Below are 56,627 nucleotides of genomic sequence, written 5' to 3' on the forward strand. Positions count from 1 at the left end.
TATTGTCCGTCATCCCGATATGCCCAAACCGGCCTTTGCCGACCTGTGGACCACCATCAAGGCCGGTCGCCCCTGGGAGGGGCTGGTGAAGAACCGGCGCAAGGATGGGCGTTTTTACTGGGTGCGGGCCAATGTGACGCCGGTGGTGGAGGGGGGAACCGTCACCGGCTTTCTGTCCGTGCGCACCCGGCCGGAACGGGCCGATGTGGCGGCGGCCGAACAGCTTTACGCCGCCATGCGCCGGGGTGATGCCTTGCCGGTGCGGCTGCATCAGGGGGAGTTGCGGCCGACAAGGCTGGCCGGGCGTCTGGGGCTGTACTGGCGCAGCATCGGCAGCCGGTTGCATGGCGCCTTTCTGGGCATGTTCCTGGCCATGGCGGGGCTGGGCGGTATCGGTCTGGTCGGATTGTCCCGCCTGCGGGGTGATCTGACCGGGGCACAGCCCGATGTGGCGGCAGCCCTGGCGCGGATCGAGGGGCTGAATGGGGACTTCATCGCCCTGGGGGTGGTGGCGCTGTTGTTTTCCGTACTGGCCGGCTGGTTGCTGCGGCTGGCCATTCAGGCGCCCCTGGCGCGGCTGTGCCAGCATCTGGAGGCCATCACCCGCGATCCGCGCAGCCACACGATTGAGCCAGCCGCCATTTTGGAATTCGCCCCCGTCACGGACCGGTTGCGGGTGCTGCGCGCCCGGCTGGCCTGTTCGGCGGAGGAGGCGGCGGAATGCGAACGCCGCGTTTCCGCCGAACGCCAGCGCGCCGTGCAGATGATGGCGGCAACGGTGGAACGCGAAAGTGCGCGGGCGGTGACCGATGTGGCGGCCCGCACCCATGCCATGACGGATGATGCCGACATATTGGCCAGCCGGGCCGGTCGGGTGGGCGAAGCCTCTGGCGGGGTGGCGGCGGCGGCGGAACAGGCGCTGGCCAATGCCCAGGCGGTTGCCGCGGCGACAGAGGAACTGTCGGCCACGATCCACGACATTGCCGCCCAGATCGGCCATGCCAGCGACAGTACCGGTGCGGCCGTGGCCCAGGGCCACGATGTCGCCTGCGTGATCGAAACCTTGCGCCAGCAGGTGGATGGTATCGGGGAGATGGCGGCCCTGATCGCCCAGATCGCCAGCCAGACCAACCTGCTGGCGCTCAATGCCAGTATCGAGGCGGCGCGGGCCGGGGAGGCCGGCAAAGGCTTTGCCGTGGTGGCGGGGGAGGTGAAGCATCTGGCGACGCTGACGGCACAATCCACCGACGCCATCACCACCCGCATTCAGGATATCCGCCGGGCCACCGGTGATGCCGTGCAGGCGGTGGAGGGGATCGGCAGCCGTATCGCGGAAATTGACGCCATTGCCGGTGATATTGCCGGCGCTATGCAGCAACAGGCGGCTGCGACGCGCGAAATCAGCCGCAATGTGCAGGAAACCACCGCCGCCGCACGGGAGGTGGCGGAACTGATCGGCGGCGTCGCGCGGGAGGCGGCGGAAAGCGGCAGCCAAGCCCAGATGGTCAGCGGCAATGCCACCGCCGTGGCCGGCGCCATCGAGGAGTTGCACAAGCTGCTGGTGCGGGTAGTCCGCACGGCCACCCCCGATGCCGATCGGCGCGGGGCCCGGCGCTATAACGTTGATATTCCCTGTGAAACAAGGCTGGAAGGGGCGGCGGCCCAGCCGGCCCGGCTGGTGGATCTGTCGGCCGGTGGGGCCAGCCTGTCAGGGTTGGCGCTGGAACCGGAAGCACGCGGGCAGGTGATCCTGCCCCGTATCAGCCAACCGCTGGGCTTCCGGGTGCGCGGCAAATCCGCCACCCTGGCCCATATCGTCTTCGACCAGCCGCTGCCGGAACCGGTTTTGACGGCCCTGGCAGCGGAATAGGGGATTATTTACGGCTTGGCCGCCGGTGCCGCGCCGTTATTGCGGGCCTTGAAGGCGCGCAGTTGCACATTGAACCGTTCGGCGAACAGCTGCATGGCGGAGATGGTCAGGTCATGCTGGGCTGTCAGCGACAGATATTCATGCACCGACAGCCGGCTGTAATTGGCCTGTACCAGCCTATCCAGGCAGCGGTTGAATTCTTCCGACTCGCTGACATAGGCCTTCACGCGCAATTGCGCCTGACGGATTTCCTCCTCATTGGCCTTGGTGCCATCGGGCACGTCACCCGGCAGCTTGGGCCGTGTGCAGCCTTCCGGGGCTTTGTGCTGGGCGGCTTTGGCCTGGGCTTCCGTCTGCTTCACGATATCGCCCATGGTGGGCAGGTTCGTGGCGGCGGGCAGCGGTGCTGCGGCCTTGGGCGCCGGCTGGGATGCCTGCCGTACAATGTCCCCCATGGTGGGGCCGACCGGCTCACTCTTGTCGGGGGCGGCATAGGCGGTGCCGGCGCTGAACAGCAGGGCGGCGGCGACAAGGGTACGGGACGACAGCACGGACATGGTGCGGAAATATCTCCAGCGCGGGGTATGCCTAACAAGCGCGCAGGGAATTACGCACAGGCAGGGGCCGCTTGGCAAGGGGCTGCCCTGTCGCAATGGCCCTTCCATCGCCATGATCCCATGTTAAACCCAGGAAATTCGGTAGTCTGGGTGGACCTGTTTCATGATCGGTGTGTTTGATTCCGGCCATGGTGGGCTGACGGTGCTGCGCGCCTTGCAAGATGCCATGCCGACGCATGATTTCCTGTATCTCGGCGATCATCATTTCGCCCCCTATGGCGACCGCACCCCGGAAGAGATTTATCAACTGACGCTGGACAGCGTGTCCCGCCTGTTTGACCAGGGGGCACGGCTGGTGGTGCTGGCCTGCAACACCGCCTCGGCCGTGGCCCTGCGCCGCCTGCAACAGACCTGGCTGGACGGGGCCTATCCCGGCCGGCGGGTGCTGGGCGTGCTGGTGCCGATGGTGGAGGCCATTACCGGCGTGCCCTGGATGGCCGATCTGGCCGCCGATCGCCCCGCCGGGCCGCCGCGCACCATCGGCATTTTTGCCACCAGCCGCACGGTGGACAGTGGCGCCTATCCGCGCGAAATCAGCCACCGCGCCCCGGAAGTGCGCGTGGTGCAGCAGGCCTGCCCGGAACTGGTACGGCTGATCGAAGGCGATGCCCCGCCGGCCCAGGTACGCGATGCCATCCATCGCTACACGGATGGCTTGCTCGGCCAATTGGGCGGCGGCGCCCCCCAGGCGGTGATGCTGGGCTGCACCCATTACCCGCTGGTGGCCGATGCCTTTATCGAAGCCTTGCCGCAGGGGGTGGAGGTACTGTCGCAACCGGACCTGACGGCGCGCAGTCTGGCCGCCTATCTGCAACGCCACCCGGAATTTGACCGGCCCGGCAGCGGGCAGGTGCAGTTCCTGACCACGGGGGAGGCCGCCCGCATCACCCCGCTGGCCACCCGCTTCTTTGGCAAGCCGGCGCGGTTTGAGCGGGTGTAGGGAAACACACCAAGGGTCATGTCCCATGACCCTTGGAGGCCAGCGACCGCTGGCCCGCGGGCACGTGCCCGCGCAAGCCCAAGCTGCCGAAGGCAGCGCCCGGCGCCTGAGGGAACGGATTAAATCCCCGGCCGGCGCAGCGTGTGCAGTGACCAGACCAGCAGGCCGATCACCACCATGGCCCCGCCCTGGTGGGCGGACCCCAGTGCCACCGGGACGGCCAGCAACAGGGTGGTGATGCCCAGCCCCACCTGGGCCAGCACGCCGGCCGCCAGCCCCAGCGCCACCGGCTTGGCGCGGGCTGCCACATCGTGGCGCTGGCCGATGCGCCAGACATAGGTGAGCACGGTCAGCGCGGTCACAATGGCCAGCCAGCGGTGGGTGAACTGCACGGCGGCGGTATTTTCCAGGAAATTCAGCCAGGCGGGGGAGAGGTTCCACACCTCCGGCGGCATGAAATCGCCATTCATTGTCGGCCAGGTATTATAGGCAAAGCCGGCATCCAGCCCGGCGACAAAGGCCCCCCAGACCACGGTGATCCCCACCAGCGCCAGCGCCGCCCGCCCGTGCCAGACCAGCGGGGCCAGTTCCGCCCGCGGGCCTGCCCCCGGATGGCGCAGGCTGAGTGCGGTACGGATCAACAGGGCATAGAGAATCAGCGCCATGGAAAGATGCAGGGCCAGCCGGTAATGCGACACGTCGGTGCGTTCCGACAGGCCGGATTGCACCATGAACCAGCCAATGAAACCCTGCAGCCCGCCCAGCAGGAACAGCCCCACCAGCCGGGGCAGCATGGGGCGGGAGATCATGCCTTTCACGGCGAACCAGACCAGCGGCACGGCAAAGACAATGCCGATCAGCCGGCCCCACAGCCGGTGGAACCATTCCCAGAAGAAGATATGCTTGAATTCTTCCAGGCTCATCCCCCGGTTCAGCACCTGATATTCGGGGATTTGCTTGTATTTCTCGAATTCTGCCAGCCATTGCGCCTCTGACAGAGGCGGGATGGCGCCGCTGATCGGCTTCCATTCGGTGATGGAAAGCCCGCTTTCCGTCAACCGTGTGATGGCGCCGATAATGGCCATGGCGAAGACCATGGCCGCACAGAGCAGCAACCAGTTCGCCACCCGGTGGGCGGCGGTGGGGGAGGCGGCGGCGGGAAAGCGGCTGGTCGTCAAGGTCGGGCCTGTCGCTGGGAAAACGGCTTTGTAGCAAGCCGATATGGACCCATCGCGCGCGATCGTCAAACCCTATGCCAGCGGCATTTTATCGTCGATACCCCGCCAGATGGTGGCCAACCCTGCCATCTGTTCCGGTTGGCGCATCGGCCCGCCCATCAGGGCGGCCCCGGCGGCACCGGCTTTCCGGCAAGCGGCCAGATTATCCGGCCCCACCCCGCCCAGGGCCAGCACCGGCAAAGGCGCGTCCGCCAACGCCGCCGGCCCCAGGGCGGGGCCGTAACCGGGTTTCGAGGCGCTGGGGAAAATCGGGCTGAGCGTGGCGTAATCCGCCCCCGCCGCTGCCGCCGCTTTCAGTTCCGCCGGATGATGGCAGGAAATTCCGATCAAGGCTTGCGGCCCCAGGGCGGCGCGGGCGGCCGCCACATCGCCGCCCGCCGGCAGATGCAGGCCCCGGCATTGCCGGGCGAGATCGACATTCCCATGCACCATCATCACCCCGCCCACGGCACAGAGCAGCGGGCGGAGCTGGTCCAGCAATGCCTGCTGGTCGGCCAGCGGCAAATCCTTTTCCCGCAGGGAGACCCAACGGCAGCCGGCGGCCACCGCCGCCCGCACCGTCGCCACCAGATCGTCGGTCTGGTGGCGGTCGGTGATCAGCAGCAGGGGCAGGCAGGGCAGGGGCCGGCGCTGGCTCACCCGCCGATCAACCCCAGTTCGGGGCTGGAGGCTTCGGCCCGGTGACGCTTGGGGATGCGACCGGCCAGCCGGGCCAGCCGCCCGCCTTCCACGCCGGCCCGCATGGCGGCGGCCATGCGCACCGGATCGGTGCTTTTGGAGACGGCCGTGTTCAACAGCACGGCATCACAGCCCAGTTCCATGGCCAGGGCGGCATCGCTGGCCGTGCCGATGCCGGCATCCAGCACCACCGGCACGGCACTGGTGCGGCAGATATGTTCGATATTATAGGGGTTCAGAATGCCCAGCCCCGTGCCGATGGGGGCCCCCAGCGGCATCACCGCCGCACAGCCCAGATCGGCCAGCCGCTGACAGACCACCGGATCGTCGGTGCAATAGGGCAGCACGGTGAAACCGTCGCGCACCAGTTCATCGGCGGCACGCAGCAACTGTTCCACATCCGGGTACAGGGTTTCGCGGTCGCCGATCAGTTCCAGCTTGATCCAGTTGGTGTCCATGGCTTCGCGCGCCAATTGCGCGGTCAGCACGGCATCCTTCACCGTGGCGCAGCCGGCCGTGTTGGGCAGCAGCCAGACCTTGCCGGCCACCAGATCCAGCAACCCCTCGCCATAGCCGGTCAGATCGGCCCGGCGCACCGAAACGGTGAGGATTTCCGCCCCCGACGCCGCCAGGCTGTCCAGGAAGACCTGCTGGTTGGGATAGCCGGCACTGCCCAGGAACAGGCGCGACGCGAAACTTTTGCCGCCGATCTTCAGCGGATCGGCGGAAAGAAGGGGATTGTGATTCATGTCAGCCGCCCTGCAGAACCTTGACGATTTCAACCTTGTCGCCGGGGGACAGCACCGTGTCGGCCCAGCGGGCGCGCGGCAGCACCGTACCGTTCAGCGCCACGGCGATGCCGCGCGCCTGCGGGTCGATCCCGTCCGCCGCCATGATGGATGTCAGCGCATAATCCGCCGGCTGGCGATCCTTGCCATTCACATTGATCATCATCTCTTTCCCAGTTCAGGCGGCCGCCGCACCGGGGCGGGCGAAGCGCGCGGCACCGAAGCCGGCGATCTTTTCGTCCAGTTTGCCGGTCAAGACCAGATCGGCAATGGTATGGGCGGTCACCGGGGCCAGCAGAATGCCGTTACGGTGGTGACCGGTGGCCAGCGCCAGCCCCTCCACCCCCTCGGCCCAGCCCAGGATGGGCGCATCGTCGCGGCAGCCGGGGCGCAGGCCATTCCACATTTCCCGGATCGGCAGTTCCTCGATCCCCGGCAGGGTACGCCAAGCGGCCTCCAGCAGGGCCAGCACGCCGCCCGCCGTCATCTGCTCGTCAAAGCCCTTTTCCTCCGTCGTGGCACCGACGATCAGCGTGCCGTCGGCGCGCGGCACCAGATAGCATTTGGGGCCCCAGACGACATGGTTCAACAGCGGGGCGGCCGGGTCCATGGCGATGGACAGCATCTGCCCCTTTACCGGGCGCACCGGTGGCGGGGCGGGCAGGCCGGGCAGCAGGCGCGACCAGGCCCCCGCCGCCAGCACCACCTTGTCCGCCGCCTGCACCCGGTCGCCCAGTTGCACGCCGGTAACGCGGCCGGCGCTGATCTCCAGCCCCGTCACTGGTGTGCCTTCATGCAGGCGTCCGCCGGCCCGGGCCAGGGCCACGCGCAGCGCCGCTGTGGCCAGACGGTTATCCACCTGCCCATCGCGGGGGGAATAAACGGCGGCGGCCGTGCGCGGGTTCAGGAAGGGCTCCCGCTCCTTGGCCTGGGCACCGGTCAGCCAGTGGATCTCCAGCCCCAGCCCGCGCTGGAACTCGTAATTGCTGCGCAGCGTTTCGACATCGTCGCGGGTCAGCGCCACCACCATGGTGCCTTCGCGGCGCAGGCCGACGGGCAGGCCGCTGGCCGCTTCCAGTTCGGCGGCGAAGTCGGGCCACATTTCCCGGCTGGCCAGGCAGAGCGGCAGCAAGGGCTGTTCGCCCGGCTCCGCCTCCACGGCGGCGGCCAGCATCCCGGCGGCGGCACGGCTGGCCCGCTGGCCGGCAGCGGCGTCGCGTTCAAAAATATCGACCGACGCGCCGGCCAGCGCCAGCCGCCAGCCAATGGCCAGCCCGATGATGCCGCCGCCGATGAGGGCGACGCGCGGTTGTGATGAAGACATGGTGAGGGACATGGCTAAACATCCTCCCTTCGCCGGCATGACCCGGATCAGGTTCGATGGGTATGATCTCAGCCGTGCCGATGCATTCACCGGCCACGGCACCCCAGATTGACGATAAGAAGAGTCATGGGCCTGTCACAGGGCGAAAGCAAGGCCCGGACATGGCCGTCACCCATGCTTGGCACAAATGGAAAACCCCGCCCGGTTGCCCGGACGGGGTTGGAAAGGCTGCGTTTCCGGGGGCTGGAGTGGGGTTCTGCTGCCCCAGCCCCCGGCGGCATTACGCCGCGATCAGGGTTTTGACGAACTTGTCCACTTCCACATTCAGCACCTCGGACTGGCGCGTCACGTCGGATGCCGTGCCATGCACCGAACTGGCGGCCCCACCGGTATTGGCGGCGGCCTCGCTGACCCCCTGCACGGCGTTGCAGACGGCCTGGGTGCCATTGGCCACATCCTGCACCCGGCGGGCGATCTCGTTGGTGCTGGCCTGCTGTTCCTCAATGGCGGCGGCGAGCGCCGTGGTGATCTCCCCGATCTTGTCGATCGTGTAGGCAATGCGGTTGATGGCGCTGACGGCGGCCCCGGTTTCCCGCTGGATGCTGGCAACCTGGGCGGCAATGTCCTCCGTCGCCCTGCCGGTCTGGGTCGCCAGGGTCTTGACTTCGCTGGCCACCACGGCGAAGCCCTTGCCGGCCTCCCCGGCGCGCGCCGCCTCAATGGTGGCGTTCAGCGCCAGCAGGTTGGTTTGCGCGGCGATGCCCTGGATCAGCGTCACCACTTCTTCAATCCGGGTGGCGGCACCCTGCAGCCCATCCATGGTGCGGGTGGTTTCGGTGGCATCTTCCACGGCGGCGCGGGTGACATTATTCACCTCCACCACCTGCCGGGCGATTTCGGCGATGGAGGCGTTGATCTGTTCGGTGGCGGCGGCCACGCCCTGCACACTGCCGGCCGATTCGTTGGATGCCTGGGCCACTTCCGATGCTTGCCCGGCGGCGGCCGTGGCGGCGGCGGTCAAGCCCTGGGCGCTATCGCGCATATCCTGGGCAGAGGCGGCCAAGGCGGCGGAAACCTGCCCCAGCTTGCCGGCAAAATCGCTGGTCATGCGTTCCAGCTGCTGGCGGCGCTGTTCCTTGGCGATCTGTTCGGCCTGCTGTTCGGCGGCCAGACGACGCCCATCCAGCAGCCCGGCCTTGAACACGTCCAGCGCCTTGGCGATATGGCCGATTTCATCCCCACGGCCAGTTTCCGGCACGGTGGCTTCATAATCGCCGCCGGCAAGGGTCTGGACCGTGGCGGTCACACGGGTCAAAGGTTTGGTCACCTGGCGCGACACCATCCAGGTGGCGAAGCTGACCGCTGTGAAAATACCAATAGCGGCAATGATCAGCATCAGATTGCGTTCGGTATCAGCAAAGGCATCCAGCTCATCAATGGTGCTTTCCACATAAGCCACCTGCTGCTGCGACAGCTTGATCATCACATCGTTGAAGGCTTTGCGGTTGGCGCGGTTGGCGTCATTGTCGCCAATGGTGCGGGCGGCATCGGCCCCACCCTGACGGCCCGCTTCCATCATGTCGGTGCGGAAGCGGATGAATTCCCGGCCCTTGGCGATGGCGTCGCGCATGTCCTTTTCCACCGCCGGATCGATCACCGCCTCATAGGCAGTTAACCGCTTGTTCAGCGTTTCCAGGCTGGTGGTCATGGTCTTTGCGAATTTCTCCAGCTCAGCGACGTCACGGGCCATGTAGATGCCACGGCTATCCATCACCACGGCATTGATCAGACCGTTGATCTGTTCAGAGAGAACGGCACGCTTGCTGGCTTCCCCCATCCGCTCCACCTCTTTTTGGTAAACGGACAGGGCTTGCAACCCCAGTACAACCATGGTCACCGCGACAAGGGCCAGAAACGCCACGGCCAAGTTGACCTTGATGGCAATTCCCATATCGCGAAAATTCAACATGGCTTTTTCTCCTGACAACTTTTGGATAGATCGTGACGCTATATCTGCGTCTCTGCCTAATGTTGCCAGGATGCCATGATCCCCAATTTTGAACAGATATGCAGAGGGTTATGGTTGTATCGACTACAACCCTCTTCAGAATTGATTGATTTTGTTACTGGATTATTGGTTTCCTGATCAGGTAACCGATGTCATTGGCGGGGCCGGCGGCGAAACCGCAGGAAAACAGGGCGGCAGCCGGTCAGCATTTTCTGTTCATAGCGGGTTGCGGGCCAATCTTCAGGGCGCGTGCGCCAATCGGCTGGGCCTTCTGCCATCCATTCGAAATCGGCATGGCGCCAGGTATGTTCCAACATCCAGCGGGCCAGCTGCATATCGTCCGACGCCATGCGCAGTTCCGCCCCATCCTTCAGCACACGGGACAGGCGTGGCAGGTTGTCCGGACCGATGAAGCGGCGGAAGGCATGGCGGGCCTTGGGCCACGGATCTGGGAACAGCACGAAGGCCCGGCCGACCGAGGCGTCGGGCAGGGCATCCAAAATGGGGCGGGCATCATCGGGCACTACGCGGATATTCCGCTGCCCGCCCTGCTCGATATGTTTCAGCAGAGAGGAGACGCCGTTGATGAACGGCTCGCAGCCGATGAAGCCGATGTCGGGGTTGCGTTCCGCGTGCCAGGCCAGATGTTCACCGCCGCCGAACCCGACCTCAAACCACAGGTCGCGCATCGGCTGGTCGAACAGGCCGGAGACATCCAGCCTGCTGCCATCCTTGGGCGCTTCCAGCTTTATCGTCGGCAGCAGATTGTCCAGCACCTCCAGCCGGCCCTTGCGCAGGGGCCGGCCATGGCGACGGCCGTAAAGAACCTTGCGGTGGGGGATGTCGTCGGGGTTCTGGGTGGACATGGTGCTGGATCAACCGGTTTTGGATCGGGGTATCGAAAAATGGCAAACGGCCCGCCGGTGAGGGCGGGCCGGTCGCGGGTACTTTGGCAGGGCCTGGATCAGGCGCCGAAGGCAGACTTCAGATCGGCGACCAGATCGGTCTTCTCCCAGCTGAAGCCGCCATCGGCCTCCGGCTCGCGGCCGAAATGGCCGTAAGCAGCGGTGCGGGCATAGATGGCGCGGTTCAGCTTCAGATGCTCGCGGATGCCACGGGGGCTCAGGTTCATCAGCTGGCGCAGCACGTCGGACAGCTTGTCCTCATCCACGCGGCCGGTACCGGCCGTGTCGATATAGACCGACAGCGGGTGCGACACGCCGATGGCGTAGCTGAGCTGGATGGTGCACTTGTCGGCCAGACCGGCGGCAACGACGTTCTTGGCCAGATAGCGCGCGGCATAGGCGGCGGAACGGTCAACCTTGGTCGGATCCTTGCCGGAGAAGGCGCCGCCACCATGCGGGGCGGCCCCGCCATAGGTGTCCACAATGATCTTGCGGCCGGTCAGGCCGGCATCGCCATCGGGGCCACCAATGACGAAACGACCGGTCGGGTTGACGTAAAACGCCTCTTCCGGGCACATCCAGCCTTCCGGCAGGATATCCAGCACATGGCGGCGCGCCGTCTCCCGGATCTCTTCCTGGCTCACGCTTTCCGAATGCTGGGTAGACAGCACCACAGAGGTGGCGCCCACCGGCTTGCCATCGCGGTATTGCAGGGAGAACTGGCTCTTCGCATCCGGGCCCAGCCAGGGGGTAGCACCGGAATGGCGCACGTCCGCCAGGCTCTTCAGCAGCTTGTGGCTGTAATAAAGCGGGGCCGGCATCAGGGCCGGGGTTTCGGTGCAGGCGTAACCGAACATGATACCCTGGTCGCCCGCCCCTTCATCCTTGCTGCCGGCAGCATCGACGCCGACGGCGATGTCGGCGGACTGGGCGTGCAGATGGACGGAGACATCGGCCGTGGCCCAGTGGAAGCCCTTCTGCTCGTAGCCAATATCGCGGACAGCGGCGCGGGCAACCTCTTCCACCTGCTTCAGCAACTCACCGGGGCCGCGCACTTCACCGGCGATGACGATCCGGTTGGTGGTCGCCAGGGTCTCACAGGCGACGCGGGCATAGGGGTCCTGGGCCAGATACAGGTCGACAACGGCATCAGAGATGCGGTCGCACACCTTGTCGGGATGGCCTTCGGAGACGGACTCGCTGGTGAAAATATAATTCGTCTTTGCCACTTGCGATCGCCTCGGTCAGTGAAAGCGCTGGGTGTGAAAACAAAACACGCCGCCCCCGGAACAACCAGGTGCAGCGTGTTTGTCGCAAGCTTTACCGATGTGGTCAAGAGAGGGTGACAGCCGTTTGCTGGCATTTCACCCTTTCCCCCTGCTCAGGCCGCGTCGGCGGCCGAAGCAACAGCCTTGGTCAGCTCGAAGATGCGCTTGCGCACACCGGGATCGGTAATGCGGTAATAGGCGCGCACCAGCTCCAGCGTTTCGCGCTTGGCCATCGGGTCCGGCTCACCGGCTTCCGGCATGGCGGACGGCGCGCTGGTGTTCTCCCCGCTTTCCGGGTCAGCCATGTCGTCGAAGAAGAAGGAGACCGGCACGTCCAGCACGCGGGACAGGTCGAACAGGCGGGAAGCACCGATGCGGTTGGCACCCCGTTCGTACTTCTGCACCTGCTGGAACGTCAGGCCAATGGCCTCGCCCAGTTTCTCCTGGCTCATACCCAGCAGGGTGCGGCGCAGTCGGACGCGGGCGCCGACATGCACATCGATCGGATTGGGCTTACCCAGCTTGGGACGACCGCCACCACGACGGCCACGGGTTGCGGTTTGCATTTTAACAACCTCCAGATTGGCGGATGGGCTGATCCTGCGACATACGTTTGCATGACGTCAAGTTCTTTGCCCTATGCTTCGGGATGTAAGGCCACCGGCTTCTGCGCCTTTTGCGATGGCTTTCCTAAAGCTGTATGAGTGTGGGGGCTTTTTTTACAGAAGCGACGTGTTATGAAGATGAACACGCCCTCTGGCTGTGCCAATAGTTCTTTCGGTCACATAGCCAAAGGATATCACGGCTCTAGAACCGGAAATCGTCGCCCAGTAATGTCTGAGCAATAGCTTCAATTGTATGCCGGAACGGTTAGGTCGGCGTACTGTGCATGGCTGCCAGTATGATGGTCTCCAACCGGGCGATTTCAGCCTCGGTCAGTTCAGAAAACTGGCTTAGACGTTTTGCCGCACCCAGGCGGCCGTTCGATGCGGATCGTTTGATACAGACAGCATTGCGTACGGGAATGACGTTGGCCGCGTCAAAAAATCTGATCTGAAGTGGCTTCTGGTCACGAATTCGTGTCCCCGCCCACGAATTTGTGTCTACAGCCCACTCGGTTCCCAAATTTGTATCGGCGATACGCGGTTTCGTGTCCAAATCGCCTTTGGCTTAAAAATCCTTGTCAGCATACAAGCCCAGCCGGGTGGCGGCGCGGCGGGCGGCTTCCCAGCGGCGGGTTTGAAAACCTGCGGCACGCTCGCGCAGCTGGGCCACCAGATCGGCGGGCGCCTGTTGCGGGTTGCCGGCGGCAAAGGGTGGGGCTGGGTCATATTCCATGGAAAGCTGGGTTGTCTCCGCCCGCTCCCGCCCCAACAGCAGTTCGGCCAGCACCAGGGCGAAATCAATGCCCGAGGTCACGCCGGCGCCGGTAACACGGTTGCGATCCACCACCACCCGTTCGGCCACCGGCTCGCAGCCGAACAGGGCCAATTGCTCCAGCGACAGCCAATGGCAGGTGGCCCGATAGCCGGTCAGCAGCCCGGCCGCAGCCAGCAGCAGCGATCCGGTGCAGACCGAGGTGACATAGCGGGCCTGGGCCGCCTGGGCACAGAGGAAATCCAGCACGACCGTGTCATCCATCAGCGCCAGCTGGCCGGGGCCGCCGGGCACGAACAGGATGTCGGCCGGCGGGCACTGGGCGAAATCCACCGTCGGCAGCAGGCGCAGGCCGCCGCTGTCGGTGACGGGCCCGGTATCCTTCCAGGCCAGATGGATTGTCAGTTCCTTCAACCGGGCCAGCACCTCAAACGGGCCGGTCAGGTCCAACTGGGTCAGGCCGGGATAAAGCAGCATCGCCACATTCATCGCCCAATCCTCCCGGTCTTTACGGCATCACCCGCCGCGTTTGGCCCATTGCGCCAGCTGGAAGAAGGTACGGGCGCAGATTGTTTCGTCTGGCATATGGGTGCGTTTGGCGTCGGCCTCTGCTTCCACCAGCCGGGTCAGGGCCTGGGCCAGCAGCGGCAGGGTCCAGCGCCGCACCTGGGCCACCATCGGCGTTTCCAGCTTGAAGAAGACGGGCGGGCGCAGCGACTTCACCGCCTGCTGCGGTGTCTGGCCATGGGCCATATGGGCCACCGCCTGATGCAGCCGCTGGAAATGCCGCTGGGCGGCGCGCAGGATGGCCACCGTGCTGGTGCCATCGGCGAACAGGCGGCGCAGGCTGCGATCCACCTCCGCCAGATCGCCGGACGCGGCGGCCATGGCCGGTTCATCCAGGTCCAGGGCGGCACTGTCGCCGATCACGGCGCGCACATCGGCCAGCGTCACCCGCTTTTCGCCCAGCATATAGATCGCCAGCTTGTCGATCTCGCTGCGGGCCATGGCGCGGTCGCCGACCAGATTGCCGGCCAGCCAGTCGCGCGCCTCCGGATCGATCTGCATCCCATGGTCCACCATCATGCGGCCGATGGTGGCGGCCAGCTCGTCCTCCCCCTCCACATAGCAGGCGATGGATGCCGCCTCTTCGCCGGCATCCTCCACCGCCTTGCGCAGTTTGGAACGGGCGTCCAGTTCACCCGCCTCCACCACCAGCAGCGTATCGCCGGGGGGCATGGCCTTCAGCAGGCCGATGATGGCGGTGGCCAGCTTTTCATCCGCATCGCGCAGCCGCACCACGCGGCGCCCGCCGGTCAGGGCGATGGCGGCCATTTCATCGGACAGTCGGGCCGGATCGCCCGTTACCTGATCGGCCTTCATCTCCGTCACCCGGAACGGGTCGGAAAGGTCGGCGCAGGCGGATTGCGCGGCCAGCTTGCCGCGTTCGCGCACCAAGCCCGGATCGGGGCCATAGAACAGCACCAGCCGGGTGGCCGGGCTGGGGCGTTTGGCGAAGGCGTCGGCGTTGCGGGGCTGTACCTTCACGAAGCCACCCCCTCAGCGGGCTTCGCGGACGAAATAGAGCGACAGCCGGGTGCGGATATCGTCGGCCAGTTCCGTCAGGCCACGGTCATAGGCGCCCTGGCGGCTGGCCAGCACGGCGAACTGGCTGTCCAGCAGGTTGAAGCTGATCACGGAGCGGGAGAAGGTGCGATAGACCACCTGACCGCTGTGATTATCGATCAGTTCATAATTGGCCTGCAGGCGCAGGCGGGCGCGGGTGGCCGTGGCATCCTTCTGGATGCCCAACTGCTCTTCGGCCGCCGACAGGGCGACGGCCAGCCGGTAACGCGGGTCGGCCGGGCGTCCATCGCTATAAAAACGGTCGATCAGGTTATTGCGCAGCACCTGACCGTTACGGTCGGGGATCGGGTCGATCTGCACATTGGCCAGGGCCATGCCGGCCGTCACGCCGCCGGCCCGTGTGCCATAAACCGGCTGGAACCCGCAGCCGGCCAGCGGCAGCAGGGCGATAAGGGCGGCGGCAATCAGGCGCTTGGACATGGACTAATCGTTCCCTGGCAGGGGCGGCGGCGCAGTTTAACGCGGATGGGGAGCGGCGGCCATGGGTGGTTGGCGTGGCCCCTTAGTTGCCTCACCTTATCCTACCGTCTTTATCTCCGTCATCCCGGCCTTCGCCGGGATGACGGAGGAAAAGCAATTAGATAACAGGGGCCGGTCGCCCGGCCCCCATCCCATCACGCCACGATATTGACGATGCGGTTGGGCACCACAATCACCTTGCGCGGTTCCTTGCCGTCCAGCGCGCGCTGCACATTGGCATCGGCGAGTGCGGCAGCCTGGGCCACATCCTGGGCGCAGTCGCGCGGCAGGGTCAGCGTGGCGCGCAGCTTGCCATTCACCTGCACACCCATGGTGACGCTGTCATCCACCACCAGGGCCGGATCGGCCACCGGCCAGTGGCGTTCCACCAGCAGGTCACCATGGCCCAGTTCGGCCCACATTTCCTGGGCCAGATGCGGCATCACCGGCTGCACGATCTGCGCCATGTACTCCAGCGCCTCGCGGGCGGCCCAACCCTCATCCGCGCCGACCGTGCCCTTGGCCGCCAGCTTGGACAGGGCATCACCCAGCGCGTTGGTGAAGGTGCGCAGCTTGGCGACCGCGCTGTTGAAGCGGTAACCCTCGATATCCTCCCCCACGCCGGCGGCTGCCTTGTGGGCGGCGCGGCGAATGGATGTCGCCTCCGCGCTGAAGCTGTCCGGCTGGGCGCTGTTGGCGGCGGGTAGGTCAAAGCCCGGTTCCGTCACCAGACGCCACAGGCGGTTGATATAGCGCCAGGCGCCATCAATGCCGGCCTCGGTCCATTCCAGATCGCGGTCGGGCGGGCTGTCGGACATCATGAACAGGCGGGCGGCATCGGCACCATAGGAACCGATGATGCCTTCCGGATCGACGACGTTCTTCTTCGACTTCGACATCTTGATGACGGGGCCGACCGTCACCGGCGACCCATCGGCAATCTTTTTTGCCGTCGTGCCCTGGATATCCACATCGGTGGGGAACATCCATTTGCCGTCAGTATCCTGGAAGGTGGCGTGGGTCACCATGCCCTGGGTGAACAGGCCGCCAAACGGTTCCGGCAGATCCAGATAACCGACATGGGAGAGGGCGCGGGTCCAGAAGCGGGAATAGAGCAGGTGCAGCACAGCATGTTCGATGCCGCCGATATAATTATCGACCGGCAGCCAGTACTTCACCAATTCCTTGTCAAACGCCACCTGTTCGTTGCGCGGGTCGGCGAAACGCAGGAAATACCAGCTCGACTCGATAAAGGTGTCGAACGTGTCCGTCTCCCGCTCCGCATCCTTGCCGCAGGACGGGCACTTCACATGCTTCCAGGTGGCATGGCGGGCCAGCGGGTTGCCCGGCTGGTCGAAGGTCACGTCTGGCGGCAGGGTCACCGGCAACTGGTCTTCCGGCACATGCACCACGCCGCAATCCGGGCAATGGATGATGGGGATCGGGCAGCCCCAGTAACGCTGGCGCGACACGCCCCAGTCGCGCAGGCGGAACATGGTCGTGCCCTGGCCACGGCCCAGGGACTCAATCTTGGCGATGGCGGCCTTCTTGCCCGCTTCCACTTCCATCCCATCCAGGAAGTCGGAATTGCGCAGCAGGCCGGGGCCGGCATAGGCCTCAGCCCCCACCTGGAAGCTGGCGGGATCGGCATCGGCCGGCACCACCACCGGCTTCACCGGCAGATCGTACTTGCGGGCGAAATCCAGGTCGCGCTGGTCATGCGCCGGGCAGCCGAAAATGGCGCCCGTGCCATATTCCATCAGCACGAAATTGGCGACATAGACCGGCAGGTGCCAGCCCTTGACGAAGGGATGCTCGGCCGTCACCGGCGTGCGATAGCCCTTCTTTTCCGCCTGTTCCAGCGTGGCTTCGCTGGTGCCCATGCGGTTGCATTCGGCGATGAATTCAGCCAGATCGGCATCACCTTCCGCCAGCGTGGCGGCCAGCGGATGGTTCGGGCTGATGGCCACAAAGCTGGCACCGAACAGCGTATCGGGCCGGGTGGTGAACACTTCCAGATCGGCGTGCCCATCCGACAGCTCGAAGAAGAAGCGGCAGCCCTGGGACTTGCCGATCCAGTTCTCCTGCATGATGCGGACCTTCTCCGGCCAGCGGTCCAGCGTACCGATGGCGGAGAGCAGTTCGTCAGCAAAATGGGTGATCTTCAGGAACCACTGGGACAGCTTGCGCTTTTCCACCAGCGCACCCGTGCGCCAGCCGCGCCCGTCAATCACCTGTTCATTGGCCAGAACGGTATTATCCACCGGATCCCAGTTGACCCAGCTTTCCTTGCGATAGGCCAGCCCCGCCTTCAGGAAATCCAGGAACATCTTCTGTTCGAACCGGTAATATTCCGGCCGGCAGGTGGCAATTTCCCGCTCCCAGTCGATGGCAAGGCCCATCGTCTTCAACTGGGCGCGCATCGCCTTGATGTTCTCATAGGTCCAGGTGCCCGGATGGGTGTTCCGCTCCAGGGCCGCATTTTCCGCCGGCAGGCCGAAGGCGTCCCAGCCCATCGGGTGCAGTACGTTGAAACCCTTGGCCCGCTTATAGCGGGCGATCACGTCGCCGATGGTGTAATTGCGCACATGGCCCATATGGATGCGCCCCGATGGATAGGGGAACATTTCCAACACATAGGTCTTGGGCTTGGATGGATCGGCGGTGACGGCAAAGCTGCGGCGCTCGTCCCAGATGGACTGCCACTTGGCTTCGGTTTCACGGACATTGTAGCGGGACATCGGGGGCAGCCTTGGAAGGGGTAACGGGTGTCGCTTCGCCGGGCGTCACCCGTTACAGGGGCTGCCGCCCGGCGCGATCTTGATTTACTTCGCCTCAGCGGCGACAGCCTGCTGACGTAGCTGGCGGGCGCGCGTCAGCACGCTGTCTTCCAACTGGGTACGGGTTTCGGTGGTGACCGGGGCATCCAGCCAGACACCATTCTGCTGTACCTGGCGGAACACGCTGGCGCGCACGCCATCGGCACGCAGGGCGGCATCGACGATGTAGAGATTGACCTTGAAACGTTCCGTCGGGGTGGCCGGCGGGGCGTACCAGTCAGTCAGGATGATGCCACCATAGGGGTCGGCCTGGGTGATGGGCATGAATTCCACCGTATCCAGGGCGGCACGCCACAGGAAAGCATTGACGGCCACCGTACCAGCGGGGCGGGCGGCGACATTCATGCCGGCGCTGCCATCGCTGTTCTGACGGAACGTCTGATTGGGCTGCGGGGCATCCGGCTCGGACGAACCGAGGCCGACGCTTTTCAGCACACCGCAAGCGGACAACCCGAGGGCCAGGGAGCCCAAAAGGGCGGTTCGACCGATCATGGACAGGGCACGCAAGGACATGGGCAAGCCACCTGGGAACAGCCAGCGGGAAAGACAGAGCCACCCTTAGAGCAAAAAAGCCGGCTCTAGGCAAGGCCGGGCGCTTGAGGCCAGGGTGGCGGCGTATGCTTTACACGCAATCAAGGCGGGATTCAGGCGTTAAATCCATAAAAATCCCAAGGTCGGGCGGGGATGGTCTGGATGATGCGGCAGCCACATCATTGCCGGGACCATTCCCGCCCCCCGCTTTTTGCCCTTGCATCCCAGCCGCCAGCCACCGAAAAGCCCACGAGTCCCTGACATCGATAAAGCCAGCCCTTCCGCCATGACCTATGCCATCGCCGCCTTTTATCGTTTCGCCCCCATCGCCGACCCGGCGGGCCTGCGCGACCGGCTTTATGCGCTGTGTGACGCTGAAGGGGTGAAGGGCACGCTGCTGGTGGCGCCGGAAGGCATCAACGGCACCCTGGCTGCCGAACCGGATGCGATGCGCCGGACCATTGCGGCCATTGCCGAGGCCGCCGGGCTGGCAGAGCCGCTGGAACCGCGCTGGTCGGCGGATGAAACCATGCCCTTCCTGCGCCTGCGCGTGCGGTTGAAGCGGGAGATCGTCACCATCAAGGAACCCTCCGCCGACCCGACCCGGCAGGTCGGCACCTATGTGGAGCCGGAGGATTGGAACGCCCTGATCAGCGATCCGGACACCCTGGTCATCGATACCCGCAACGGGTTTGAGGTGGCGCTCGGCACCTTCCAGCGCGCGGTGGACCCCGGTACGGCCAGCTTCGGCGAATTTCCCGCCTATGTCCGCCGCGAACTGGACCCGCAGCGGCACCGCCGCGTCGCCATGTTCTGTACCGGCGGCATCCGCTGTGAGAAGGCCACCGCCTTCATGCTGGCCGAAGGGTTTGGGGAGGTTTACCACCTGAAGGGCGGTATCCTGAATTATCTGGAGCGCATCGGGCCGGAAGACAGCCTGTGGTCCGGCGGCTGTTTCGTCTTTGATGAACGGGTGGCGCTGGGCCATGGGCTGGTGCCGGTGGAAGGGGTGAGCGCCTGTCTGGGCTGTGGCGCGCCGCTGACAGCGGCCGACCGCGCCGATCCACGGTTTGAGGAAGGGGTGGCCTGTCCCGCTTGTGCCGACCGCGATGAGCCGGCCCGGCGGGCGGCGCTGCGCGAACGCCAGCGCCAGATCACGCTGGCCCGCCAGCGCGGTGCCCGCCATCTGGGGCCGCGCGATTGAGTTTTTGTGCTCTCCGTTAAATGATATATCTTAATGTCATTTAACAGGGAGCTGCCCGATGCCCAACACTGTGATGCCACGCGTACCGCTGGCGGCGATGAGCCCGTCCATCGCGGCGGCCTTTCATCGCTGCGTGGAAAAGACCGGCGACGGCACCATCATTGAGGTGATGGCCCACCAGCCCGATATCATGCGCTGGTATTTCGAGGAATTTTACGGCGGCATTTTCTATAACCGCCTAACGGGAATGCGGGTGGATGTGCGCAGCAAGGAATTGCTGCGGATCAAGCTGTCCAAGCAGCATGGTTGCCAGCTCTGCAACCGCTCCAACACGCTGGACGCGCTGGCCGCCGGGATCACCCAGGAAATGATCGACGCCATCCACACGCCCGACGCCCCGGTATGGGACGAGAAGGACCGGGCGGTGATTGCGCTGGCGGATGAAATGACGCTGCAGAACATGGACGGGCATTTGTCCGCCGACCTTCATGCCCGTCTGCGTGCCCATTATGATGATGGCCAGATCGTGGAACTGGGCTTCGTGGCCGCCATCCTGACCGGCATCGCCAAATGGATTTTCACCTTTGACATCGTGGATCGGGAAGAGGTCTGCCCGATTGGCAAGCCGGTGGGGTGAGGGGCTTTTGTTGAAGGTTGGGGAATATCCCTAATCGTCGCTCGCCTCTCAACCGTCACCCCGGCCGCAGCATGGGTGACGGGAGAGGGGGCACAAACCTTGATAGTCCGCACCCCCACCCCATCAAACGTCCAGATTCGCCACCTTCAGCGCGTTTTCCTGGATGAAGGCGCGGCGGGGTTCCACCACGTCGCCCATCAGGGTGCTGAACACATCCTCAGCCTCGTCGGCGTGGTTGACCTTCACCTGCAACAGGGAGCGGTTGGCCGGGTCCAGCGTGGTTTCCCACAACTGATCCGGGTTCATTTCGCCCAGGCCCTTATAGCGTTGGATGGTCAGACCGTGGCGGCCCTGGTCGATCACCCCTTCGAACAGGGAGGACGGGCCGGTGACCGCGCGCAGATCCTTCAACCGGTGGCGAAGGGTGGCTTCATCGGTATAGGTGGCGGCCAGATGCTCCTGCATCGCGTCCAGGCGACGGGCCTCCACGCTTTTCAGCAGGTCAATATCCAGCACATGGCGATGGGTGACGCCCCGGCGGGTGCGGGACAGGATCAGCCCGTCAATGCCGGCATCACCCGTCCAGCCGCCAATGGCGGCGGCGTTGGTGTCGCTGGCCAGGGCGTCGCCACTGGTCACCGCCCGGCGGCGGGCCAGCTCGTTCAGCCGGCCGGCGAGATTCTGCGCCAGTTCCAGCGCGCGCGGCATGTCATCCAGCAGCTTGGGCGTCAAGGCGCCCAGGATGGCGGCCTGTTCCACCACATCGCGGTTGCCGGCCTTGCGGGCCAGCGTCTGCACGGCGGAACGGGCAGCGCGCGCCTGTTCCACCAGCCCGCGCAGATCATCGCCGCCGCGCTGGTCGCCCATGGGGCCGACCAGATAAACGTCATCCGTGCCCTGGCCGATCAGGTAATCTTCCAGCGCCCGATCATCCTTCAGATACCGCTCCTTCGCCGTACCGCGCTTCACCCGGTAAAGCGGCGGCTGGGCGATGTAGAGATAGCCCTTCTCAATCACTTCCGGCATCTGCCGGTAGAAGAAGGTCAGCAGCAAGGTACGGATATGGGCGCCGTCGACGTCGGCGTCCGTCATGATGATGATCTTGTGATAGCGCGTCTTTTCAATATTGAACTCATCGCGCCCGATACCGGTGCCAAGCGCCGCAATCAGCGTGCCGATTTCGGCCGAGGACAGCATTTTGTCAAAGCGCGCCCGCTCCACATTCAAGATCTTGCCACGCAGCGGCAGGATGGCCTGATTCTGGCGCGAACGGCCCTGCTTGGCCGAACCGCCGGCCGAGTCGCCCTCCACAATGAACAGTTCGGAGAGCGCCGGATCGCGTTCCTGACAGTCGGCCAGCTTGCCGGGCAGGCTGGCCATATCCAGCGCCCCCTTGCGGCGGGTCAGTTCGCGGGCCTTGCGCGCGGCCTCACGCGCGGCGGCGGCTTCCACCACCTTGCCCACAATCTTGCGGGCATCGGCGGGATGTTCCTCAAACCAGGTGGACAGCGCATCGGCGCAGATCGATTCCACCACCGGGCGCACTTCGGACGAGACCAGCTTGTCCTTGGTCTGGCTGGAGAATTTCGGGTCCGGCACCTTGACGGAGATGATGCAGGTCAGGCCTTCGCGCATATCGTCGCCGGCCAGCGCCACCTTCTCCTTCTTCAGGATGCCGCTTTCTTCCGCGTATTTATTGACCGTGCGGGTCAAGGCAGCGCGGAAACCGGCCAGATGGGTGCCGCCGTCGCGCTGCGGGATGTTGTTGGTGAAGCACAGCGTCGTCTCGTGATAGCTGTCGTTCCACTGCAACGAGACTTCCACCCCGATCGGCACGCCCGCTTCCGATGCGCGTTCGGCCTTGGCATAGATGCCGGGCTTGTGCAGGGGGGTCTTGGACCGGTCCAGATACTGCACAAAGGCTTCCAGCCCGCCTTCGTAATAAAGTTCCACCGTGCGTGGTTCCACCCCGCGCGCGTCGGTGAACAGGATCAGCACGCCGGAATTCAGGAAGGCCAGCTCACGCAGCCGGTGTTCCAGGGTCTGGAAATCAAATTCCGTCTTGGTGAAGGTGGCCTTCGACGGCAGGAAGGTCACCTCCGTCCCGGTCAGGTGCTTGCCCTTGCGCGGGCCTTCTGTCACCAAAGGTGCCTCGCCGGCATCGGCCAGCGGGGCCACGGCGTCACCGTGGGAGAAGCGCATTTCCCATACCCGGCCCTGGCGCCAGATGCGCAGGTCCAGGATTTCCGACAGCGCGTTCACCACCGACACGCCCACGCCATGCAGACCGCCGGACACCTTATAGCTGTTCTGGTCGAACTTACCGCCGGCATGAAGCTGGGTCATGATGACCTCAGCCGCCGACACGCCCTCACCCTCATGCAGATCGACGGGGATGCCGCGCCCATTGTCGCGCACCGTCACCGAGCCATCGGCGTTCAGCCGCACATCCACCTTGTCGGCATGGCCGGCCAATGCCTCATCAATGGCATTGTCCACCACCTCATAGACCATGTGGTGAAGGCCGGACCCGTCATCGGTGTCACCGATATACATGCCAGGGCGTTTGCGCACCGCATCCAGGCCTTTCAAGACCTTGATGGAACTGGCGCCATACTCCTCCGACTGCTGCGGGGCCGTGGGTTCGATGGGGGGGAGATCAGTCTGGGTCATGGTGGCGGAGTTTATCAGAAAGGGCGCAAAAAGAGGGGTAAAAGCGTATTCAGCCTACCAAATTTCCGCATGGCTTAGCTGCGATTGGGCGACCTGGATATGGGTGGCGCGTTCCCCCAGCGGGCGGAAGATTTCCGCATCCGTGCCGGTCATCCAGGCTTGCGCGCCGGTGGCCAGAATCTCATCAAACAGGGCCTGTCGGCGGCCTTCATCCAGATGGGCCGCCACCTCATCCAGCAGCAGCAGCGGCGGGGTGCCGGTTTCGGCCTTCATCAGCCGGGCATTGGCCAGCACGATGGCGATCAGCAGGGCCTTCTGCTCGCCCGTGCTGCCCAGTTCGGCCGGCATGTTCTTGGCACGGTAGGTGACAGCCAGATCGGATTTATGCGGGCCGATGCCGGCACCGCCGGCCACCGCATCCACCCGCCGCCCGTCGGCCAGCGCACGGCGGAAACCTTCCTCGGCTTCCAGCGCCGGGCGGTCGGCCAGCAGCTCATCAATGGCGCCGGCCATGCGGATGCCGGGGGCGGGGAAGGGGCCGACACCCTGGGAGGCGGCCGCTTCCAGCCGCCGCACCATTTCCGCCCGTGCGGCGGCCACGGCGATGCCGGTTTCCACCATCTGGTCTTCCAGCGCCGACAGCCAGGCCGGATCAACCGGCCCGTCGCGCAGGATGCGGGCACGCTCGCGCAGGGCATTTTCATATTTGGTCAGCCGTCCGGCATGGCCGGGATCAAAGCCGAACACCAGCCGGTCCAGGAAGCGCCGGCGGCCCGACGCCGCCTCCTGAAACAGCCGGTCCATCTGCGGCGTCAGCCAGACGACGGCGACATGCTCGGCCAGTGCGATCTGGCCCTTGGCGGGGCGGCCATCAATATGCACCAGCCGCCGCTCACTCTCCCCGCCTGCCGGGTCGCGGCCGGTGCCGATTTCCACCGGCCCCAGCGGGGTCTGCACCTGGGCGGCAATGGCCCAGCCGGGGCCACCGGTCCAGTCGGCCGCACGGCTGTCGCCGATGCGCTCTGCGTCTGAAATCTTGGCCCGGCGCATCCCGCGACCGGGAGCCAGGAAGCTGACCGCTTCCAGCAGATTGGTCTTGCCGGCCCCATTCTCCCCCGTCAGCACAACAGGCCGCGCATCACATTCCAGCCGGGCAGAGGCATAGGAACGGAAGCGCGTCAGGGTCAGGCGGGTGACGGCAAGGGTGGGGTGGGTCAAGATGCAGCGCCGCGAATGCAGATGATCGGGGGCAGGCCGGCAGCGGGCAGGCGCAGCCACGCCTTGTCACTGGTCAAGGCCGGGGCTTGCCGTTGCAGGGCCAGCGCCAGACAGGCCCGGTCGCCTAAGGACAGGCCGGCTTTACGCGTCGGCTCCCGCAGGGCGGCGGCACGGACGGCCTGATCGGCGTCGAAATCGACAATCTCGATCCCCAGCCCCAGCACCACATCCCGCGCATTGGCCGGCGGGATGCCGCGTTCGACCAGTTTCGTCAGCGCTTCGGTGAAATTCACGGCGGACATGGCAGCGGCGGGCAGGATGGCTTCCACCTGTTCCGCCCCCGGCTCCCGCAGCAGAAAGGCCAGCAGGGCGGAACAATCCAGCACAGGATCACTCATGATCGGCGGCGGCCCGGCGTTCGGCGATCACCTCATCGGCAAGGCTGACGCCCTCGGGCACGAACTGGCGCACATAATCCTGGGCACGCTTTATCGCCACGGCAATCGGCTCCAGTATCACCGCGCCATCCACCAGGCGCGCCACTACGCGTCCCCCTTCCGGGATGCCCATGGCCGCCCGCATCCCGGCGGGGATGACCACCCGCCCATTCGGGGCGACCGTCAGGTTGGCTTGTGTGGTGGCGGGCATGGGAGAGTTCCTGTGTGTCACATTCACAGAATCTGACACTGCGCCCACCCATGTCAAGATTGCCTGCATGGCACAGGGGTAAAAGAAAATGCCCCGACGCGGGGCCGGGGGGCTGGGCTTCCATCTCTGTCTTCGACGGAGATGTGTTTTTAATCAATACCTACTGCCCTCGCTCCGTCACCCCGGCGAAGGCCGGGGTCCAGAATGGCGAGCGCTTTGCTTTACGAACTGGACCCCGGCCTTCGCCGGGGTGACGGGGATGATGAGGGTAATGCATTGAAGTAAAAAGAAAATTTTTCGACCGATGCATCATCGGTCCGGCGGTGAACAGGTTATGCGTCTGCCAGACCGATCACAAAGGCGACGGCCCGTGTCAGCTCCGCCATTTCATCCCGCGATAAATGCCCGATCACCTGCTGAATGCGATCCCGGCGCACCGTGACCGGCTTATCCGCCATTAATTGGGAGCGGGCGCGCAGGCCGTTTTCCGCACTGGGTTCGATCGTGACCCGGAAATCGGCGTCCGCCAGATCGCTGGTGAATTGGACAAGGATAACGGACTGATGGGTTGGCGGTAACGCATCGGTTTGCAGGATCACCGCCGGGCGTGGCTTCCCATAGTCGCCATTGGTGGCGACCACCACCACATCACCGCGTTGCATCCGTCAGGTCTTCATTATCAAAGTCGCTGACAGACTCGATCCAGTCCATGGCATCAGCCTCGGCGACCGGATCAAGGCGGGCCACTTGTTCGGCGATCCGGGCACGTAACTGGGGGGAACGGGCATCCGGGATGAACAGACGGATTTCCCGCAACCCCTGCGCCCGCTTGCGCTCCCGAAACGCCTTTACCCGTTCAGCCGCCTGTCCCATCAGAAGAGTCTCCTGCGTTACGCATCAGTGTAACGCGTAACGCAGGGGCTGGGCAAGCAGCGGGTCACACCCGCATCGGCATCAGCACATAAAGCGCCGAACCATCGGCCGCATCGCGGACGATGGTGGGGGAGCCGCTGTCGGCCATCTGCAATTTGGCGACACCGCTTTCGATCTGGGAGGTGATATCCAGCAGGTAACGGCTGTTGAAACCAATCTCCAGCGCGCTCTGCTCATAGACCACTTCAATCTCTTCCGTCGCCGAACCGGCATCGGGGGAGGTGGCGGAGAGCGTCAGCACGCCCTTGCCCAGGGCCAGCTTCACGGCGCGCGACTTCTCCGTGGAGATGGTGGCCACGCGGTCGACGGCGGCGGCGAACAGCTTGGCATCCACTTCCAGCGTCTTGTCATTGCCGGCGGGGATCACGCGTTCATAATCCGGGAAGGTGCCGTCGATCAGCTTGGAGGTCAGGGTGATGCTGTCAAAGGCGAAGCGCACCTTGGTGTCGGACAGCTGCACCTCGATGCTGTCGGCTGCCTCATCCAGCAGCTTGCGCACTTCCAGCACAGTCTTGCGCGGGATGATGACGCCGGGCACGGCCTCCGCCCCTTCCGGCAGGCCCACTTCCACCCGCGCCAGCCGGTGGCCGTCGGTGGCGACGGCGCGCAGGGCGGCGGTTTCACCGGCCTTCGGCTTGGTGGCGTGGATATAGATGCCGTTCAGGTAATAGCGCGTCTCTTCGGTGGAGATGGCGAACTTGGTCTTGTCGATCAGCCCCTTCAGGGCACCGACGGTCAGGCTGAACCGATGGGGCAGGTCGCCCTGGGTCATCTGCGGGAAATCATCCACCGGCAGGGTGCCCAGCTTGAAGTTGGAACGGCCAGAGCGCAGCGTCAGCACATCGCCCGAGGCATCCAGCTCCACCTGGCTGCCATCGGGCAGCTTGCGGGCAATGTCATACAGCGTGTGAGCCGGGGCGGTGGCGGAGCCGGGCCGGGCGATATCCGCCGGCACGCTTTCCACAATCTCCAGATCCATGTCGGTGGCGGTCAGCGACAGCTCGCCATTTTCCGCGCGCAGCAACACGTTGGACAGGACCGGGATGGTGTTGCGCCTCTCGACAACGCTCTGCACATGCCCGAGGGAGCGAAGCAGGGCGGCACGTTCGATGGTGATCTTCATCCTGAACCCGGTCGGTTTGTCGCCCCATGGTCGGTCCAAGGGACAGGGGAATGGTTACACGAATCCCCACCCGGCCACCCCGGCGGCCAGAGAAGGGGGCGACACCATAGCACAAGCTTGCGCGCATGACAGGGCTTTGCTGCATCGCATGGCTTATGGATTGACGAGATCCACCGCCAGCCCGCCAGAGAGCCGCCGCAGGGCCCGGGTGATGGCCGGCAGCTCTTTCTTGTAGAGTTTCTCCAGCGGGGTCAGCGTCACCTGCCAGCGCGGCTTATTGCGCCCGCCTGCCGCCCCGATCCGCCGGTGGCTCCAATGCGCCACCACCCGGCCCTGGCGCAGCACCACCGGGCTGATCCAGCCGGCGGTGCGATAGATGGCGGGGCGGTGCCGGTCGTCCAGATATTGCCCGGTATCCTGATGGCCCAGCAGCCAGGGATCGAACAAGGGCAGGGTGGTGAGGTGGCCGGGCACATGCTCGGCCTGGTGCAACGCCTCCCCATCATCGACCAGGATGAAGAAGCCGGGCTTGCCGGCGATGGCAACGGGGGTGATCTTTCCCGCCAGATCGGCAAAGCCCTGATGCACCGGGCCGGCGGGCAGGCCACTGAATTTGCGGAAATCCGCCGGGCTGGCGGGGCCGAAACTGGCCAGATAACGGCGCAGCAGGGCCGCCACCGCCGCCCGCCCCGCCATCGGGGTAATGGGCGTGCCGGGTGGCAGCCAACTTTCCAGCCGCACGAAACGCGCTTCCCGCAGGCCGGCTTCCCCCTCGCTTTCCGCCCCCATGGCCGGACCATGACAGAGATGGCCCAGCGCACAGGCCAGTTTCAGCACCCCGCCCCAGCTATGTTCCAGCCACGGCTTGGCCCAATCGCCCAGTTGCGGCACCAGCCGGCGCGACAGATCCATGCGGCTATGCGGCCCGTCGGCCAGGGCCTGACTGATGGCCCCGATCAAGACCGCCACCTGCTCCGGCGGCAACCCCTCCCGGCTGTACCATTTCTGATAGGCGTCACTGTGCAGCCCCCGCACCCCCAGCACCATGGGCAGGTCGGTGGCGGGAAACAAATGCAGGGTGGACCGGTGGGCCCACAGCTTCACCAGCGACCGGTCAGCATAAAGGGCCCGCTCCAGCGCCGCATCATCCACCCCGGCGGCGGCGCGGGCACGCAGTTGCAACAGGGCGGCGGAATGAACCTGCGCCTGCGCCCCGATCAGGCTGCCCGCCGCCGCCAGCCCATCCGCCGCCGGTTCCAGCAGATGCTGTCGGTGCAGACGAAAGGCCAGCGCCTGGTCAAGGCCGATGGCAAGCGGGGTGGTTGTCACGTGGGTGGCCTTTTGTTCCCGTCATATCGGCCCAGCATGACGCAAGATGATCTTGGGAACAATAAGGGAACGGATAGTGCCGCCCTTTATTCCGCCGCCATGCCATAGGAAGGGGTGGGCCTTGGCTTGAACCGGGCCAGCCAACGGTCGCGCAGGTGCAGGAAGGGCCGTTCCACCGCCCAATACAACACCGCCCCGAACAACAGGGCCAGACCGATGGCCAGCGTCAAACCCGCCCAGCCGGACAGGCCCAGGGCCGGGATCAGCCAAGTCTGGGCGACGTGATAGGCGATCTTGTGGCTGAGATAGAGGCTGTAGGCCCCCGCCGCCAACGCGCCCGCCCCCGGCAGGGCACGGGTGCCGATCAAACCCTTAGGCTCGGCCCCGGCGGCCACGATCAGGGCAACGCCGGTGGCCAGCAGGGGAAAGCCCAGCATGGTGCCCAACAGGCCGGTTATCTGGTCGTCGAACAGCAGGATGGCCGCCGCCATCAGGGCCAGGCCTGCCACCAGCAGCAGGGTGGGCCGGGCGGTCAGCCGGGCCCAGAGATCGGGGCGGAAAGCCCGGACCAGGGCCAGCGCCACCCCGGCCAGCAACCCGTCAAGCCGGCTCCAGGTTGGGAAATAGATCAGGTTCATATAGGGCGTCACCTGCGGGGCCGCCGCCGGATCGAAAGCAGGGGAGGCCACCTGTGACAGCCACAGGAACCCGCGCAGGCCGATCCCCAGCAAAACCACCGCCAGCAGGGCCAGCACGGTTTTGCGTGGCGACGGGCGGTTGCCCAGCAACAGCACGGCCAGGGGGAAGACCAGATAGAACTGTTCTTCCACGCACAGCGACCAGACATGGGAAAAGGTTTTGCCGATCCCCTGGTAAGGCAGCAGCAGGTTTTCCGTGAAGGTCACAAACTGCCAAAGCGGCTGCATGGCGGGCCGTTCGCGGGCTTCTGGCACCAGGGCATAAAGGGCGATCACCACCAGAAAGGCCGGCAGGGTGCGTAACAGCCGCTTGGCGAAGAACAGCCCATAATCTGGCTGCCGCCCGGCGGCCAGGGGGCGCAGCAACTGGCCGCCGATCAGATAGCCGGACAGCACAAAGAACAGGTCTACCCCCATCCAGCCGAACTGGACGAACCAGTTGTCCCCTGCCGGCACCAGACCAAAATTCATGGCGTGATAGATCATCACCCACGCGATAGCGACGGCGCGCACCAGATCAAGACCCGGCAGGCGCAGGGTGCGTTTTTCGGCTGGTTTCATTAGAGAAAGTCTATGTCTGGCGGTTCGGGGAAGGGCTGATCATTGGCTTAGCACATGATCAGCCCTTCCCTGCTGATTATCCTGCTGCCAGAAATTTCAGCCCCGCAATGCCCGCCACGATCAAGGCAATGCAGCCCAGCCGCAGGGCATCGGCCGGTTCCCCGAACAGCAGCATCCCGGCCAGCACCGTGCCCACGGTGCCGATCCCGGTCCAGACCGCATAGGCAGTGCCCAGGGGTAATGTCTTCAGCGCCAGCCCCAGCAGCAGGATGCTGACCAGCATGGAGAGCAGCGTCAGGGCCGTGGGCAGGGGACGGGTGAAACCGTCCGTATATTTAAGGCCGATGGCCCAGCCGATTTCAGCAAGGCCGGCGGCCAGCAGGTAAAACCACGCCATGGCGGGAATCTCCCCTTTGTCGAAGGGGCCGTCCCCGCTATGGCGCTTTCCCCGGCGATCCGGGCCGTCCCGGATCGCCTGTGCAGGGGAAATGTCGTGATTGCCATATGGTTTCAGACTTCTGTCCGGTCAAGCCGGTGACCGGCAGGGCGGGTTTGCCCTCAGCTGGGGGCCATCACCACCATGATCAACCAGTCGGCGGCCAGGGCTGGCTTGGTCTCCCCCTCAATCTCCATGCTGGCGGCATAATGCAGCATATGCTGGCCCTTGCCCCTGTCTTCCAGACCCGACAGGGTGAAACGCCCGCGCACGCGGGCGCCGCTGCGCACGGGCGCCAGAAAACGCAGCTTGTCGAAACCGTAATTCATGCTCATCGCCATGCCGGCGGGCAATGGGATGATCTCCATCCCCATGCCGCCCAGCAGGGACAGGGTGAGGAAACCGTGGGCGATGGTGCCGCCCAGCGGCGTCTGGGCCGCCCGCAGCGGATCGACATGGATGAATTGCCGGTCGCCCGTCAGGTCGGCGAATCGGTCGATCATCGCCTGATCGACCGTCACCCAGTCCGATACGCCGACTTGCTGACCGACCAGGCCCGGATAATCGGCCAAGGGAATAACCGGTGCTGCCATGACGCCCCCTTTTAAACACTCGTTTGATTCAGGTTGCACTATGGCCTGAAAACGGGCGGGGCGGAAAGGGGGATCAGACGCGCGGCAAGGTCTGGCCGATGGGGGTGTCGGCAGTGCCGGCCGCCTTTTCCGCCCGCAGCAGGTCCAGTTCCTTTTGCAGCTTGTCGGCGCGGCTCTGATGCTTGCGCTCCGCCTTGCGGTGGCCGTGCTGGCCGACCCAGACGGTCAAGCCCCCCAGCAGGAAACCCAGCACCAGCGTCACCAGCACCAGGGCAAAGGCCGGCGCTTCCACGAAAAAGGGCAGGGGCCAAAGACTGAGCTGCACCGGGGTCAGGTTGGAGATGGCAAAGGAAATGGCGATGACTGCCAGCGGCAGGGTGACGATCCAGGAAAGATAACGCACGGGTTCATGCTCCCCATTTGGGCGGGGCCGGAGGAAAGGCCCAAAAAGAAACGGCCCCGAGCATAACGCCGGGGCCGTCGAAAGTTTCCAGGAAATACGCTCGGTACGGAGACAACCGGCATACCCCGGTCAATGCCGCCCATGGGGGACAGGCGGATTGTCACATGATCGCCGCGCCAATCAGCAGGGCGAAAGACAGACCAAGCAGGGCGGTGGAGATGCGTTCCAGCCGTTCCAGGCGCTCACGGGCCTGACGCAAGGAGCTGGTGATTTCAGTGTAAGCATAAGCATGACGACGCATCTTGAACCTCCCTTACATCCCACCACCGCGGGTGCAACCGGCGATGGCGTGAGATACATGGCGGTCCGGCCACAGGCGGGGGGTGGGAGTAGCTGGGGGGCCTAACCTGTCATCCAACTGCAACCGGACCGTAATGGAACTGTGCGCCCATTCCCGGCCCCCGGCAAGGGTTCGAACATGACCTTTTGTATGGACTATACGAAATGATATTATGTGCGCTGCAACAGGAACAAGGCCTGTTCGCCCCACCAATTGGCCCGCCCACTATCGGCGGGGGCGTCGATCACCTTTTCATCGGCGCCCAGGATCAGGCTGCGTTCAATGCGGATGCCCATGTCCTGGCACAGCATCACGAAGTCGCGGATGGTGCAGAAATGGATATTGGGTGTGTTGTACCAATCATAGCCCAGCCGGTCGGTGACCGGCATCCGCCCCTTCAGCAGCAATTCCATCCGCACCCGCCAATAACCGAAATTGGGCAGGGAGATGATGGCGTGCCGGCCGATGCGCACCAGCTGTTCCAATATTTCCCGCGGCTGGCGGGTGGCCTGCAGCGTCTGTGACAGGATCACGTAATCAAAGCTGTTGGACGGGTAATCCTTCAGATCCGTATCGGCATCGCCCTGGATGACCGCCAGCCCCTGGCCGACGCAGCGGCGCACCCCGTCCATCGACAGTTCCAGCCCGCGCCCATCCACCTTCTTGCGATGGACCAAAGCATAGAGCAATTCGCCTTCGCCGCAGCCGACATCCAGCACACGGGCGCCTTCATCCACCCAGGCGGTGATGCTTTCCAGGTCGGTGCGGATATGGGGACCGGAAATCGCCATGGTTCAGGCCCCCTTGGCCGTGCTGGTCAGGCCGCGCCGCTGGGCGTTGCCTTCAATGAAACCGCGCGCGACCTGATAGAATTCCGGCTCATCCAGCAGGAAGGCATCATGGCCCTTGTCGGTCTCCACCTCCACAAAGCTGACATTGGCCGCCACCGCGTTCAGCGCATGGACGACGGCGCGGCTTTCACTGGTGGGGAACAGCCAGTCGCTGGAGAAACTGATCAGGCAGAAACGCACCGGCGTGGGTCGTTCCACCCCGTCCGCCCCCTTCACCCGGAAGGCATTGGCCAGCACCCCGCCATGGTCGGCGGCCAGATCGAAATAATCCATGGCGCGGGTGATATAGAGATATGAGTTGGCGTCGAACCGCTCCACAAAGCTGATGCCCTGGTGGCGCAGATAGCTTTCCACCTGGAAATCCGCATCAAAGCCGAAGGTGATGGCGGCCCGGTTCTGCAGGTTGCGCCCGAATTTGCGGTGCAGGGCCGGTTCGGACAGATAGGTGATGTGGGCGGCCATGCGGGCCACCGCCAGCCCCTTGGTGGGCCTTGTATTCTGGTTCAGATAATCCCCGCCGCGCCATTCCGGGTCGGCCATGATGGCCTGGCGCCCCACCTCATGGAAAGCGATGTTCTGGGCGCTGTGGCGGGCCGCCGTGGCAATGGGCAGGCAGCAATAAACCATTTCCGGATAGGAGACGGCCCATTGCAGCACCTGCATCCCGCCCATCGACCCGCCGATGACGCAGAACAGCTGGCGGATACCCAGATGTTCCACCAGCATCTTTTGCGCCCGCACCATGTCGGCGATGGTGATGACGGGGAAGGACAGGCCCCAGGGTTGACCGGTGGCGGGGTTGATCTCCTTCGGCCCCTCGCTGCCCAGGCAGCCGCCGATGACGTTGGAGCAGATGACGAAGAATCGGTCGGTATCAATCGGCTTGCCGGGGCCGACCATCAGGTTCCACCAGCCGGGCTTGCCCGTCACCGGATGCTTTTCGGCGACGAAGTGATCCCCCGTCAGCGCATGGCAGACCAGCACGGCGTTCGAGCGGTCGGCATTCAGTGTGCCATAGGTCTGATAGGCCAGCCGGAAGCAGCCCAGTTCCACCCCGCTATCCAGCATCAGGGGCGTATCCTTGCCCAGCACGATGGAACGCGCGGGTTCGGCCGGGCCACAATCGCGGAAAAGGGCGGGCGTTTCAGTCACCGGGCGTTCCATCGAAGGCGCACGCAAAAAGCGGCGGCGATAACGGTCAGGGCCGGCCGGGCAGGGGATGCACGGGTCCGGTTGGGCAAGTAGAGCTAGAAAGGGGGGGCACGGGTGTCAATGTTTTCTTTGATTTTACCGGGGGTGGCGACTACTACTATCCGGCCCTGCACGGACAAATTTCCGGCCATCCATGTCCCCGACCCCCACGCTTGATGATCTGCGCCGCGAGATCGATGAGATCGATGCGGCGATTCACGCCCTTTTGCTGCGTCGCACCGAGGTGGTGCAGGAGGTGGGGCGGGTGAAGCCTCCGGGCCGTCCCTTCATCCGGCCGGGACGGGAGGCGGAGATTATCCGCACCCTGGTGGCCCGCCATAGCGGCCCCTTCCCGTTGCAGGCCCTGATCCGCATCTGGCGGGAGATGGTATCGGCCTTTACCCGCGTGCAGGGGCCGCTGGGCGTCGCCGTGGTCTGCCCGGATGACCAGCGCAGCCCGCTCTGGGATAATGCGCGGGACCATTTCGGCAGCGCCACCCCCACCATCGCCGTCAATACCCCCATGGCCGCCTTGCGCGCCGTGTCGGAGGGGACGGCCACCGTCGCCGTGGTGCCCTGGCCGGAAGAGGATGATAACGACGCCTGGTGGCGTTTCCTCGTCTCCCCCGATCCCAAGACCCCGCGCATCATTGCCCGCCTGCCCTTCCTGCGCCAGACCGGCCAGCAGGTTGGCCGTGAGGGCGGCGACGCCCTGGTGCTGGCCGCCGTCCCGGCGGAAGCCACGGGCGATGACCGCACCCTGCTGGCGGTGGAAGTGGGCCAGGATGTCAGCCGGGGCCGGCTGAAGGATGTGCTGGAAGCGGCCGGCTTTGCCACCCTGCAACTGCGCACCCACCATCTGCCCGGTGGCGGCGGTGCCGTGCATCTGGTGGAGGTGGAGGGCTTCGTGGATGCGGGGGATGCGCGCCTGGATGCCGCGACGCTGAAGCTGGGCGAAAGCGCCACCCGCATGTTGCCTATCGGCGCCTATGCCACCCCCATCACCCTGCCCAAGGGGTGAGGGGGACACGCTATTGTCATTGCGATGATATTTGGGCAGAGGATTACAGGGCTGGCTGATCTGGCTTCGGAATGATAAGCCATAGAGGTAGCGAGGCTTTCTGATCAAGGAGGGGGGCGATGGGCGCCGGTTCGATCCGCAGGATCACGTTGCGCAACTACAAAAGCATCGCCTATTGCCGTATTGATCTGCATGATCTGATGTTCCTTGTTGGCCGTAATGGGGCAGGCAAGAGTAATTTCCTGGATGCCTTCCGTTTTGTTTCTGATGCGCTGCGCACCAGCCTGGATCAGGCATTGCGGGATCGTGGCGGCATTCGAGAGGTGCGGCGCAGGTCGGGTGGCCACCCGACCCATTTTGCCATCCGTCTTGAGTTCCAATTGCCTGACGGTCGCTATGGCTACTACGCTTTCAGCGTCGGTACGACCGGGACCGGGGCCCCCCAGGTGGCGCGGGAGGAGTGTTGGGTCTATCCTGCACAAGATTTTGGTGAACCGGACTATTTCGAGATACTTGCCGGAGAGGTGAAGGGGAACAGCCTGTCTGCGTTTCCGGCTGTACTGCCGGACCGGCTGGCTTTGGTGGCGGCGTCTGGTTTGCCGGCATTCCGCCCAGTGTTTGACCTGCTTTCCCGCATGGATGTCTATAACATCAACCCGGAGGTGCTGCGCGCACCGCAGAAGCCTGATTTGGGCGGTGTGATGCGGCACGATGGCAGCAATGCAGCCAGCGTCCTTCATCGGTTCTCTGCTGAGACGCGGGAAAGCGTGCGTACCCATCTTTCCCGCATCGTGCCCGGTGTGTCGGCGGTAACAGTGAAGCCGCTGGGCAGCTACGAGACGATTGAGTTTTCGCAAATTGTGCAGGGCCAGAAACACCCCTGGGCCTTTCTGGCTCAGCAAATGTCGGATGGCACGCTGCGTGCCCTTGGCATTTTGCTGGCGGCTTTCCAGGATGGGGCCGGAAGTGCTGCTGTCAGCCCGCGGTTGATTGGGCTCGAAGAGCCGGAAACGGCACTGCACCCCGCAGCGGTGGGCATCTTGTTGTCGGCCTTGCAGGAGGGGGCCCGGCACCGGCAAATCCTTGTCACCTGCCACAGCCCTGATTTGCTGGACAGTTTCGACATCGTGCCGAATCAGATGATTGCTGTGGAAAGCAAGAATGGTACATCCGTTCTTGGCCCCCTTGATTCTGCATCTATCCAGACCCTGCGCGACCACCTGCTGACCCCCGGCGAATTGCTGCGCCAGGATCAATTGGCTCCCGATCCGGAGGTTTTCCGCGAAAAAAGCCCGGTTCAGGAAGACCTGTTCGGCCCGATGGATATCTGAGCCATGGCCTTCATCGTGCCCATCGTCGAAGGCAAGGGGGAGGTAGAGGCGGTACCAATCCTGCTGCGTCGGATCGCGGCGGAGGTTGGGGGCTGGGTGAAGGTCAATCCCCCGATCCGTGTTGCATCTGGCTCCTTTCTCAATCGGGAGGAGGAGCGGCGTAAATATGTGGGGCTGGCAGCCAACAAGGCCATTCAGGGCAGGGGCCATGTGCTGTTGATGCTGGATTGCGATCAGGAAGCGGGCGATAGGCGACAGGCGTGCCCAGCCGAATTGGGGCCAAGCCTGTTGGCACAACTCCGCGTCATTCGCCCGGATGTATCCATGTTCGTCGCCTTGGCGCACAAGGAGTATGAAAGCTGGTTTCTGGCTGCCCTGGAATCGCTGGCCGGTCAGGCGGGGTTGCCCGCTGATGTGCAGGCCCCCAATGACCCCGAAGCAAAGCGCAACGCCAAAGGCGAGTTGGGACGACTGTTGGGACGAAACTACGGCTATGATGATGAATTGCAAAGACAATTCACTGAACTGATGTCCTTGCAACAGGCCCGCCGTGCACCTTCCTTCGACCGGCTTTACCAGTGGGTTGCCGGGATCGTTGCTGGCCACTCCGCTTGAGGCTGCCCGTCACCCATGGTACTGACCATGGCTCCAATCTTATCAGGCGTTTTCCCATGACCAGCCCGCTCTTCACCCGCGTTGCCATTGTCGGCTTTGGCCTGATCGGTTCCTCGATCGCGCGGTGCGTGGCGGAATATCCGGGCTTGGCCAAGGATGTGGTCTGTATCGACCGGTCGCAGACCGTCTGCGACCGGGTGATGGAACTGGGCATTGCGGCGGCGGCCAGCACCGATCCGGCCCTGGTTGCCACCGCCGATCTGGTGGTGCTGGCCACGCCCATTGGGGCCTTTGCTGATCTGGGGGCCATTATCGGCCCGCATCTGGCGCCCGGCACTATTTTGACCGATGTGGGTTCGGTGAAACAGTCGGTGGTGCGCGATATCGGCCCGCATGTGCCCGATGGTGTGCATTTCGTGCCCGGGCACCCGCTGGCCGGCACCGAACATTCCGGCCCCGATGCCGGCTTTGCCAGCCTGTTCAAGGATCGCTGGTGCATCCTGACCCCGGTGCCCGACAGCGATGCGGCGGCGGTGGAAAAGCTGGCCGCCTTCTGGCGCGGCTGTGGCAGCCAGATTGAACTGATGGAACCCGGCCACCATGACCGGGTGCTGGCCATCACCAGCCATCTGCCGCACCTGATCGCCTATACCATCGTCGGCACGGCCACCGATCTGGAAGAACATCTGAAATCGGAAGTGATCCGGTTTTCCGCCTCCGGCTTCCGCGATTTCACCCGCATCGCCGCCAGCGATCCGGTGATGTGGCGCGACATCTTCCTGAACAACCGGGAAGCCGTGCTGGAGGTGATCCAGCGCTTCACCGAAGACCTGACCGCCCTGCAGCGCGCCATCCGCTGGGGCGAGGGGGAAAAGCTGGAAGAACTGTTCACCCGCACCCGCGCCATCCGCCGGTCGATCATCGACGCAAAGCAGGCGTAAGGTTGTAGGCAGGGCGCTTACCCCACCACCCGCCAGACCAGCGACGCCGCCAGCGCCAGCATGGTCAGCCCCATCAGCCCGTCCAGCACCCGCCACGCCGCTGGCCGGGCGAACAGGGGTGTCAGCATCCGCGCACCATAGCCCAGGGCGGTAAACCAGCAGAAGCTGGCTGCCACCGCCCCGGCAATGAACAGCGGGCGCAGTTCCACCGGCTGGGCGGAACCGGCGGTGCCCATCAGCAGCACCGTATCCAGATAGACATGCGGGTTCAGCAAGGTGAAGGCCGCCGTTGCGGCCAGGGCGCGCGGCAGCGTCACCCCCTCGCCCTGGGCCACCGCCATGGCCTCCCCCGCCCGCAGCCGCCCCAGCGCGCGCAGCCCGTACCAGCCGAGAAACCCCGCGCCCGCGATGGCCAGCAGGTCGGCCAGTTGTGGCAGGGCGGCCAGGAAGGCCCCCAGTCCCGACACACCGGCCGTGATCAGCAACGCATCCGCCGCGCCACAGAACAGCACGATGGGGCCGACATGCTGTCGGCTCAACCCCTGGCGCAGCACGAACAGGTTCTGTGCGCCGATCGCCATGATCAGGGCAGCGGAGAGGGCGAAACCGGTGAGGAAGGGGGCGAGGTTGTATGTCATGTCCCAACCGGTAACGCCGCCGGGATGCTTCAGTAAAACTTGTTCTTCTTAAGCTGATGAAGCCATGCTTCATCCATGCTTGATTATCCGGCCCTGGCCGCCCTGGCCGCCATCATCCATGAAGGCAGTTTTGAACGCGCCGCGACAGCGCTGGGCATCACCCCGTCCGCCGTGTCCCAGCGCGTGCGCGGGCTGGAGGAACGGCTGGGCGCCATTCTGGTGGTGCGCGGCCAGCCCTGCATCCCCACCGATCTGGGGCGCGCGTTGGTGGCGCATATGGACAAGGTGCGCCTGCTGGAAGCCGATCTGGCCCCCCTGCTGAAACCGGAGGGGCAGGGGGGAGCCAGCCCGCCCACCCTGCGGCTGGCGGTGAATGCCGACAGTCTGGCGACATGGTTTCCCGCCGCCGCAGGGCTGTTCGCCCGGGACAATGCCGCCCTGCTGGATTTGACATTGGATGACGAGGCGCATACGGCCGAACGGCTGCGGGCCGGGGATGTGCTGGCCGCCGTCACCGCCGACCCGGAACCGGTGCAGGGCTGCAAGACCCTGCCGCTGGGCCGGCTGCGCTATATCGCCTGTGCCAGCCCCGCCTTCATGGCGCGCCATTTCGCCCAAGGGGTGGGTGCCGCCAGTCTGGCGCAGGCCCCCCTGATGCGGTTCGACCGGCGGGACCATCTGCAGGCGCGCTGGGCCCGCGATGCCTATGGCATGGAATTGACCGCCCCGCCGCACTGGGTGCCCTCCACCCAAGGCTTTCTGGATTTCACCTTGGCGGGGCTGGCCTGGGGGATGCACCCGCTGATGCTGGCCGCCCCGCATCTCGCCGCCGGTCGGCTGGTGGAATTGCCGCCGCATCGACCGGTGCATGTACAACTTTACTGGACCGTCACCCGCCTGCAGGCTGCCCCCTTACGGGCCCTGACCGCCGCCGTACGTACAGCGGCGGGGGAGGGGCTGGAGGGATGATCAGGACCTGTACTTCGCCAGTTCCAGCTTGCCCAGTTGCGCCCGGTGCACCTCGTCCGGGCCATCGGCCAGGCGCAGGGTGCGGGCGTTGGCATAGGCCCAGGCCAGGGGGAAATCGTCCGATACGCCGCCGCCGCCATGGGCCTGGATCGCCATGTCGATCACCTTGCAGGCCATGTTGGGGGCCACCACCTTGATCATGGCGATCTCGGCCTTGGCCACCTTGTTGCCCACCGTATCCATCATATAGGCTGCCTTCAGGGTCAGCAGGCGGGCCTGTTCGATGGCAATGCGGGCTTCGGCAATCCGTTCGTGCCACACGCCTTGCGTGGCGATCGGCTTGCCGAAGGCCACGCGCGACGACAGGCGCTGGCAGGTCAGCTCCAATGCCCGTTCGGAAGCCCCAATCAGCCGCATACAATGATGGATGCGTCCCGGCCCCAGCCGGCCCTGCGCAATCTCAAACCCGCGCCCCTCGCCCAGCAGGATATTTTCCACCGGCACGCGCACATTCTCGAACAGCACTTCGGCATGGCCATGCGGGGCATCGTCATAGCCGAATACCGGCACCGGGCGCTTCACGGTGACGCCCGGCGTGTCGGTCGGCACCAGGACCATGGATTGCTGGCGGTGCCGGTCCGCATTGTCCGGGTCAGTCTTGCCCATGACGATCATGATCTTGCAGCGCGTGTCATTGGCCCCGCTGATCCACCATTTGCGGCCATTGATCACGTAATGATCGCCGTCGCGCTGAATGGTGGTGGCGATGTTGGTGGCGTCCGAGGAGGCAACCGCCGGTTCCGTCATCGCAAAGGCGGAACGGATCTCGCCCGCCAGCAGCGGTTTCAGCCAGCGTTCCTGCTGTGCCGGGCTGCCATAGCGCACCAGCACTTCCATATTGCCGGTATCGGGCGCGCCGCAATTGAAGATTTCCGGGGCCCAGTGGCTGCGGCCCATCACCTCGCATAAGGGCGCATATTCCAGGTTGGTCAGCCCGGCCCCCTGGTCGGATTCCGGCAGAAACAGGTTCCACAGGCCGGCGGCCTTGGCCTTATCCTTCAACTCTTCCAGCAGGGGCAGCGGCTTCCACCGCGTCTCCCCTGCTGCCACCTGGGCGTAAAGCGCCGCCTCGTTGGGATAAACATGCTCGTCCATGAAACGGCTCAGGGCCGCGTGAAGGGCGATGGTGCGCGGGCTTTGGGTGAAAATGCCGGTCATGGGGGCCTCCTGTGGTGGCCGGATGGGTGGTTTTTTGTGAGCGGCCCACGGTTGTTAAGGCCTTTTGTTATCAGCCCTGCCACCGTCACCCCGGCGAAGGCCGGGGTCCAGAATCAAAGGGCGCTTTGCTTTACGAGCTGGACCCCGGCCTGCGCCGGGGTGACGGTACTAGAGGATGGTCTGATGAGGCGATAAGGGAGACGTGCGCGCCCTCAGCCAAACCGTTCCCGCCCTTCGGCCACCAACCGCACCAGCAAGGGTGCCGGGGACCAGTGGGCGCCGGTGGGGTCGTCGCCGGCCATCTGGGCGAAGCGGTTGATATCGGCCAGCACATTGGCCAACCCGGTCAGTTCGGCCTGCTTCATCGGGCCGCCGCGCCAGGCGGGGAAGCCGTAACCGTAGAGATAGACGATATCGATATCGCCCGGCCGCTGCGCCATGCCTTCTTCCAGGATGCGCGCCCCTTCATTCACCAGGGCATAGACCAGCCGCTTCTGGATCTCTTCCTCCCCGATGGCGCGGGGGGTGATGCCGTGCTGCTGGCGATAGGCATCCACCATGGCAGCCACGGCGGGGTCGGGGCGGGGCGTGCGGTCGCCAGGTTCATAATGATACCAGCCGCGCCCGTTCTTCTGCCCCTTGCGCCCATCGGCGGTCAGCAGGTCGGACAGGGCGGTGCCGTAAATCTTGCCCTCCGCCACCCGGCGGTCACGGATGGCCTGCATCACATCCAGCCCGGCCATATCGCCCATGGCAAAGGGCCCCATGGCCAGACCATAGCGGCGGGCGGCCTGATCGACCGCCGCGACCGAGGCCCCTTCGATCACCAGTCGCTGCGCCTCCGTGGCATAATATTGCAGCATCCGGTTGCCGACAAAGCCATCGCAATTGCCCACCGCCACGGCCACCTTGCCGATCTTGCGGCCGATGGCCATGGCGGTCTGGATGGCGTCCGCCGCACTGTCGCGGCCGCGCACCACCTCCAGCAGTTTCATCACATTGGCGGGGCTGAAGAAATGCATCCCCACCACATCCGCTGGCCGGCCACTGGCCGCAGCGATGGCATCAATATCCAGGGTGGAGGTATTGCTGGCCAGCACGGCCCCCGGCTTGGCGACATCCCCCAGCCGGGCGAACACGGCCTGTTTCACCGCCATATCTTCATAGGCAGCCTCCACCACCAGATCGGCGGCGGACAGGTCGGCATAGTCGGTGGTTTGGGTGATCAGCGACAGGCGCTGATCCATGGCCGCCTGGGTCAAGCGGCCCTTGGCCACGGTGGCGGCATAGTTGCGGGCGATGATACCGATGCCCCTGTCCAGGGCCGCCTTATCCATATCCAGCAGCGTCACCGGAATGCCGGCATTGGCAAAGCACATGGCGATGCCGCCGCCCATGGTGCCGCTGCCGATCACCCCCACCTGGGCCACGGGGCGGGGCTTGGCATCGCCCAGCCCGGCCACCTTGGCGGCGGCGCGTTCGGCGAAGAAGGCATGGATCAGCGCCTTGGACTGGTCATGCGCCATGCAATCCCAGAACAGGGCGCGTTCCCGCGCCAGCCCGTCGCTAAAGGGCAGGGTGATGGCGGCTTCCACCGCATCAATACAGCGCTGCGGCGCGTGCAGCCAGGGGGTGCTGTCGGCCAGCTTCTGCCGGGCGGCCGCCACGGCGGCAGCATCGCCCGGCCCCAGCCGGTCGGTGCGCAGGCTGGCGCGTGGCAAGGGCGGCGTGTCGGGCAGGCTGGCGGCAAAGGCGGTGGCCAGTTCCAGCGGCGTGCCGCTGCCCACATGGTCCAGCAGGCCCAGCGCCTGGGCCTGCGTTGCCGCCAGGAAATCCCCGCTGGTGATCAGGGCCAGCGCCTTGGCCACACCCACCAGCCGGGGCAGGCGCTGGGTGCCGCCGGCACCGGGCAGCAGGCCCAGCTTCACCTCCGGCAGGCCCACCTGGGCCTCGCTGGTGGCGACCCGGTAATGGCAGGCCAGCGCCACCTCCAGCCCGCCACCCAGGGCGGTGCCATGGATGGCGGCAATCACCGGCTTGGGCGACGATTCGATGGCGGCGTTGATCTCGTTCAGGTCCGGCTCCGCCAGCCCGCTGCCCAGGAATTCCGCAATATCGGCCCCGGCAATGAAGGTGCGCCCGGCCCCCAGAATCACCAGCGCCTTGGCCGTCGCATCGGCAAGTCCCTCGGCCAAGGCCTGCCCGATGCCCTGGCGCACGGCCTGGCTGAGCGCATTGACCGGCGGGCTGTCCACCGTGATGACACCGACATCGCCCTGTCGGGCGTAATGGACAACCCGCCGGTCCATGGCATTTCCTCCGTTCAGGTGGGCGCCTTTGCCGGCGCCTCATCGCTGTTCGTATGCTAGTTTCAAACAAGTGTTTGCGTCAACCTGTTCCCTGTCGAGGCGATAGGGGTGGTTGACGCAGGGTCAACCGGGGCCTATCCCCAGCTTTTGGGCTCTTTGCAGTGATCAGCGGGAACGCTAAGCTGGAAAACGCCTGTTTGAGACAGGCCAACAACAGCGGGGCTGCCCGGTGACCGGGCCGGCCCTGTGCGGACGGGTAGGGACGCGAAAAGGATGAAGGCGGAAGCCGAGCAGAAGGAAGGGGGCACGGCCCCGGCGGATAGCGCGCGCCCGGACACCAAGGAGGTGATTCTGGATGCGGCGGAAAAGCTGTTTGCGGAAAAAAGCTATGCCAGCGTCTCGCTGCGTGAACTGACGGCGGCGGCCGGCGTCAATCTGGCAGCGGTGAATTACCATTTCGGGTCCAAGGATGCGCTGCTGGTGGCGGTGTTCCGGCGGGGGGCCGTGGCGCTGAACCGGGAGCGCGCCCGCCTGCTGCGGGAGGCGGAGGAACGCGCCGGTGGCGGCACCCCGCCCTTGCGGGAGATTGTGGAGGCGCTGATCGCGCCGGCCATCCGCTACAGCTTCACCTCCAACCGGCTGGCGCTGTACAACCAGTTCGTCGCCTTTGCCCGCGGCGATGGCCCGCCGGAAGCACGCGAGATGCTGGACAAGGATGTCGGGCACCTGCAGCGCTTCGTGCTGCCGCTGGCCCGCGCCCTGCCGCACCTGCCGCAACAGGAGGTTTACTGGCGGCTGCATTTCGTGATGGGGGTCCAGCACTCGCTTTATACCGACATGAAACGGCTGGAAACCCTGTCCGGCGGCCAGTGTCACCTGGATAATCTGCCGGCGGTGACGGCGCGGGTGGTGGATTTCGTCGTCGCCGGGCTGGAGGCGCCGCACCGCGTGGTCTGAAACCTTTGATGTCAGTGCGGCGGGCGACCCTGCCGGAGTCGCCCGGCGCACGATGTTGCCTTGCCGGGACAAAACCTATCGTCCGGGCATATTGAGGGGGGCGGAGCGTCCCCGCTATGGCCGGCGTGCCACACTGCCCCTCCGACGAAAGCAATAGGGTGAAATCCGTTACAGCAGAACGGCTTACCCTTGCGCCGTCACGCTGGCTGCGGCAATCTGGGGGCGAATTGATGCAAAGGTGGCCAAGCGTGTCCGGCCTGCCGTTGATGGCAGCGGGCGCACCGGCCCGCTACCCGTTTAGAACAGGCCACCACATCCCAGGGGGGATTGACAGGTATGACCAAGTCGGAACTGATCCAACGTCTGGCGGAACGCAACCCGCACTTGTACCAGCGCGATGTTGAAAAGATTGTCACCACCATCTTTGACGAGATTACCGAGGCGCTGGCCCGGGGCGACAGAGTGGAACTGCGCGGGTTCGGCGCCTTCTCGGTGAAGAAGCGCGACGCCCGCACCGGCCGCAACCCGCGCACCGGTGAAAGCGTGGATGTGGATGAAAAGGTCATCCCCTTCTTCAAGACCGGCAAGCAGCTGCGGGAACGGCTGAATACGGATGAGTGATTAGCCGGCGCTGACGGCGCTTCGGACTTTCATATCCATCCCTGGCGATGTAACTGACGAAAACGGGGGCGCGGCGGTTATCTGCCGCGCCCCATGGTATTTCTTACTTCCGCCGATACAGCTGGCTCACATCCCGCACCGCCCCCTTGGCCGCCGACGTGGTCAGCGCGGCATAGGCCTGCAACGCCTGGGAAACATAGCGTTCGCGCGGGGCGGTGGGCTTCCAGCCGTCCAGGCCCTTGGCATCCATGGCGGCGCGGCGGCGGTCCAGTTCGGCGTCGGTCACATCCAGATGGATGCGGCGGTTGGGGATGTCGATCAGGATCAGATCGCCTTCCTCCACCAGACCGATGGTGCCGCCCTCGGCGGCTTCCGGGCTGGCATGGCCGATGGACAGGCCCGACGTGCCGCCGGAGAAGCGGCCATCGGTGATCAGCGCGCAGACCTTGCCCAGCCCCTTGGACTTCAGATAGCTGGTCGGGTAGAGCATTTCCTGCATCCCGGGCCCGCCCTTCGGCCCTTCATAACGGATCAGCACCACATCGCCGGCTTGGATGCGGTTGCCCAGAATGGCGGAAACGGCGGCATCCTGGCTTTCAAACACGCGGGCCGGGCCACTGAAGGTCAGCGCCGACGGGTCCACACCCGCCGTCTTCACGATGCAGCCCTCTTCGGCCAGATTGCCGAACAGCACCGCCAGACCGCCATCCTTCGAGAAGGCGTTATCGACCGAACGGATCACGCCCTTGGCCCGGTCGGTGTCCAGTTCGTGATACCGGCTGGCTTGGGAGAAGGCGACCGTGGTGCGCACGCCGCCGGGGGCGGCCTTGAACAGCGTCTGCACATCCGGGTCGTTGCTGACGGCAATGTCCCAACGGGCCAGGGCATCGGCCAGCGTCGGGGCATCCACGCGCTTGGCATCGGTGTGCAGCAGGCCGGCGCGGGCCAACTCACCCAGGATGGACATGATGCCGCCGGCGCGGTGCACATCCTCGATATGCACATCGGCCACGGCGGGGGCCACCTTGCAGATATTGGGCACGCGGCGCGACATCCGGTCGATATCGGCCATGGTGAAATTCACCTCGCCCTCGTGGGCGGCGGCCAGCAGGTGCAGCACGGTGTTGGTGGAACCGCCCATGGCGATATCCAGCGCAATCGCGTTCTCAAACGCCTCAAACGTGGCGATGTTGCGCGGCAGCACGCCCTCATCGTCCTGGAAATAATAGCGCCGCGCCAGATCGACGATGGTGTGACCGGCCTGCACGAACAGGGCGCGGCGGTCGGCATGGGTGGCCAGAACGGTGCCGTTGCCGGGCAGGGCCAGCCCCAGCGCCTCGGTCAGGCAGTTCATCGAATTGGCGGTGAACATGCCAGAGCAGGAACCGCAGGTCGGGCAGGCCGACCGTTCGATGACCTTCACATCCTCGTCGCTGTACTTGTCATCGGCCGCCGCCACCATGGCGTCGATCAGGTCGATGGCGATTTCCTTGCCCTTCACCGTCGCCTTGCCAGCCTCCATCGGGCCGCCGGACACGAAGATGGTGGGGATGTTCAGGCGCAGCGCCGCCATCAACATGCCGGGCGTGATCTTGTCGCAGTTGGAAATGCACACCAGCGCGTCGGCGCAATGGGCATTCACCATATATTCCACCGCATCGGCGATCACTTCACGCGAGGGCAGGGAATAAAGCATCCCGTCATGGCCCATGGCGATGCCGTCATCCACGGCGATGGTGTTGAATTCCTTGGCGATACCGCCCGCGGCTTCCACCTCGCCGGCCACCAGCTGGCCCAGATCCTTCAGATGCACATGGCCCGGCACGAACTGGGTGAAGGAATTGGCAATGGCGATGATCGGCTTGCCGAAATCCTCATCCTTCACGCCGGTGGCGCGCCACAGGCCACGGGCGCCGGCCATATTGCGGCCATGGGTGCTTTTGCGGGAGCGGAGCTGAGGCACGGGGGTTATCCTCTGGGTAACAAGATTTCAAAAGTGCTGGATTGTTGGATGGAAAAATACCCTTGCAGTCGCCGCCGCGCATCCAACATTCCTGCAACCCGTGTATGCCCGCACCCCGGTGCCGGTCAAGCGCGGGCGGATAATTTATCCCAGGGGCACAAGGGGGCTGGATTCCCCAGCGATAATCTGGTGAAAATTTCCTGAACGAATTTTTGTGCGGTGCCGAAGACGAAAAGGCGGTGGCAATGGGACAGGCTCGGCGGGGCTGGCTTCTTGGCGCGGTGCTGCTGGCATCGCTGATATCCACCCTGCCGGCGGCGGCACAGGCGCCGCTGATCGCCGACATGCCCTGGCTGACCGCCCACTCGGTAAAGCAGGGCAAGCGGCAGGTCAGCTATTTCGTGGCCGATCATGGCGCGGACAAGCCAACCATCCTGTTCATCCAGGGCTCTGGCTGCGACAGCTGGTTTGAGCGGCAGGATGATGGCAGCCTGGAACCGCGCACCAATGCCGCCGCCATCATTCTGGACCGGCAGGATATCAACGCGGTGCTGGTGGAAAAGCCGTTCAGTAATGATGAGGATGCCGACCGCGGGGATGAGTGCAGCCCCGCCTTCATCGCCGATTTCTCGGCCGACAGCTGGCAGGCGGCGCTGTCGGCTGTGCTGACCGATGTGCGCCGCACGCTGCCGCCCGATGCCGCCCCGATCATGCTGTTCGGCCATTCGGAAGGGGCGGATATGGCGGCCTATCTGGTGGGGGCCGACCCTGACATTGGCAGGGCCGCCATCATCGCCGGCGGCGGCCTGGATATCCTGTTCGAGATGACCAGCTTTGCCTATATCGGCGGCGGCTGGACCGGGGTGCGGGAGGAAGAGGCGGGCAAGATGTCCGACCGGCTGCGCGCCATCATGAATGGCAAGGGTCGGGATGATGAAATCCTCTGGGGTTCCAGCCTGCGGCAATGGCGTTCCTTCCTGCGCCGACCGCCGGGGCTGGAGCTGTTGAAAAGCGATGCCAGCCTGTTGCTGGTCGGCGGTACGCGGGACAAGGACGCCTCCATGCTGGCGATGGAGGCGTCTTATGCCCTGCTGGTGGCAGGGGGGCATGATGTCACCATCTGGCGGCTGGTGGGGGCCGATCACCGGCTGATGGCGCGCGGCGACCGCGCCGAAACCCGCCGCCATTATAATCAGGCCATCGACTGGCTGATCGGTCGCAAACTGGTGGTACAGGACAAGGGCGCCATCCCCGCCAATGCCACGGTGCAATAGCCGGTGGACAGCGGCGGGTGCCACGGGTAAGCCTTGCGGGAACTTTTCCCGAACATCGGTAGAGGGCTGCCCCCGTGCGTATCGCCACCTGGAACATCAATTCCGTCCGCCTGCGCATCGATCTGGTGATGAAGCTGCTGGACGAACAGGCCCCCGATGTCCTGTGCCTGCAGGAAACCAAGGTGGTGGACGATGCCTTTCCCCGCAATGCCTTCAAGGATCGCGGGTACGAGCATATCCATATCCATGGCATGAAAAGCTATAATGGCGTGGCCATCCTGTCGCGCCTGCCCTTTTCCTCCCGCGATATCCGCCATTCCTGCGGGAAGGAGGATTGCCGCCACGTGCTGGCCACGCTGGAAAACGGGGTGGAGATCCATAACCTCTATATCCCCGCCGGCGGGGATATCCCCGATCCGGCGGTGAATGACAAATTCGCCCACAAGCTTCAGTTCCTGGCGGAAATGCAGGAATGGTTCCTGGCCAACCGGACCCCGGATCAGCCGATGATCCTGGTCGGCGATCTGAATATCGCGCCCCTGGAACATGATGTCTGGTCGCACAAGCAGTTGCTGGATGTGGTTTCCCACACCCCGATTGAGGTGGAGAAGCTGACCGCCCTGCAGAACAGCCTGAACTGGGTAGACGCGGTGCGCCATTTCGTGCCGCCCGACCGCAAGCTCTATAGCTGGTGGTCCTATCGCGCGGCGGACTGGAACGCGTCGGACAAGGGCCGCCGGCTGGATCATGTCTGGGTGACGCCGCCGTTGGCACCGAAGCTGAAGGGGCAGACCATCCTGCGCGACGCGCGCGGCTGGGAACCCAAGCCCAGCGACCATGTACCGGTGATTGTTGATCTGGAGATGTGAGGGAGGGCGGGAACGGCACTGTCGCCCTAAATTCCCTCACCGATCATTTCCGGGCGGGTGGGCAGGCGCACGGTGACCAGGGTGCCGTGGCCGGGCTGGCTGTCGATGGACAGGCTGCCCCGGTGCAGCGCCACCATGGCCTGTGCCACCGGCAGGCCCAGCCCGGTGCCCTGCCGGTCCCGGCTCAGATGCGAATGCACCTGGCGGAACGGTTCCAGTGCCAGGGCCACTTCCTCCGCCGTCATGCCGCAGCCGGTATCGGCCACGCGGAACAGCACATGGTCGGGGCCGTCCGCCAGGGCGGACAGGCGCACAGCACCGCCAGCATCGGTGTTCTTCACCGCATTGGTCAGCAGGTTCAGCAGAATCTGGCGCAGTTTCAGCGTGTCGGCCACCAGGGCGGGGACCGGCTGTTCCACACTGGCCCCCAATTCCACCCCGCGTTCTTTCGCCAGGGCGCGCAACATGCGCACACATTCCAGGCTGAGCGCCCGCACATCCACTGGTTCGGGATGGAGTTCCATCCGACCGGCCTCGATCTTGGCCAGATCCAGCGTGTCATTGATCAGGGCCAGCAGGTTCAGCCCGCTTTTATGGATATCATCGGCATATTCGGCATAGCGTGGATGGCCCAGCGGGCCATGCAGGCCCGACGCCATCACCTCGGCAAAGCCGATGATGGCGTTCAGCGGGGTGCGCAACTCGTGGCTGGCCACGGCCAGGAACTGGGATTTCACCGCACTGGCATGTTCGGCTTCCGCCCGTGCGGCGCGGGCTGTTGCCTCGCTCTCCTCCAGCCGCAGGATATAGCGGTTGATCAGCAGGGCCAGCAGCAACAGCAACAGGCTGCCGATCAGCCCCTGGGCCAGCATCTGGTTGCGCGCCGTCCGGTAACCGCGCAGGGCCGACTGCATCTCATAACCGACGGCGACCACCAGATTGGTGCCTTCCAGCCTTTCATAGCTGGTGATGCGCCACGTGCCATCCACCGCGCTGCGACCATGTACCACCCCGCGCGGTTTTTCCCGCGCGGCCCGCACAATGGTCGCCCCGGGAAAGGTGGCGCCCACGGCGCTGCGGTTTTCGCTGCCACGGGCATAGATGGTGCCATCCATATCCAGCAGCGTGGCCACGCCGCCCAAATCCAGATCCATCTGGTTGAACAGGCCGGAGAAATATTCCGACAGCACGTCGCCTACCACCACCGCCCGCACGGTACCCTCCCGCCCTTCCACCCGCACCCAGAAGGGGATGGACGACATCAAGGGAGAGAGCCCGACAATGGGCTTGCCGAAGCCGATGGGGCGGGTGCCGGGTGCCATGGCGCGCTGGAAATAGTCGCTATCGGCGAAATCCATACCCAGCACGGCGGTGCGGGTGCTATCCAGCACCCGGCCGGTGCCATCCAGCACACCCAGGAACTTCGACACGCTGTCCATCCCCGGCACCCGGCGGCGCATCTGGTCCAGATGCAGCGGCTGGTCGGCGGCCACCCGGTCGGCCACCTCCATCAGCAATTGCTGCACCTGGCTCAGCGTGCGGTTGACATGCTGGGCAAAGGCGCGGGTCAGGTTGCTGGTATCGCGTTCAGCAGAGGCGATGGCATCGGCATAGGACAGACGAATCTGCCAGCCGATCAGCAGCCACAGGCCACAGAACAAGGTAACACAGAGCAGATTGATCCCCGCCCGGCCGCGCGGAACGGCGGATGGCTTCATCCTGCGGGCGGGGGCGGCGAGGGGGCTGACCATGCAGAATGGGTAGCACGAAATGGCCGTTTCCGCCATCCGGTGGAACCTTATCCCACTGGGGTTTACATGTTCCCTCAGGTGCCCGTCCGGAAAGTTTCACATTATCTCAACGTCTTACACGTCTTATCTTTAAACGCTCCCGTCACCCATGCTGCGGCCGGGGTCCAGAATCACAGGCGCTTTGCTCTACGAACTGGACCCCGGCCTTCGCCGGGGTGACGGGATTAAAACATTAACATGTTGAGAAAGAAGGAAAACTTTTCAGACGGACTCTCAAGCGTCGGGCGCTGCCTCCGGCAGCTTGGGCTTACGCGGGTACGGGCCAGCGGTCGCTGGCCTCCAAGGGTCATGTTCCATGACCCTTGGTCTTCTCCGCCAGCTCCCCCGCCAGCCGCAGCATCAAGGCGATATCCGCGTCGCGGGACAGGCGGTGGTCGCCATCCTTCACCAGCACCACCCGCACATCCTCGCCCGCCAGCGCGTCGGCCAGTTCCAGGCTGGTTTGCCAGGGAATATCCGGGTCGCGCTGGCCATGCAGCAGTCGCACCGGACAGGTGATGGGGATCGGCCCCGGCAGCAGCAGATGGGCCCTTGCCTCTTCCAGCAGGTGGCGGGTGATGGGATATCCGGCGGGATCATAGGCCGATGGCGCGATGAAGCGTCCGTCGTGTTCCAGGGCCACCAACTGGTCCGGCCCCAGCCGGGAACGGATCATCCGTTCCGTGAAATCCGGGGCGGGGGCAATGCCCAGCAGGCCCGCCACCCGGTGCGGCCGTGCCAGTGCCACCAGCAGGGCGATCCAGCCGCCCATGCTGGACCCGACCAGGATCTGCGGCCCCTCTGTCAGCCGGTCCAGCACGGCCAGCGCATCATCGCACCATTGGCCGATGCTGCCCTGTTCCCATTCCCCGCCGCTGGCCCCATGGCCCTGATAATCGAATCGGACAAAGGCACGGCCCGTTTCCTTGGCCCAGGCTTCCAGCGCGGTTGCCTTGATGCCCGTCATGTCCGATCGGAAACCGCCCAGGAAGACCAGCCCCGGATTCCGCCCTGCCGTGCGCCGATAGGCTATGGTGGTATCGGCCGTTTCCAGGCTATGTATCGGCCCTTCGTCACCCATCAGTCGCATCCCATGTCGATTTCCGATAGCGCCGGTACCCTAGCCAGCGATGATGTTGCGGTAAACCCGCCCGTGGACCCGTACCCGCTGTTCGGCAACGGGCGGCCCACCATCCTGCAGGTGATCCCCACCCTGGTGACCGGCGGGGCAGAGCGGGGGTGCATCGATATTGCCGCCGCCGTGCAGCGGGCCGGCGGCACAGCCATTGTCGTCTCGGCTGGCGGGCCGATGTCGCGGGAACTGGAACGCTATGGCGCCCGGCACATCACCCTGCCGGTGCAATCCAAGAACCCCTTCACCATGCGGCGCAATGCCGCCAGGCTGGCGGCGATCATCCGCGAATATCGGGTGGACCTGATCCATGCCCGCTCCCGCGCCCCGGCCTGGAGTGCAATGTGGGCGGCGCGGCGCACCGGCATTCCCTTCGTTACCACCTTCCACGCGCCCTATAATTTCAAGTCACGGCTGAAGCGCTGGTACAATTCGGTGATGGCGCAGGGCGATCGCATCATCGCCGTTTCCGGCTTTGTCTATGATCATGTGGCGCAGAATTACGGCGTGGGGCCGGACCGGCTGCGGTTGATCCATCGCGGCGTCGATGTGGATATCATGTCGCCGGAAAAGGTGACGCAGGCCCGCATGGCGCAGTTGATCCAGCAATGGCGCCTGCCGGAAGATCAGCGCATCGTGCTGCTGCCCGGCCGGCTGACCCGCTGGAAGGGCCAGACCCTGCTGATCGATGCCATCGCCCGTCTGGGCCGGTCGGATGTGCGCGCCGTGCTGGTGGGGGATGATCAGGGCCGCACCGAATACCGGCAGGAGTTGGAGGAACAGATCCGCCGGCTGAACCTGGGTGGCCATGTCACCATCGCCGGCCACTGCAACGACATGGCGGCGGCCTATATGCTGTCCGACGTGGTGGTGAGCGCCTCGACCGAGCCTGAAGCGTTTGGCCGCATCATCGCCGAGGCGCAGGCCATGGGCCGCCCGGTGATCGTCACCAATCTGGGGGCGGTGAAGGAAACCGTGATCGATGGCACCACCGGGCTGGTGGTGCCGCCCAACGATCCGGAGGCCATGGCCAAGGCCATCCGCGCCGCCCTGGACCTGGACCCGCTGCAGCGTCAGGCCGTGGGCATGGACGGGATGCGCCATGTGCGGGAAAACTTCACCAAGGCTGGCATGTGCCACGCCACCCTGTCTGTCTATGCAGAGTTGCTGGGGAAATAAGCGAATTGCCCGCATTCCGCGTATTTTTGGTTGAGTTGCCGAATTAAAGGTCGATAATCCCATCCCGCGTCATCGTTCAGCGGGGGGATGTTCCATGCGCGGGTCTTTTATTGTCGCTTTTCTGGCGGTGCTGCTGGCCGGTTGTGCCGGGCAACCGGCAACGGGTGTGAAGGCATCGGCCACGGCGGCCACCGCTGTTTCGCCGGCCGATCTCTATACGGCGTCGCTGCAGGCTGTGGCGGTGACGGGGCCGGGGGTGATCGGGCCGGGCTTGCTGCGCATCGCGGCGGATAATCCCGATCTGGTGTGGCGCGAGGGGGCGGCGGGGCGGCAGGTGCTGGTTGCCTCCACCATGTCCACCAGTTCCTATCAGAAATATTACGAGGGCAAGCCCACCGGTGGCCCCAGCGGCTGGGGCCAGATCTGGGTGACGGCGGTGCCGCAACTGCGCGGCTTCTGTCAGGCGGCGGCGGGCGACGCGGCGGCCAAGACCCAGCGGGTGGTGCAATGGCTGGGCCTGAACCCGGCGGTGCCCTATGCCCAGGTGGTGGAAATGTGGATCGACCCGGCGCAACTGGCCCGGCCCTGCCCGCTGACCGATGTGACCGCCAGCACCTGCACCCTGGATGATGCCAGCACGGTGACCCGCCCCACCTGTACGGCGGGGGATACGGCCTGCGGGGAGCGCCAATCCTATTGGGACTGGTTTTCCGGCAATATGCGCCAGAACCTGAAGGAAGGCGGCGCCCCCTGGACCCGGCTTGGCTACACCTTCGACTGGAAGCCCAAACAGGGCGGCGGGTTTGAACGCTATGGCGCCAGCGAATTCATCCTGAAGCCGGGGGCGAAATACGAGGTGAAGGCGGCCTATACGCTGGCGGATTATTGCGCCACGCCGGGGGCGTGATAGCTTGAAACGGCTTGTTCGGCGCACCATAAGCTGATCCATGAGAAGCGGACCGCGCTGACCCCGCAGCGCGATGAGAGCAGGAGTGGCACCGATGCCAACATTTGACTTCAGCCACATGACAGCGGCTGAAAAAATCGCTTTGGCTGACGAACTTCTGGCCAGCATTGATCCGGAGGATATTCCCCTGACCGAAGCGCAGGCCGCCGAGATCGACCGCCGCCTTGCAACGCTGGATCAGGATATCAAACAGGGTCAGGACGCTTTCGCGGTTTATGAAGAATTGACGGCCCGCTATCGCAATGCGGGTTGAGCTGACGCCCGCTGCCAAAGCCGAGCTTGCCGAGGCCCTCGACTGGTACGACGATCAGCAACCGGATTTGGGCAAACGGTTTATGGGGGAGTTTCGCGCCCTTGCCCTGCGCCTGTCGGAGCACCCTCGCCTTTTCCCGACCGTGCGCGGCGCAGTCCGCCGGGCGGGGTTTCATCGCTTTCCCTATGGCCTCTTCTTCCGCATCCAAGGTGATGTCGTGGAGGTGTTTGCCTGCTTCCATGCCCGCCGCCATCCACGCTGGTGGCAACGCCGCGTGTGAGCGCCTGCAAATAATCGCCGAATGCACGACCTCGTCCCCCTGTGACGGCGCGCGTTGACCCCGCCCCCTTGCCGGCCCCACACTGGCGGCAATAAACCGCCGGGAGGGTAAGCCGTTGAAGGAGAAGGAGCTGCGCATCGCGCTCGTCTGCTATGGCGGGGTCAGTCTGGCCGTTTACATGCATGGCGTGACCAAGGAGCTGTGGAAGCTGGTGCGCGCCAGCCATGGGCTGCACGCCCCGCCCCATGGCCCCGTGCAGGCGCCGCAGGATACAGAGGTGGTGTATCGCGGCCTGCTGGCCGATCTGCTGCCGGACCTTTCCTTGCGGGTGCTGGTGGATGTGGCCGCGGGGGCCAGTGCGGGGGGCATCAATGCCGTGCTGCTGGCCCGCGCCATCGCCCATGATCTGGACCTGGAACCGTTGACCCGGCTGTGGCTGGAAAATGCCGATGTCACCGCCTTGCTGACGCCCGACCACAAGGCCGGGCGCTGGAGCAAATGGTTCATGCGGCCCTTGCTCTGGCTCTGGTTCCGCCGTTTCACCAACATGGCCCCGGACGAGGAAACGCGGGACAAGCTGTCCTTCTTCGTGCGCTCGCGCTGGTTCTCCCCGCCGTTCGACGGCAAGCGGCTGATGGAATTCCTGCTGGATGCTGCCCGCGCCATGGGCAAGAGCGGGGCCAGGCCCGATGCCAGCCTGATGCCGCGCGGCCTGCCGCTTTCGCTTTATATCACCGCCACCGATTTCCACGGCTATACCACCCGCATCCCCGCCCATGACCCGCCGGAAATTGCCGAGCGGGAGCATCGCCATCGGTTCAGCTTCCGTTACCGGCGCGGCGGGGCTGGCGATGTCGAAAGCGACTTCACCGATGGCGATGTGCCGGGGCTGGTGTTTGCCGCCCGCGCGTCCGCCAGCTATCCCGGCGCCTTCCCCCCGGCGCAGATCCGCCAGATGGATCATCTGCTGCATGAAAGGGCGGAGACCTGGGACGGCCGCGCCCGGTTTTTTGAGCGGAATTTCGCCGAGTATCGCCGCCATGGCGCTGACCCGGAACAGGCGAGTTTCATCGACGGGTCGGTGCTGAACAACAAGCCCTTCGCCGCCGCCCTGGCGGCCATTGCCGGCCGCCCGGCCTATCGGGAGGTTGACCGGCGCATGGTCTATATCGACCCCAAGCCGGCGGTTCCCAATGGCGCGGCCAAGCCGGAACCGCCGGGATTCTTCCGCACCATCCGGGGGGCCTTGTCGGATATTCCCCGCAATGAACCGGTGCGGGATGAGTTGCTGGCCATTGCCGGGCGCAATGCGCGGGTGGAACGGCTGCGCGGCCTGCTGGATGCCGCCCGCCCGCGCGTGACGGAACAGGTGGCCCGCGTGGTGGGCGGCCCGTTGCCCGATGCGCCCAGCATCGAACAGGTGCGGCATTGGCGCGATGCAGCCAGCCGCGCCGCCGCATCGCAGGCCGGTTTTGCCTATGAAGCCTATCTGCGGCTGAAGATCGAAGGGGCGCTGGAAGGGCTGGCGCGGGTGCTGGCCCCCTGTCTGGGCCGGGGCGATGCGGTGGGCCGGGCCACCATGCAGGCGGCCCTGCATGAATGGGCCAAGGCGCGCGGCGTGCTGCCCGACCGGATCGACACCCCGCCGGAGGTGGAAACCGGCCCGGCCGACAGCGCCCCACCCTGGGTGCGCTTCCTGCGCGATTTCGATGTCGCCTTCCGCGACCGCCGCCTGCGCTTCCTGATCCGGGAACTGAACGGCCTCTATGCCGTGGTGGGGGAGGGGGAGTTCACCGATACCCGTCACAGTGATCTGGATGAGATGAAGGCCGGGCTCTACAGCGCCCTGGAACGCCTACCCCATGCCATTGGTCTGGACATGCTGAATGCCGGGGAACGGTCGGCGCTGAACCACCTGCTGCGCGGCGATGGCAATCGCCCGCCGGGGCCGGCAGCGCTGGATCAGGCGCTGGAACGGCTGGCCGCCGTCTGGAACCTGGAGGCCCAGTCAGTGGAGGTGGATGAGATTTTCGCCCTGATGGGGCTGAATTATCTGGGGCCCAGTGCCCGCGCGCGGGTGTTTGAGGCCTATCTGGGCTTCGCCTTCTGGGATGTGCTGACCTTTTCCACCAGCGGCTGGGTGGAGCTGGATGAATTCCACGCCATCAAGGTGGACCGGATCGGCCCGCCCGATGCCCGGCTGCTGCGCCGGGGCGGGGCACCGGTGGAACTGCGCAGCGCCCGGATGAATGCCTTTGGCGGTTTTTTCAGCCGGCAGGACCGGGCGCTGGATTATGTGCTGGGCCGGCTGCACGCCGCGGAACGCTGCATCGACCTGCTGGTGGATGCCGGCGGGCTGAGCCTGACGGAAGCCCGCATCAACGCCCATAAACTGCGCGCCTTCCACGCCATCCTGCAGGCGGAGGAGGCGCGATTCGGCTGTGGGCATCCGGCGATGGAGCAAATCCGGAAATGGGTGGAGGCGTGTGGGTAGGGCACCGCCCTATTCCGGGTCCACCAGCAGAAACGCCCCGCTTCCCCCCGGCTCTATCGCATGGGGCACACCGGCCGGGATCAGTTGGAAATCACCGGCCCGAAGCGGCAGCACCTGTTCACCCAGGCGCAGCCGGATGGCGCCCGCCAGCATCAACAGTGCCTCGGGATAGGTTGGGTGCACCTCTTCCGCCAGTCCCGCCGGATCAACCTGAAACAGCTTGATCCGGGCTGCCGGCATATCGGCCAATATTCTGGATGCCCAACCCGGCCCCAATCCGGCTGCCGCGTCCAGCATATTGACAGGACTTGTTCCCATCCGCGTTCCCATGAAAAAGGCCGGGGTTGCCCCCGGCCTCAGACTGCTGACAAACCCCGTCGAAATTCGGCGGGGTTTTGTTTTTGGTGATTTCAGGCGGCGATTGGTGTTTTGGGTGAGCCGATGAGGATGGCGGCGCGAATGAGGCGGCAGATTGCGC

At 65.0% G+C, this 56,627-nt stretch carries 55 protein-coding genes and 1 riboswitch (1 of these 56 cut by a window edge); of the genes, 18 read left to right on the forward strand and 37 right to left on the reverse strand.

Annotation, left to right across the window (positions count from 1 at the left end; genetic code table 11):
- Positions 1-1,870: the 3' portion of a methyl-accepting chemotaxis protein gene (locus PCJ49_RS20245; RefSeq protein ID WP_269912523.1), read on the forward strand. The gene continues 143 nt to the left of window position 1, outside the view; only the last 1,870 of its 2,013 coding nucleotides appear in the window; its start codon lies off the left edge, out of view; it ends in the stop codon at positions 1,868-1,870.
- Positions 1,871-1,878: 8 nt separating this feature from the next.
- Here PCJ49_RS20245 and PCJ49_RS20250 read toward each other — a convergent pair whose 3' ends face one another.
- Complete coding sequence (locus tag PCJ49_RS20250) at positions 1,879-2,427, reverse strand: hypothetical protein (RefSeq protein ID WP_269912524.1); 549 nt, start codon at positions 2,425-2,427, stop codon at positions 1,879-1,881.
- A gap of 163 nt (positions 2,428-2,590) precedes the next feature.
- On the opposite strand from PCJ49_RS20250, the gene murI reads away from it, so the two are divergent.
- Positions 2,591-3,427: a glutamate racemase gene (gene murI, locus PCJ49_RS20255; protein WP_269912525.1), complete on the forward strand. Its 837-nt coding sequence runs from the start codon at positions 2,591-2,593 to the stop codon at positions 3,425-3,427.
- A 119-nt stretch (positions 3,428-3,546) separates the two neighbouring features.
- Here murI and PCJ49_RS20260 read toward each other — a convergent pair whose 3' ends face one another.
- The 14 genes from PCJ49_RS20260 to PCJ49_RS20325 all read right to left on the reverse strand — a co-directional run bounded on the left by PCJ49_RS20260 (position 3,547) and on the right by PCJ49_RS20325 (position 18,472).
- Positions 3,547-4,605: a COX15/CtaA family protein gene (locus tag PCJ49_RS20260; RefSeq protein ID WP_269912526.1), complete on the reverse strand. Its 1,059-nt coding sequence runs from the start codon at positions 4,603-4,605 to the stop codon at positions 3,547-3,549.
- Between the two features lie 72 nt (positions 4,606-4,677).
- Positions 4,678-5,304, reverse strand: a complete 627-nt coding sequence (locus PCJ49_RS20265) for a thiamine phosphate synthase (protein ID WP_269912527.1) — start codon at positions 5,302-5,304, stop codon at positions 4,678-4,680.
- On the reverse strand, positions 5,301-6,092 hold the full coding sequence (locus tag PCJ49_RS20270) for a thiazole synthase (protein WP_269912528.1): 792 nt from the start codon (positions 6,090-6,092) through the stop codon (positions 5,301-5,303). The genes PCJ49_RS20265 and PCJ49_RS20270 overlap by 4 nt, the downstream gene beginning before the upstream one ends.
- Position 6,093: 1 nt before the next feature.
- Positions 6,094-6,297, reverse strand: a complete 204-nt coding sequence (gene thiS, locus PCJ49_RS20275) for a sulfur carrier protein ThiS (protein WP_269912529.1) — start codon at positions 6,295-6,297, stop codon at positions 6,094-6,096.
- Positions 6,298-6,309: 12 nt separating this feature from the next.
- Positions 6,310-7,467: a glycine oxidase ThiO gene (gene thiO / locus PCJ49_RS20280; RefSeq protein ID WP_269912530.1), complete on the reverse strand. Its 1,158-nt coding sequence runs from the start codon at positions 7,465-7,467 to the stop codon at positions 6,310-6,312.
- Positions 7,463-7,571, reverse strand: a riboswitch (TPP riboswitch). It overlaps the preceding gene by 5 nt.
- A 164-nt stretch (positions 7,572-7,735) precedes the next feature.
- On the reverse strand, positions 7,736-9,424 hold the full coding sequence (locus PCJ49_RS20285; RefSeq protein WP_269912531.1) for a methyl-accepting chemotaxis protein: 1,689 nt from the start codon (positions 9,422-9,424) through the stop codon (positions 7,736-7,738).
- A gap of 191 nt (positions 9,425-9,615) precedes the next feature.
- A complete protein-coding gene (locus tag PCJ49_RS20290) occupies positions 9,616-10,329 on the reverse strand; it encodes a tRNA (guanine(46)-N(7))-methyltransferase TrmB (RefSeq protein WP_269912532.1) in 714 nt (237 codons plus the stop codon).
- 98 nt (positions 10,330-10,427) lie between these two features.
- Positions 10,428-11,597, reverse strand: coding sequence for a methionine adenosyltransferase (metK, locus tag PCJ49_RS20295; protein WP_269912533.1), 1,170 nt, complete (start codon positions 11,595-11,597; stop codon positions 10,428-10,430).
- 152 nt (positions 11,598-11,749) lie between these two features.
- The gene (locus PCJ49_RS20300; protein ID WP_269912534.1) at positions 11,750-12,202 is read right to left on the reverse strand and encodes a helix-turn-helix transcriptional regulator; all 453 of its coding nucleotides are present in this window, start codon (positions 12,200-12,202) and stop codon (positions 11,750-11,752) included.
- 604 nt (positions 12,203-12,806) lie between these two features.
- The gene (locus PCJ49_RS20305) at positions 12,807-13,502 is read right to left on the reverse strand and encodes a DJ-1/PfpI family protein (protein ID WP_269912535.1); all 696 of its coding nucleotides are present in this window, start codon (positions 13,500-13,502) and stop codon (positions 12,807-12,809) included.
- A 27-nt stretch (positions 13,503-13,529) separates the two neighbouring features.
- Positions 13,530-14,561 carry a DNA polymerase III subunit delta gene (holA, locus tag PCJ49_RS20310; RefSeq protein WP_269912536.1) on the reverse strand — a complete coding sequence of 344 codons (1,032 nt, stop codon included), beginning with the start codon at positions 14,559-14,561 and terminating at the stop codon, positions 13,530-13,532.
- Between the two features lie 12 nt (positions 14,562-14,573).
- Entirely contained in the window at positions 14,574-15,080 is a 507-nt protein-coding gene (gene lptE, locus PCJ49_RS20315; RefSeq protein ID WP_089290669.1) for an LPS assembly lipoprotein LptE, read from the reverse strand.
- Between the two features lie 194 nt (positions 15,081-15,274).
- Entirely contained in the window at positions 15,275-17,860 is a 2,586-nt protein-coding gene (leuS, locus tag PCJ49_RS20320; protein ID WP_269912537.1) for a leucine--tRNA ligase, read from the reverse strand.
- A gap of 84 nt (positions 17,861-17,944) precedes the next feature.
- Positions 17,945-18,472: a DUF3576 domain-containing protein gene (locus PCJ49_RS20325; protein ID WP_269912538.1), complete on the reverse strand. Its 528-nt coding sequence runs from the start codon at positions 18,470-18,472 to the stop codon at positions 17,945-17,947.
- Between the two features lie 304 nt (positions 18,473-18,776).
- Here PCJ49_RS20325 and PCJ49_RS20330 point away from each other — a divergent pair, with 304 nt between their 5' ends.
- Positions 18,777-19,694: a rhodanese-related sulfurtransferase gene (locus PCJ49_RS20330; protein WP_269912539.1), complete on the forward strand. Its 918-nt coding sequence runs from the start codon at positions 18,777-18,779 to the stop codon at positions 19,692-19,694.
- Positions 19,695-19,752: 58 nt separating this feature from the next.
- Positions 19,753-20,331, forward strand: coding sequence for a carboxymuconolactone decarboxylase family protein (locus PCJ49_RS20335; RefSeq protein WP_269912540.1), 579 nt, complete (start codon positions 19,753-19,755; stop codon positions 20,329-20,331).
- A 123-nt stretch (positions 20,332-20,454) separates the two neighbouring features.
- Here PCJ49_RS20335 and gyrB read toward each other — a convergent pair whose 3' ends face one another.
- The 15 genes from gyrB to PCJ49_RS20410 form a co-directional block, all read right to left on the reverse strand.
- Entirely contained in the window at positions 20,455-23,004 is a 2,550-nt protein-coding gene (gene gyrB, locus PCJ49_RS20340) for a DNA topoisomerase (ATP-hydrolyzing) subunit B (protein ID WP_269912541.1), read from the reverse strand.
- 54 nt (positions 23,005-23,058) lie between these two features.
- Positions 23,059-24,222, reverse strand: coding sequence for a DNA replication/repair protein RecF (gene recF, locus PCJ49_RS20345; protein WP_269912542.1), 1,164 nt, complete (start codon positions 24,220-24,222; stop codon positions 23,059-23,061).
- Positions 24,219-24,620 (reverse strand): type II toxin-antitoxin system VapC family toxin, encoded by a 402-nt coding sequence (locus tag PCJ49_RS20350; protein WP_269912543.1) that lies wholly within the window; start codon positions 24,618-24,620, stop codon positions 24,219-24,221. Before PCJ49_RS20350 ends, recF begins: the two co-directional genes overlap by 4 nt.
- Positions 24,613-24,870: an AbrB/MazE/SpoVT family DNA-binding domain-containing protein gene (locus PCJ49_RS20355; protein WP_153202603.1), complete on the reverse strand. Its 258-nt coding sequence runs from the start codon at positions 24,868-24,870 to the stop codon at positions 24,613-24,615. Before PCJ49_RS20355 ends, PCJ49_RS20350 begins: the two co-directional genes overlap by 8 nt.
- Before the next feature lie 332 nt (positions 24,871-25,202).
- Positions 25,203-25,532 carry a type II toxin-antitoxin system PemK/MazF family toxin gene (locus tag PCJ49_RS20360; protein ID WP_269912544.1) on the reverse strand — a complete coding sequence of 110 codons (330 nt, stop codon included), beginning with the start codon at positions 25,530-25,532 and terminating at the stop codon, positions 25,203-25,205.
- Positions 25,519-25,743, reverse strand: a complete 225-nt coding sequence (locus tag PCJ49_RS20365; RefSeq protein WP_269912545.1) for an antitoxin MazE-like protein — start codon at positions 25,741-25,743, stop codon at positions 25,519-25,521. Before PCJ49_RS20365 ends, PCJ49_RS20360 begins: the two co-directional genes overlap by 14 nt.
- 64 nt (positions 25,744-25,807) lie before the next feature.
- Positions 25,808-26,926 carry a DNA polymerase III subunit beta gene (gene dnaN, locus PCJ49_RS20370; RefSeq protein WP_269912546.1) on the reverse strand — a complete coding sequence of 373 codons (1,119 nt, stop codon included), beginning with the start codon at positions 26,924-26,926 and terminating at the stop codon, positions 25,808-25,810.
- Positions 26,927-27,079: 153 nt separating this feature from the next.
- On the reverse strand, positions 27,080-28,255 hold the full coding sequence (locus tag PCJ49_RS20375) for a winged helix DNA-binding domain-containing protein (RefSeq protein ID WP_269912547.1): 1,176 nt from the start codon (positions 28,253-28,255) through the stop codon (positions 27,080-27,082).
- A gap of 86 nt (positions 28,256-28,341) precedes the next feature.
- On the reverse strand, positions 28,342-29,514 hold the full coding sequence (locus PCJ49_RS20380; protein ID WP_269912548.1) for an acyltransferase: 1,173 nt from the start codon (positions 29,512-29,514) through the stop codon (positions 28,342-28,344).
- Between the two features lie 76 nt (positions 29,515-29,590).
- Positions 29,591-29,911 (reverse strand): multidrug efflux SMR transporter, encoded by a 321-nt coding sequence (locus PCJ49_RS20385; protein WP_269912549.1) that lies wholly within the window; start codon positions 29,909-29,911, stop codon positions 29,591-29,593.
- 161 nt (positions 29,912-30,072) lie between these two features.
- Positions 30,073-30,543, reverse strand: a complete 471-nt coding sequence (locus PCJ49_RS20390; protein WP_269912550.1) for a MaoC family dehydratase — start codon at positions 30,541-30,543, stop codon at positions 30,073-30,075.
- Between the two features lie 73 nt (positions 30,544-30,616).
- On the reverse strand, positions 30,617-30,946 hold the full coding sequence (locus tag PCJ49_RS20395) for a lipopolysaccharide assembly protein LapA domain-containing protein (protein ID WP_269912551.1): 330 nt from the start codon (positions 30,944-30,946) through the stop codon (positions 30,617-30,619).
- Positions 30,947-31,106: 160 nt separating this feature from the next.
- Positions 31,107-31,247 carry a hypothetical protein gene (locus PCJ49_RS20400; RefSeq protein WP_160105436.1) on the reverse strand — a complete coding sequence of 47 codons (141 nt, stop codon included), beginning with the start codon at positions 31,245-31,247 and terminating at the stop codon, positions 31,107-31,109.
- A 209-nt stretch (positions 31,248-31,456) separates the two neighbouring features.
- A complete protein-coding gene (gene metW, locus PCJ49_RS20405; RefSeq protein WP_269912552.1) occupies positions 31,457-32,077 on the reverse strand; it encodes a methionine biosynthesis protein MetW in 621 nt (206 codons plus the stop codon).
- Between the two features lie 3 nt (positions 32,078-32,080).
- Positions 32,081-33,289: a homoserine O-acetyltransferase gene (locus tag PCJ49_RS20410; protein WP_269912553.1), complete on the reverse strand. Its 1,209-nt coding sequence runs from the start codon at positions 33,287-33,289 to the stop codon at positions 32,081-32,083.
- 193 nt (positions 33,290-33,482) lie between these two features.
- Here PCJ49_RS20410 and PCJ49_RS20415 point away from each other — a divergent pair, with 193 nt between their 5' ends.
- The 4 genes from PCJ49_RS20415 (at position 33,483) to PCJ49_RS20430 (ending at position 37,236) form a co-directional block, all read left to right on the forward strand.
- Positions 33,483-34,349 (forward strand): chorismate mutase, encoded by an 867-nt coding sequence (locus PCJ49_RS20415; RefSeq protein ID WP_153202592.1) that lies wholly within the window; start codon positions 33,483-33,485, stop codon positions 34,347-34,349.
- 119 nt (positions 34,350-34,468) lie between these two features.
- On the forward strand, positions 34,469-35,680 hold the full coding sequence (locus PCJ49_RS20420; RefSeq protein ID WP_269912554.1) for an AAA family ATPase: 1,212 nt from the start codon (positions 34,469-34,471) through the stop codon (positions 35,678-35,680).
- Between the two features lie 3 nt (positions 35,681-35,683).
- On the forward strand, positions 35,684-36,295 hold the full coding sequence (locus tag PCJ49_RS20425) for a DUF4276 family protein (protein ID WP_269912555.1): 612 nt from the start codon (positions 35,684-35,686) through the stop codon (positions 36,293-36,295).
- Between the two features lie 56 nt (positions 36,296-36,351).
- Positions 36,352-37,236 (forward strand): prephenate/arogenate dehydrogenase family protein, encoded by an 885-nt coding sequence (locus tag PCJ49_RS20430; RefSeq protein WP_269912556.1) that lies wholly within the window; start codon positions 36,352-36,354, stop codon positions 37,234-37,236.
- A gap of 17 nt (positions 37,237-37,253) precedes the next feature.
- Here the strand turns inward: PCJ49_RS20430 and PCJ49_RS20435 are convergent, their stop codons facing one another.
- Positions 37,254-37,874, reverse strand: a complete 621-nt coding sequence (locus PCJ49_RS20435; protein ID WP_269912557.1) for a LysE family transporter — start codon at positions 37,872-37,874, stop codon at positions 37,254-37,256.
- 75 nt (positions 37,875-37,949) lie between these two features.
- On the opposite strand from PCJ49_RS20435, the gene PCJ49_RS20440 reads away from it, so the two are divergent.
- Positions 37,950-38,843, forward strand: a complete 894-nt coding sequence (locus PCJ49_RS20440) for a LysR family transcriptional regulator ArgP (protein WP_269912558.1) — start codon at positions 37,950-37,952, stop codon at positions 38,841-38,843.
- Here PCJ49_RS20440 and PCJ49_RS20445 read toward each other — a convergent pair whose 3' ends face one another.
- Complete coding sequence (locus PCJ49_RS20445; protein WP_269912559.1) at positions 38,844-40,061, reverse strand: acyl-CoA dehydrogenase family protein; 1,218 nt, start codon at positions 40,059-40,061, stop codon at positions 38,844-38,846.
- Positions 40,062-40,273: 212 nt separating this feature from the next.
- Positions 40,274-42,370 carry a 3-hydroxyacyl-CoA dehydrogenase NAD-binding domain-containing protein gene (locus PCJ49_RS20450; RefSeq protein WP_269912560.1) on the reverse strand — a complete coding sequence of 699 codons (2,097 nt, stop codon included), beginning with the start codon at positions 42,368-42,370 and terminating at the stop codon, positions 40,274-40,276.
- Positions 42,371-42,643: 273 nt separating this feature from the next.
- On the opposite strand from PCJ49_RS20450, the gene PCJ49_RS20455 reads away from it, so the two are divergent.
- Complete coding sequence (locus tag PCJ49_RS20455; protein ID WP_153205019.1) at positions 42,644-43,327, forward strand: TetR family transcriptional regulator; 684 nt, start codon at positions 42,644-42,646, stop codon at positions 43,325-43,327.
- A gap of 336 nt (positions 43,328-43,663) precedes the next feature.
- Positions 43,664-43,948 carry an integration host factor subunit beta gene (gene ihfB, locus PCJ49_RS20460; protein ID WP_089290574.1) on the forward strand — a complete coding sequence of 95 codons (285 nt, stop codon included), beginning with the start codon at positions 43,664-43,666 and terminating at the stop codon, positions 43,946-43,948.
- A gap of 103 nt (positions 43,949-44,051) precedes the next feature.
- On the opposite strand, the gene ilvD is transcribed toward ihfB, so the two are convergent.
- Complete coding sequence (ilvD, locus tag PCJ49_RS20465; RefSeq protein WP_269912561.1) at positions 44,052-45,911, reverse strand: dihydroxy-acid dehydratase; 1,860 nt, start codon at positions 45,909-45,911, stop codon at positions 44,052-44,054.
- Positions 45,912-46,156: 245 nt separating this feature from the next.
- Between ilvD and PCJ49_RS20470 the strand changes: the two genes are divergently transcribed.
- Positions 46,157-47,185 carry a hypothetical protein gene (locus PCJ49_RS20470; RefSeq protein ID WP_269912562.1) on the forward strand — a complete coding sequence of 343 codons (1,029 nt, stop codon included), beginning with the start codon at positions 46,157-46,159 and terminating at the stop codon, positions 47,183-47,185.
- A gap of 74 nt (positions 47,186-47,259) precedes the next feature.
- Positions 47,260-48,054, forward strand: a complete 795-nt coding sequence (gene xth / locus PCJ49_RS20475; RefSeq protein ID WP_089290571.1) for an exodeoxyribonuclease III — start codon at positions 47,260-47,262, stop codon at positions 48,052-48,054.
- A 26-nt stretch (positions 48,055-48,080) separates the two neighbouring features.
- Here the strand turns inward: xth and PCJ49_RS20480 are convergent, their stop codons facing one another.
- Positions 48,081-49,805, reverse strand: coding sequence for an ATP-binding protein (locus tag PCJ49_RS20480; protein WP_269912563.1), 1,725 nt, complete (start codon positions 49,803-49,805; stop codon positions 48,081-48,083).
- A gap of 346 nt (positions 49,806-50,151) precedes the next feature.
- Positions 50,152-50,925: an alpha/beta hydrolase gene (locus PCJ49_RS20485; protein WP_269912564.1), complete on the reverse strand. Its 774-nt coding sequence runs from the start codon at positions 50,923-50,925 to the stop codon at positions 50,152-50,154.
- Positions 50,926-50,937: 12 nt separating this feature from the next.
- Between PCJ49_RS20485 and PCJ49_RS20490 the strand changes: the two genes are divergently transcribed.
- The 5 genes from PCJ49_RS20490 to PCJ49_RS20510 all read left to right on the forward strand — a co-directional run bounded on the left by PCJ49_RS20490 (position 50,938) and on the right by PCJ49_RS20510 (position 56,149).
- Complete coding sequence (locus PCJ49_RS20490) at positions 50,938-52,155, forward strand: glycosyltransferase family 4 protein (RefSeq protein WP_269912565.1); 1,218 nt, start codon at positions 50,938-50,940, stop codon at positions 52,153-52,155.
- A 94-nt stretch (positions 52,156-52,249) separates the two neighbouring features.
- Entirely contained in the window at positions 52,250-53,062 is an 813-nt protein-coding gene (locus PCJ49_RS20495) for a hypothetical protein (protein WP_269912566.1), read from the forward strand.
- 94 nt (positions 53,063-53,156) lie between these two features.
- Positions 53,157-53,375: an addiction module protein gene (locus tag PCJ49_RS20500; protein WP_269912576.1), complete on the forward strand. Its 219-nt coding sequence runs from the start codon at positions 53,157-53,159 to the stop codon at positions 53,373-53,375.
- Complete coding sequence (locus PCJ49_RS20505) at positions 53,365-53,655, forward strand: type II toxin-antitoxin system RelE/ParE family toxin (RefSeq protein WP_269912567.1); 291 nt, start codon at positions 53,365-53,367, stop codon at positions 53,653-53,655. The genes PCJ49_RS20500 and PCJ49_RS20505 overlap by 11 nt, the downstream gene beginning before the upstream one ends.
- Before the next feature lie 115 nt (positions 53,656-53,770).
- Positions 53,771-56,149, forward strand: coding sequence for a patatin-like protein (locus tag PCJ49_RS20510; RefSeq protein ID WP_269912568.1), 2,379 nt, complete (start codon positions 53,771-53,773; stop codon positions 56,147-56,149).
- 9 nt (positions 56,150-56,158) lie between these two features.
- On the opposite strand, the gene PCJ49_RS20515 is transcribed toward PCJ49_RS20510, so the two are convergent.
- Positions 56,159-56,627 (reverse strand): cupin domain-containing protein (locus tag PCJ49_RS20515; protein ID WP_269912569.1); only part of this gene is annotated, 469 nt, incomplete at its 5' end.

Source organism: Niveispirillum sp. BGYR6 (genome assembly GCF_027568365.1).
Taxonomy (GTDB): Bacteria; Pseudomonadota; Alphaproteobacteria; order Azospirillales; family Azospirillaceae; genus Niveispirillum.

Excerpts from the sequence above, each read along its gene's own strand:
- PCJ49_RS20250 (WP_269912524.1), bottom strand. The coding sequence starts at position 2,427 with ATGTCCGTGCTGTCGTCCCGTACCCTTGTCGCCGCCGCCCTGCTGTTC.
- murI (WP_269912525.1), top strand. The coding sequence starts at position 2,591 with ATGATCGGTGTGTTTGATTCCGGCCATGGTGGGCTGACGGTGCTGCGC.
- PCJ49_RS20270 (WP_269912528.1), bottom strand. The coding sequence starts at position 6,092 with ATGAATCACAATCCCCTTCTTTCCGCCGATCCGCTGAAGATCGGCGGC.
- thiS (WP_269912529.1), bottom strand. The coding sequence starts at position 6,297 with ATGATGATCAATGTGAATGGCAAGGATCGCCAGCCGGCGGATTATGCG.
- thiO (WP_269912530.1), bottom strand. The coding sequence starts at position 7,467 with ATGTCCCTCACCATGTCTTCATCACAACCGCGCGTCGCCCTCATCGGC.
- PCJ49_RS20285 (WP_269912531.1), bottom strand. The coding sequence starts at position 9,424 with ATGTTGAATTTTCGCGATATGGGAATTGCCATCAAGGTCAACTTGGCC.
- PCJ49_RS20290 (WP_269912532.1), bottom strand. The coding sequence starts at position 10,329 with ATGTCCACCCAGAACCCCGACGACATCCCCCACCGCAAGGTTCTTTAC.
- PCJ49_RS20300 (WP_269912534.1), bottom strand. The coding sequence starts at position 12,202 with ATGCAAACCGCAACCCGTGGCCGTCGTGGTGGCGGTCGTCCCAAGCTG.
- PCJ49_RS20305 (WP_269912535.1), bottom strand. The coding sequence starts at position 13,502 with ATGAATGTGGCGATGCTGCTTTATCCCGGCCTGACCCAGTTGGACCTG.
- lptE (WP_089290669.1), bottom strand. The coding sequence starts at position 15,080 with ATGTCCAAGCGCCTGATTGCCGCCGCCCTTATCGCCCTGCTGCCGCTG.
- leuS (WP_269912537.1), bottom strand. The coding sequence starts at position 17,860 with ATGTCCCGCTACAATGTCCGTGAAACCGAAGCCAAGTGGCAGTCCATC.
- PCJ49_RS20325 (WP_269912538.1), bottom strand. The coding sequence starts at position 18,472 with ATGTCCTTGCGTGCCCTGTCCATGATCGGTCGAACCGCCCTTTTGGGC.
- PCJ49_RS20330 (WP_269912539.1), top strand. The coding sequence starts at position 18,777 with ATGACCTATGCCATCGCCGCCTTTTATCGTTTCGCCCCCATCGCCGAC.
- PCJ49_RS20335 (WP_269912540.1), top strand. The coding sequence starts at position 19,753 with ATGCCCAACACTGTGATGCCACGCGTACCGCTGGCGGCGATGAGCCCG.
- gyrB (WP_269912541.1), bottom strand. The coding sequence starts at position 23,004 with ATGACCCAGACTGATCTCCCCCCCATCGAACCCACGGCCCCGCAGCAG.
- PCJ49_RS20350 (WP_269912543.1), bottom strand. The coding sequence starts at position 24,620 with ATGAGTGATCCTGTGCTGGATTGTTCCGCCCTGCTGGCCTTTCTGCTG.
- PCJ49_RS20355 (WP_153202603.1), bottom strand. The coding sequence starts at position 24,870 with ATGCCCGCCACCACACAAGCCAACCTGACGGTCGCCCCGAATGGGCGG.
- PCJ49_RS20360 (WP_269912544.1), bottom strand. The coding sequence starts at position 25,532 with ATGCAACGCGGTGATGTGGTGGTGGTCGCCACCAATGGCGACTATGGG.
- PCJ49_RS20365 (WP_269912545.1), bottom strand. The coding sequence starts at position 25,743 with ATGGGACAGGCGGCTGAACGGGTAAAGGCGTTTCGGGAGCGCAAGCGG.
- dnaN (WP_269912546.1), bottom strand. The coding sequence starts at position 26,926 with ATGAAGATCACCATCGAACGTGCCGCCCTGCTTCGCTCCCTCGGGCAT.
- PCJ49_RS20380 (WP_269912548.1), bottom strand. The coding sequence starts at position 29,514 with ATGAAACCAGCCGAAAAACGCACCCTGCGCCTGCCGGGTCTTGATCTG.
- PCJ49_RS20385 (WP_269912549.1), bottom strand. The coding sequence starts at position 29,911 with ATGGCGTGGTTTTACCTGCTGGCCGCCGGCCTTGCTGAAATCGGCTGG.
- PCJ49_RS20390 (WP_269912550.1), bottom strand. The coding sequence starts at position 30,543 with ATGGCAGCACCGGTTATTCCCTTGGCCGATTATCCGGGCCTGGTCGGT.
- PCJ49_RS20400 (WP_160105436.1), bottom strand. The coding sequence starts at position 31,247 with ATGCGTCGTCATGCTTATGCTTACACTGAAATCACCAGCTCCTTGCGT.
- metW (WP_269912552.1), bottom strand. The coding sequence starts at position 32,077 with ATGGCGATTTCCGGTCCCCATATCCGCACCGACCTGGAAAGCATCACC.
- PCJ49_RS20415 (WP_153202592.1), top strand. The coding sequence starts at position 33,483 with ATGTCCCCGACCCCCACGCTTGATGATCTGCGCCGCGAGATCGATGAG.
- PCJ49_RS20420 (WP_269912554.1), top strand. The coding sequence starts at position 34,469 with ATGGGCGCCGGTTCGATCCGCAGGATCACGTTGCGCAACTACAAAAGC.
- PCJ49_RS20425 (WP_269912555.1), top strand. The coding sequence starts at position 35,684 with ATGGCCTTCATCGTGCCCATCGTCGAAGGCAAGGGGGAGGTAGAGGCG.
- PCJ49_RS20430 (WP_269912556.1), top strand. The coding sequence starts at position 36,352 with ATGACCAGCCCGCTCTTCACCCGCGTTGCCATTGTCGGCTTTGGCCTG.
- PCJ49_RS20435 (WP_269912557.1), bottom strand. The coding sequence starts at position 37,874 with ATGACATACAACCTCGCCCCCTTCCTCACCGGTTTCGCCCTCTCCGCT.
- PCJ49_RS20440 (WP_269912558.1), top strand. The coding sequence starts at position 37,950 with ATGCTTGATTATCCGGCCCTGGCCGCCCTGGCCGCCATCATCCATGAA.
- PCJ49_RS20445 (WP_269912559.1), bottom strand. The coding sequence starts at position 40,061 with ATGACCGGCATTTTCACCCAAAGCCCGCGCACCATCGCCCTTCACGCG.
- PCJ49_RS20450 (WP_269912560.1), bottom strand. The coding sequence starts at position 42,370 with ATGGACCGGCGGGTTGTCCATTACGCCCGACAGGGCGATGTCGGTGTC.
- PCJ49_RS20455 (WP_153205019.1), top strand. The coding sequence starts at position 42,644 with ATGAAGGCGGAAGCCGAGCAGAAGGAAGGGGGCACGGCCCCGGCGGAT.
- ihfB (WP_089290574.1), top strand. The coding sequence starts at position 43,664 with ATGACCAAGTCGGAACTGATCCAACGTCTGGCGGAACGCAACCCGCAC.
- PCJ49_RS20470 (WP_269912562.1), top strand. The coding sequence starts at position 46,157 with ATGGGACAGGCTCGGCGGGGCTGGCTTCTTGGCGCGGTGCTGCTGGCA.
- PCJ49_RS20480 (WP_269912563.1), bottom strand. The coding sequence starts at position 49,805 with ATGGTCAGCCCCCTCGCCGCCCCCGCCCGCAGGATGAAGCCATCCGCC.
- PCJ49_RS20485 (WP_269912564.1), bottom strand. The coding sequence starts at position 50,925 with ATGGGTGACGAAGGGCCGATACATAGCCTGGAAACGGCCGATACCACC.
- PCJ49_RS20490 (WP_269912565.1), top strand. The coding sequence starts at position 50,938 with ATGTCGATTTCCGATAGCGCCGGTACCCTAGCCAGCGATGATGTTGCG.
- PCJ49_RS20495 (WP_269912566.1), top strand. The coding sequence starts at position 52,250 with ATGCGCGGGTCTTTTATTGTCGCTTTTCTGGCGGTGCTGCTGGCCGGT.
- PCJ49_RS20500 (WP_269912576.1), top strand. The coding sequence starts at position 53,157 with ATGCCAACATTTGACTTCAGCCACATGACAGCGGCTGAAAAAATCGCT.
- PCJ49_RS20505 (WP_269912567.1), top strand. The coding sequence starts at position 53,365 with ATGCGGGTTGAGCTGACGCCCGCTGCCAAAGCCGAGCTTGCCGAGGCC.